Origin of the sequence: Sphingobium sp., from assembly GCF_032153725.1 — a bacterium.
Taxonomy (GTDB): Bacteria; Pseudomonadota; Alphaproteobacteria; order Sphingomonadales; family Sphingomonadaceae; genus Sphingobium.
This window is the reverse complement of the sequence record NZ_JALDYQ010000037.1, coordinates 1-46591: the sequence shown is the minus strand read 5'-3', so window position 1 is coordinate 46591 and position 46591 is coordinate 1. Positions and strand designations below refer to the sequence as shown.

44 protein-coding genes and 1 pseudogene are annotated in these 46591 nt (G+C 61.2%); 34 read left to right on the top strand and 11 right to left on the bottom strand.

Annotated elements, in window-relative coordinates:
• A partial coding sequence (locus RUH75_RS13310) for a tyrosine-type recombinase/integrase (RefSeq protein WP_313806676.1) occupies nucleotides 1-1128 on the bottom strand: 1128 nt, incomplete at its 3' end.
• A 447-nt stretch (nucleotides 1129-1575) separates the two neighbouring features.
• Between RUH75_RS13310 and RUH75_RS13305 the strand changes: the two genes are divergently transcribed.
• Nucleotides 1576-2487: a hypothetical protein gene (locus RUH75_RS13305; protein WP_313806674.1), complete on the top strand. Its 912-nt coding sequence runs from the start codon at nucleotides 1576-1578 to the stop codon at nucleotides 2485-2487.
• Between the two features lie 2542 nt (nucleotides 2488-5029).
• Here RUH75_RS13305 and RUH75_RS13300 read toward each other — a convergent pair.
• From RUH75_RS13300 to RUH75_RS13270, 7 genes are all read right to left on the bottom strand, one after another.
• Nucleotides 5030-6154: a replication initiator protein A gene (locus RUH75_RS13300; RefSeq protein WP_313806673.1), complete on the bottom strand. Its 1125-nt coding sequence runs from the start codon at nucleotides 6152-6154 to the stop codon at nucleotides 5030-5032.
• 77 nt (nucleotides 6155-6231) lie between these two features.
• Nucleotides 6232-7308: a ParB/RepB/Spo0J family partition protein gene (locus RUH75_RS13295; protein WP_313806671.1), complete on the bottom strand. Its 1077-nt coding sequence runs from the start codon at nucleotides 7306-7308 to the stop codon at nucleotides 6232-6234.
• Nucleotides 7305-8501 (bottom strand): AAA family ATPase, encoded by a 1197-nt coding sequence (locus RUH75_RS13290; protein WP_313806669.1) that lies wholly within the window; start codon nucleotides 8499-8501, stop codon nucleotides 7305-7307. Before RUH75_RS13290 ends, RUH75_RS13295 begins: the two co-directional genes overlap by 4 nt.
• 282 nt (nucleotides 8502-8783) lie before the next feature.
• Nucleotides 8784-9905: an Abi family protein gene (locus RUH75_RS13285; protein WP_313806667.1), complete on the bottom strand. Its 1122-nt coding sequence runs from the start codon at nucleotides 9903-9905 to the stop codon at nucleotides 8784-8786.
• 221 nt (nucleotides 9906-10126) lie between these two features.
• Complete coding sequence (locus RUH75_RS13280; protein ID WP_313806665.1) at nucleotides 10127-10870, bottom strand: RES family NAD+ phosphorylase; 744 nt, start codon at nucleotides 10868-10870, stop codon at nucleotides 10127-10129.
• Complete coding sequence (locus tag RUH75_RS13275; RefSeq protein WP_313806663.1) at nucleotides 10863-11549, bottom strand: hypothetical protein; 687 nt, start codon at nucleotides 11547-11549, stop codon at nucleotides 10863-10865. The genes RUH75_RS13280 and RUH75_RS13275 overlap by 8 nt, the downstream gene beginning before the upstream one ends.
• Before the next feature lie 532 nt (nucleotides 11550-12081).
• A complete protein-coding gene (locus tag RUH75_RS13270; protein WP_313806661.1) occupies nucleotides 12082-13338 on the bottom strand; it encodes a Fic family protein in 1257 nt (418 codons plus the stop codon).
• Nucleotides 13339-13662: 324 nt separating this feature from the next.
• Here RUH75_RS13270 and RUH75_RS13265 point away from each other — a divergent pair, with 324 nt between their 5' ends.
• The 13 genes from RUH75_RS13265 to RUH75_RS13205 all read left to right on the top strand — a co-directional run bounded on the left by RUH75_RS13265 (nucleotide 13663) and on the right by RUH75_RS13205 (nucleotide 31930).
• Complete coding sequence (locus RUH75_RS13265; RefSeq protein WP_313806659.1) at nucleotides 13663-14325, top strand: toprim domain-containing protein; 663 nt, start codon at nucleotides 13663-13665, stop codon at nucleotides 14323-14325.
• Nucleotides 14326-14405: 80 nt separating this feature from the next.
• Nucleotides 14406-16538 (top strand): strawberry notch-like NTP hydrolase domain-containing protein, encoded by a 2133-nt coding sequence (locus tag RUH75_RS13260; protein WP_313806657.1) that lies wholly within the window; start codon nucleotides 14406-14408, stop codon nucleotides 16536-16538.
• Between the two features lie 153 nt (nucleotides 16539-16691).
• Complete coding sequence (locus RUH75_RS13255) at nucleotides 16692-17924, top strand: site-specific integrase (RefSeq protein ID WP_313806654.1); 1233 nt, start codon at nucleotides 16692-16694, stop codon at nucleotides 17922-17924.
• On the top strand, nucleotides 17921-19276 hold the full coding sequence (locus tag RUH75_RS13250) for a tyrosine-type recombinase/integrase (RefSeq protein ID WP_313806652.1): 1356 nt from the start codon (nucleotides 17921-17923) through the stop codon (nucleotides 19274-19276). Before RUH75_RS13255 ends, RUH75_RS13250 begins: the two co-directional genes overlap by 4 nt.
• Entirely contained in the window at nucleotides 19273-20277 is a 1005-nt protein-coding gene (locus RUH75_RS13245) for a tyrosine-type recombinase/integrase (RefSeq protein WP_313806650.1), read from the top strand. The genes RUH75_RS13250 and RUH75_RS13245 overlap by 4 nt, the downstream gene beginning before the upstream one ends.
• A 376-nt stretch (nucleotides 20278-20653) precedes the next feature.
• Nucleotides 20654-22456, top strand: a complete 1803-nt coding sequence (locus RUH75_RS13240) for a strawberry notch C-terminal domain-containing protein (protein ID WP_313806680.1) — start codon at nucleotides 20654-20656, stop codon at nucleotides 22454-22456.
• Nucleotides 22457-22731: 275 nt separating this feature from the next.
• Nucleotides 22732-22962, top strand: coding sequence for a type II toxin-antitoxin system prevent-host-death family antitoxin (locus tag RUH75_RS13235; RefSeq protein ID WP_313806648.1), 231 nt, complete (start codon nucleotides 22732-22734; stop codon nucleotides 22960-22962).
• Nucleotides 22959-23426, top strand: coding sequence for a PIN domain-containing protein (locus RUH75_RS13230; RefSeq protein ID WP_313806646.1), 468 nt, complete (start codon nucleotides 22959-22961; stop codon nucleotides 23424-23426). The genes RUH75_RS13235 and RUH75_RS13230 overlap by 4 nt, the downstream gene beginning before the upstream one ends.
• A 349-nt stretch (nucleotides 23427-23775) precedes the next feature.
• Nucleotides 23776-28017, top strand: coding sequence for a CHAT domain-containing protein (locus RUH75_RS13225; protein WP_313806644.1), 4242 nt, complete (start codon nucleotides 23776-23778; stop codon nucleotides 28015-28017).
• Between the two features lie 82 nt (nucleotides 28018-28099).
• Nucleotides 28100-30184, top strand: a complete 2085-nt coding sequence (locus RUH75_RS13220; protein WP_313806642.1) for a ParB/RepB/Spo0J family partition protein — start codon at nucleotides 28100-28102, stop codon at nucleotides 30182-30184.
• A gap of 83 nt (nucleotides 30185-30267) precedes the next feature.
• A complete protein-coding gene (locus tag RUH75_RS13215; protein WP_313806640.1) occupies nucleotides 30268-31215 on the top strand; it encodes a zincin-like metallopeptidase domain-containing protein in 948 nt (315 codons plus the stop codon).
• A gap of 14 nt (nucleotides 31216-31229) precedes the next feature.
• Nucleotides 31230-31550, top strand: coding sequence for a hypothetical protein (locus RUH75_RS13210; protein ID WP_313806638.1), 321 nt, complete (start codon nucleotides 31230-31232; stop codon nucleotides 31548-31550).
• A gap of 104 nt (nucleotides 31551-31654) precedes the next feature.
• Nucleotides 31655-31930, top strand: a complete 276-nt coding sequence (locus RUH75_RS13205) for a hypothetical protein (RefSeq protein WP_313806636.1) — start codon at nucleotides 31655-31657, stop codon at nucleotides 31928-31930.
• Nucleotides 31931-31980: 50 nt separating this feature from the next.
• On the opposite strand, the gene RUH75_RS13200 is transcribed toward RUH75_RS13205, so the two are convergent.
• A complete protein-coding gene (locus RUH75_RS13200) occupies nucleotides 31981-32472 on the bottom strand; it encodes a hypothetical protein (RefSeq protein WP_313806634.1) in 492 nt (163 codons plus the stop codon).
• Between the two features lie 114 nt (nucleotides 32473-32586).
• Here RUH75_RS13200 and RUH75_RS13195 point away from each other — a divergent pair, with 114 nt between their 5' ends.
• Together RUH75_RS13195 and RUH75_RS13190 are read left to right on the top strand one after the other, a co-directional pair.
• Nucleotides 32587-33189 carry a DUF7007 domain-containing protein gene (locus RUH75_RS13195; protein ID WP_313806632.1) on the top strand — a complete coding sequence of 201 codons (603 nt, stop codon included), beginning with the start codon at nucleotides 32587-32589 and terminating at the stop codon, nucleotides 33187-33189.
• Nucleotides 33186-34226, top strand: coding sequence for a hypothetical protein (locus RUH75_RS13190; protein ID WP_313806630.1), 1041 nt, complete (start codon nucleotides 33186-33188; stop codon nucleotides 34224-34226). The genes RUH75_RS13195 and RUH75_RS13190 overlap by 4 nt, the downstream gene beginning before the upstream one ends.
• 2 nt (nucleotides 34227-34228) lie before the next feature.
• On the opposite strand, the gene RUH75_RS13185 is transcribed toward RUH75_RS13190, so the two are convergent.
• The gene (locus RUH75_RS13185) at nucleotides 34229-34900 is read right to left on the bottom strand and encodes a hypothetical protein (protein WP_313806628.1); all 672 of its coding nucleotides are present in this window, start codon (nucleotides 34898-34900) and stop codon (nucleotides 34229-34231) included.
• A gap of 176 nt (nucleotides 34901-35076) precedes the next feature.
• Here RUH75_RS13185 and RUH75_RS13180 point away from each other — a divergent pair, with 176 nt between their 5' ends.
• The 16 genes and pseudogenes from RUH75_RS13180 (at nucleotide 35077) to RUH75_RS13105 (ending at nucleotide 43358) form a co-directional block, all read left to right on the top strand.
• On the top strand, nucleotides 35077-35715 hold the full coding sequence (locus RUH75_RS13180) for a hypothetical protein (RefSeq protein WP_313806626.1): 639 nt from the start codon (nucleotides 35077-35079) through the stop codon (nucleotides 35713-35715).
• A 92-nt stretch (nucleotides 35716-35807) separates the two neighbouring features.
• Nucleotides 35808-37055: a hypothetical protein gene (locus tag RUH75_RS13175; RefSeq protein ID WP_313806624.1), complete on the top strand. Its 1248-nt coding sequence runs from the start codon at nucleotides 35808-35810 to the stop codon at nucleotides 37053-37055.
• Entirely contained in the window at nucleotides 37056-37307 is a 252-nt protein-coding gene (locus RUH75_RS13170; RefSeq protein ID WP_313806622.1) for a hypothetical protein, read from the top strand.
• 128 nt (nucleotides 37308-37435) lie between these two features.
• Entirely contained in the window at nucleotides 37436-37867 is a 432-nt protein-coding gene (locus RUH75_RS13165; RefSeq protein ID WP_313806620.1) for an antirestriction protein, read from the top strand.
• 58 nt (nucleotides 37868-37925) lie between these two features.
• Nucleotides 37926-38054: a hypothetical protein gene (locus RUH75_RS13160; RefSeq protein ID WP_313806618.1), complete on the top strand. Its 129-nt coding sequence runs from the start codon at nucleotides 37926-37928 to the stop codon at nucleotides 38052-38054.
• A gap of 234 nt (nucleotides 38055-38288) precedes the next feature.
• Nucleotides 38289-38582 (top strand): hypothetical protein, encoded by a 294-nt coding sequence (locus RUH75_RS13155; RefSeq protein ID WP_313806616.1) that lies wholly within the window; start codon nucleotides 38289-38291, stop codon nucleotides 38580-38582.
• A 147-nt stretch (nucleotides 38583-38729) separates the two neighbouring features.
• The gene (locus RUH75_RS13150) at nucleotides 38730-39203 is read left to right on the top strand and encodes a DUF736 domain-containing protein (RefSeq protein ID WP_313806614.1); all 474 of its coding nucleotides are present in this window, start codon (nucleotides 38730-38732) and stop codon (nucleotides 39201-39203) included.
• 126 nt (nucleotides 39204-39329) lie between these two features.
• Nucleotides 39330-39848: a hypothetical protein gene (locus RUH75_RS13145; protein ID WP_313806612.1), complete on the top strand. Its 519-nt coding sequence runs from the start codon at nucleotides 39330-39332 to the stop codon at nucleotides 39846-39848.
• The gene (locus RUH75_RS13140) at nucleotides 39845-40309 is read left to right on the top strand and encodes a DUF6878 family protein (RefSeq protein ID WP_313806610.1); all 465 of its coding nucleotides are present in this window, start codon (nucleotides 39845-39847) and stop codon (nucleotides 40307-40309) included. Before RUH75_RS13145 ends, RUH75_RS13140 begins: the two co-directional genes overlap by 4 nt.
• A 1-nt stretch (nucleotide 40310) precedes the next feature.
• A complete protein-coding gene (locus tag RUH75_RS13135) occupies nucleotides 40311-40685 on the top strand; it encodes a DUF6915 family protein (RefSeq protein ID WP_313806608.1) in 375 nt (124 codons plus the stop codon).
• A gap of 32 nt (nucleotides 40686-40717) precedes the next feature.
• Nucleotides 40718-41021 (top strand): annotated as a pseudogene (locus RUH75_RS13130) (hypothetical protein).
• Between the two features lie 46 nt (nucleotides 41022-41067).
• Nucleotides 41068-41262: a hypothetical protein gene (locus tag RUH75_RS13125; protein WP_313806606.1), complete on the top strand. Its 195-nt coding sequence runs from the start codon at nucleotides 41068-41070 to the stop codon at nucleotides 41260-41262.
• Nucleotides 41263-41415: 153 nt separating this feature from the next.
• The gene (locus RUH75_RS13120; protein ID WP_313806603.1) at nucleotides 41416-41682 is read left to right on the top strand and encodes an antitoxin; all 267 of its coding nucleotides are present in this window, start codon (nucleotides 41416-41418) and stop codon (nucleotides 41680-41682) included.
• An 11-nt stretch (nucleotides 41683-41693) separates the two neighbouring features.
• Nucleotides 41694-42092, top strand: coding sequence for a type II toxin-antitoxin system VapC family toxin (locus tag RUH75_RS13115; protein ID WP_313806678.1), 399 nt, complete (start codon nucleotides 41694-41696; stop codon nucleotides 42090-42092).
• 554 nt (nucleotides 42093-42646) lie between these two features.
• A complete protein-coding gene (locus tag RUH75_RS13110) occupies nucleotides 42647-42976 on the top strand; it encodes a single-stranded DNA-binding protein (RefSeq protein ID WP_313806601.1) in 330 nt (109 codons plus the stop codon).
• A gap of 52 nt (nucleotides 42977-43028) precedes the next feature.
• Complete coding sequence (locus RUH75_RS13105; protein WP_313806599.1) at nucleotides 43029-43358, top strand: hypothetical protein; 330 nt, start codon at nucleotides 43029-43031, stop codon at nucleotides 43356-43358.
• A 116-nt stretch (nucleotides 43359-43474) separates the two neighbouring features.
• Here RUH75_RS13105 and RUH75_RS13100 read toward each other — a convergent pair whose 3' ends face one another.
• Complete coding sequence (locus RUH75_RS13100) at nucleotides 43475-44011, bottom strand: hypothetical protein (protein WP_313806597.1); 537 nt, start codon at nucleotides 44009-44011, stop codon at nucleotides 43475-43477.
• Nucleotides 44012-44488: 477 nt separating this feature from the next.
• On the opposite strand from RUH75_RS13100, the gene RUH75_RS13095 reads away from it, so the two are divergent.
• On the top strand, nucleotides 44489-45499 hold the full coding sequence (locus RUH75_RS13095; RefSeq protein WP_313806595.1) for a DUF2493 domain-containing protein: 1011 nt from the start codon (nucleotides 44489-44491) through the stop codon (nucleotides 45497-45499).
• Nucleotides 45500-46162: 663 nt separating this feature from the next.
• Nucleotides 46163-46465: a hypothetical protein gene (locus tag RUH75_RS13090; RefSeq protein WP_313806593.1), complete on the top strand. Its 303-nt coding sequence runs from the start codon at nucleotides 46163-46165 to the stop codon at nucleotides 46463-46465.
• Nucleotides 46466-46591 lie beyond the last annotated feature (126 nt).

The following is a 46591-nucleotide window of genomic DNA, read 5'->3' as shown; positions in this document are numbered from 1 at the left end:
CGTAGCGGGGGCCCGCTGTCGCGCGGCCGCGCGCGCCACCGCGGGATCGATCTCTTTGAGCGGCTTGATGAACAGCCGCCGAAAAAGCGGCCCTTCCGTGATTTCAGGAAGGTCCCGCATCTCGGCCATCACCGCAATCCAGGCTTTCAGCGCCAGCACGCTCCGCATCGAGAGAAAGGCGGTGGCCCCCTCCCCTTCCTGATCCCCTTTGTGCCGCGGGATATGGAGCAACCGGGTATCCGGGTCGCTGGACGGCCGGATATGGGCGATATCGATCGCGACCAGTTCGGACGCACGCAGCCCCGTGTCATAGGCGACGGACAGCAACGCCCGATCTCTCAGCCCCTTTTCGTCGCTCGGGCAGCCATCGAGCAGCGCCTTGAGGCTCATCCCCCGCGCATCCCCTTCGAAAACGTCGCTGACCGAGCCTTTGTAGCGCAACGGTCGTGCCTGCCGCTGGGCGGTGCCAAGCTCGCGGCGCAAGCCCTTGAGCGTCAGCGCCACCAGTCTGTCCTTCGTCGGGTCTGGCAGATCGAACAGCCGATGGAAGGTCGCGATCGCCCAGAGGATGCGCGAGAGCGTCGCCGGCTTCGCCCTGGCGAGGCCGCCCTCCCCCGCCGCACGCGCCTTGAGGAAGGCGATGACCGATGTAGGCTGCGCTGGCAAGGCGCTCACCCCGCACCGGCGGCAGGCCTCGCCAAAGCCCGCCATGTCCGCCAGCAGGCCTCGCACAGTGTTAGGAGCCATCGCGGCGAGCGTCGCTTCGACCAGATCGAGACGGATCGCCGGGCGCCCGGTCGTCGGCAGGTACACCAGTGCGGCCTCGAAGCGCTGAAGCGGCGTTCGCGCCTGCTCCGCCGCGCGCTCCGCCCTGCGCTGCGCGACATAGTGCTTGCGCGCGCCATAGGCCCAACGCTGGCCCGGCGCCGGCAGGACCAGTGGGACCGGCCGAGTGTCCACAGCGAGCGCCAGCGCCGCGAACGGTCCGATCCCCACCGGGAGATTGGCTTCTTCGATGGCCAAGGCCGCAATGTCCGGCTCCGCCGCCCCAGCCGATACCGCTTGATCGTCTTTCCCCGCCTGGTCAGTGCCGATGGCCGCATGACCCGGGTCGTCCGTTTGCTCCACGGACGGAACAGGCGTAGGATCCGACTCGAAGGACGGATCGAGAAAAGCGCGTAGTCCGCGCAACGATCGTTTGCCGTGGCCTGTCATCCCGGTCCGCTCTTATTGGCACATATCGAAGGCAAAATCATAAGCCGCACAACATTTTGAATCAATGATAATGGCCCTTGTCACTGATCCAATCTTATAGACCTATCAGCAGACTTTCTGAAAGCGACTTTCAGTTTAATTTCTGATCAGATAAGCTAGGTGAATAGGCAATTTTTGTAATTCGGCTTTGAAGGATAAACTCCACCCTTTTAGGGGACTTTCGGCACGAAAATGATGGTTCCACCCACTCCCCTTCTCGATCCAACTCTGTTCCTTGCCTATGCCGATGCCCAAACCGCGCTCGCGCGGGTGGAGGAACGCCTCCGGCTCAGTCCCGTGCGCCAGCCCTGGAAGGCACGCATGGCGCTGGCCGAGCGGCAAGCCTTGGCCGGGGTCGACGCCTATGAATTGCCCGAGGAGGCGGTCAGGATCGATGGCCGACGTCGAACCATCACCAGCGGATACGACCTGACTCATTGGAAACACGCCATCGGCATGCCGATCACCCTGGACGCACTCATGACCGATCCCTCCGCCCTGCTGGCCTGGCTCGGTGCCGAAACCGGTCCTTCCAACCAGCCCGTCCCTGGCCATCGCGAGCCATGGGAGATGCACCCGGCGATCGATGCCTGGAGCAAGGCCTGCCAAGCCTTGCCCCCCTCCCCTCCCCTGCTCCATTCTGGCCGGATCGCCGCGCTCTGGCGGCAGCTCGCCCCCCTCGCCCGCGGCGATCTCGTGGCCAGCCTGCTGATCGGCGACCGCTGGGGTCCGGGACGCTGGACCGGATCGCAAGGCGGGCTGGCCGCACTCGGCCTGCAGCGCGCCGGTGGCCCTTGGAAGATCGCGTCGGGCCGTGATCTCGACCGGCTCTGGCTCGACGCGATCATCGCCGGCGCCAAGGCTCATCTGGAATGGGAGGTCCAGTTGCGCGGCTATGCCCATCGGGCTGCTCAACATCTTGCCGACCGGAAGCGCCTGGGCCGGCTCAAGGAGGTGATCCTGTTCGCGATGGCGCGTCCCGCCATCACCAGCAACCAGGTCGCCAAGCGGTTCGGACTGACATCAGCCGGGGCGATTAAGCTGCTGACAACCGCGGAGGCCGAAGGCCTGCTCATCGAGCGGACCGGCCAAGGGAGCTTTCGCAGCTATCGGATTCCGGTCAGCGGAGAGTCCCCCTCTCCTGCTCGGCCGCACGCCCCAGTTGTAGACCTCTTTGAGCCCACAATTTGGGACGAAGAGGATGAAAATCGCTTGCCCTCAGAGCCTCTCTGAGCGCCAAAATGGATGTGGGTCGCACCGTTGACCTGGAGCGCCTCGATGCGCCCCACGGCCTCCTGAGGGCATTTTAGCGGCATTTCCTCTTTTGTTCTCATTCCCGACCATCTTTACGAACGTGAGATCCTCGGATCTCGCGATCTCGATGCAATGAGATAAGTCGATTTCACTCAAGCGTGATCACCAAAACCGCTCGATCCCTGTTCTTCATGCTGGATTGAGGCGACGCTCCTGCACCCACGCCAGACTGGCAAAGTTTGAAGGCGTTTGGAACCGAAGACCTTCTGGACGATCTAAATCGCATCCGTCGCATGAGACCAGCGCGCCTGCCAGGGAAGCAAAATTTGTGAGGGGACGCGTCCACCGATCGCTATCCATGCCGAAGTCCGCGTCGGCCGTTTCTCAAATCTGAGGGGAGTGATCGGTCCGCGTCTAGCGTCTCGGGAGCTATCCGCACCAGTTAAGCCATTTCGCGTCAGGTCTCCTGCGACCACAACAGATGATGCCACGTGCCATCAGCCAGCATGCCCCCCACTGGATTAACAATGTAAGTGCCGCGCAGTCGGGTGCAGGTACTTAGCCTGAAAAGTCTGTCCGTGCCGACGGGGGATATGCCGTAACAGCAGCCGATGGTCCCCGATGAGCAGGAGCCGCTGTTCCATCCTGTCAAAAGCGAAAGCGGAACCCCTTCCCTCTCCTGCGCGTGAAATGTTCAGGCCCCTGTCTTCGCTTCGCGGCGAGCTTCTCAGTCAAATACTCGCTCGGAATGGAGCGACAACATTTCTCCACATCGTAGTTTAGTTGTGATGGGCTCTGCGTTTCCGGTGCCTCCGCAATGATCGCGCATCGCGGACAATCATGTAGCCAACTGGACGAACTGCGCGCGCGCTCTTCGCTAGAGACCCGCACGGCACGTCGGTATTCGACGTTCCCCTCCTTCCCTCTCGAATCGCACCGTACAATCGTTCTACGATCCGATAGGCACCTTTCCCCATCTGATCATGTTTATTTCGGGGAAGAATGAGATTTCTCTTCTCCTCTGCCCGTGGTCCAAGGAGGTTGTAAATCACGCGGGGATCAGACTGACTTGTCCGAGCGGTGTCAGCGGCACGTTGGTCTTGGAAAGGAGAGAGACCCGCCCATAGCGGGGTGGGTCAACAGATGGACGTGGGTTGTGGCAATACGCCGAGACATGCTTCCGCTTCTGTTTACGAAGCTGGGGTTCATTTGCGGCGCGGAAGCTAACCGACGATAAAGCCGGCAGCCGAGCGTATAGGCGTGGCGTTGCATCGACAACGTTAATAAGCCTGGACTCGTTCCGTGGACGGCCCTCAGGGTAGGCCGGGAGCCGCCTTCCCTTTCGACAGCGGAATGTTGGTCTCATTATCTCTTCTAAGAATCTCATCAAGATTGGCGCCGTCAGGCGCGTCTTAGGAGGTTTAGAGAATCTATAAGAAGTTAAGCAGCCAATGACGACCTTGCGAATCGCGGAGTCAGCACGAGTCGTGGTGCATACCCCGTTCCTGAAGTCCCGCCAGATCGTTCCTGAAGTCCCGGAAACGGCGTTCCTGTTCTCCCGTGATTCGGTTCCTGAAGTCCCGCCAGCCGTTCCTAAAGTCCCGTGAGGGCTCGTCGGCGAGAATATGCGGCGTTGTCGGGTAAAACATGTTTTACTAGACGCTTATCCCATATTTTTCCGTGACTTAAATGAGATATGTAGCTTCCGAAAGCTCTGTAAGAGCTGTTCACCGCTGATGTGGCGTCACAAAACCGCAAGAATGCTGCGATCCAAGGACGGGACTTTAGGAACGGCTCTCTCCTGTAGATCTAAGTTCGCCAATGTTTTGCAGGTAGCCCCGGGGTGCCGCAGAGGAGGCCGACTTTCGCCCGAACTGCGAGTGTCTCGCTTGCGTGTAGCAGTCGTTCTCGGGATTTCAGGAACGGCTATGCCACCCGTTCACAGTATCCACGGGATTTCGGGAACGCACCCCTGCTCTCTCCAGTTCGGGACTTCAGGAACGGGTTGCGGCTATCGTCGGTACCAAACTGATCGGATGGCTGAAACTGGACGAATGAAGCTGATTTGTCGGGACATTGGGGCAGCTAGTTCGGGCTGGCCAGCTGTCGCACAACCTCTTGAGAGCAAACAGCGTTATCGGCGCTGGGATCGCTTAGATCAGTAGGGCGGGCTGGTGCCGATGTGACCTGCCACTTCGCCCGCCAGATTTTGTTTCGGTCACCGCCATTTCCTACCCGTTCCTGAAATCCCGGCTTGAGCAAACAAGCGTGTACATCGCCAGAGGCGCAGAATGAGCAGGCCCGCCCGTCTGCGAAGAAGAGCCTGCTGGAGAGCAATGATGTATCGAAAGCGATGAGATCCGCCGGCCTCAAGCAAAACCGCTGAATCTTAGCAAAGAACGAAGAGGTGAGGGGGGCGACTATTGCGCCAGCAATTCACTCTCTTCACCGACTTCCGGGATTTCAGGAACGGTCAATGTCTGGTGTTAGGGAGGGGAAGCACGGCCTTTCACCGAGACAATCAATTTGCCGGGCGCTGCTTCGCGCAAAAGGAAGCAAAGATCGTTGTGATATTTTTTGCGTCGAAGGCAATATCGCGGGACTTCAGGAACGACCGGAATTCATCCGCCACGACTGAATGATCACGCTGTGGCTGAGGCAGGTTAGCGCGGGCAATGGCACCGAACGCGCAGTAACTGATCTGCCCTTGTTCGGGAAAACGGATCGGTTCCTCCTTGTCAGCCGCAGGCGTCTTACCCGCTTTGGCGACGCGATTTTCCGAAGTAGGGGAGGGGAGGGTACTTTCCTTGGCGTCTAGATCGCGTCGCACCATGCGCAGCATCGGTTCACCTTCTTCGCGGTGAACCAACTCGAGGACGTAGCCTGGCAGCCCATTCTCGCGCACGATTTTGGCCATCTCGAACTTGAACCGGCGATAGTCCCCTTCCGCTCCTGACTTCTCGAAAAGCGTCGGCATGGAGATGGAGAAGCCCTCTGCACCCGCGCCGCCGGCATGCTTGCGTGCAACGCGATAGAGCCAACGCTCGCGACCGCCGGTCAACGAGAAATAGGCCGGATCGATCGCCAGAACGCCGCCCTCCATCAGCACGCCGTCATAGAACCATTTGGCAAGCGTGATACGCATACCATGGACCCTGCCTTTGCGATCCTTGAGCTGGCTGTGGCTGTCGATCCAGGAGAATGTCGTCTCAACCGCGTCGCCGGAGCGGATATTCGTCTTCACTGTCGTCGACTGTAATCGGTCGAGTGCGTTGCCGAGGAGCTCATATTCGCGACCGCCCGCGTCACGCTTCAAGGTCGTGAGCATGTCATAAGGCACGATGTACAGCGTCTGAGGAATGTCATTCGTCCCTCGCCGCTTATGTTCGATCAACACCGAAGCGCAGTAAATCAGGATGTCGAGATCATAGATCGTTGCCAAGCCATATTCGGAGTTGGCGCTAACGTGCACCGTGACCTTCCGATCTGGACTCACATAGTCGATGGGCTTCAGGCGCTTGCGCTTAGAGAGCGAGAAGAAGGGACGCTCCATTGTCTCGCGCTGGTCGCGCAGGGGCAGTGTGGTCAACTGCGGAAGGAACAGGTCGACCTGATTATCGTCACTGGAATCCTTCTTCGAGGGCATCTTTGGTCCTGAACCCGATGTTTGAGTAAAACAGGTTTTACTCTCGCCTAACTTTATGTTTTAAAATGATAAATTGTTCATCGAGACGAGAATTTGGCGGCTTCGATCACCGGCCGCAAGGCCATCAATATCTCGTCGATATCGACTGCCTTTTTAGGGTTGATCGTTAGCGTGATCCCCTTGGATTTGCTGTCCGTAATGATCTGACCGATCTCCTCTCCCTTGGCCGTTGCAAGGCTCGGCCTGCTCTTGGGCGCAGCCTTTTTGGCGGGCTGGGCGTTGGCGGAAGACAGGCGCTGCACGATCTGCGGCCCATCAATCGGCGGTTCACCGGCAGCGGCCCGGCGGCCCTGCTCATCCCCGATCGCCAGCGCTTCCTCAATGATCGCGTCACGCAAGCCGGGTTGCTTGAGGAGTGGAGAAAGCTTCATGCCATGCCGGACCTTGAGATCCGACATCGTAGCAAAGGCCCCAACTACCTCAGTAGGTAGCTCGGCGAGCTGAAGGAGATTATGGAGATTTTGCTTACCGATCGCCAGGCGTTCGGCCATATGTGCGCGCACGCCATTATAGTAGGCGTCAACCGCATGCTGGTAATTGCGGGCTCGCTCCAGGTCAGTGACATCCTCGCGCTCACGGTTCTCGATGTCTGCGAGGCGAAACGCTCCTTCATCGTCCAGTGTCTCAATTCGGGCGATGAGATCTATCTGGGCATGGTGATTGGCGCGGAGCCAAGCGACCGAGAAGTGGCGCCTTGTCCCGACAATCAACTCATAAGGCTTTTCGCTATCGGGCGTTCGGCGGATGACTACCGGCTCTCGGTTGCCGTTTTCTTCCTTGATCGATTCAATGAGCGAAGCGCAGCGCTCTTGGGTGAGGCTTTCATAGTCACGCGCATTGCCCGGCCAGACGGTGCACTCGTCAGGCCGAATCCTGATTGTGGGGCGTTTGACCGATCTGGCGATCTCATCGAATGCGACGCCGCGCCGCTCAAGGAAGGAAGGCGCGGACGCTTCCGATTTGCTCGGCGCAACAGGTGCAGCTGGATCTTCCGCTGCCACCGGCTCCTGCTCGGGGGAGGGTTGAACAGCATCCAACGAATCGATGGCATTGGCCAGAAGACTGCGGCGCCTGGCGCCCGAGTTGCTGCTCATGCGGCCTCCGTCAGCCTATCAGTGCCCAGCTGAGCAAGGCGCGAAGGCCATTGCTTGCAAATATCCTTCTCAAGCTCGCGGAAGACCGCATTCAGATTGTCGCGGCAACGCGTATAGGTCTGATGCGAACCATAGGGTTTGTTGATTTCGTAGATGGATGACATCGCGATGCCCGCATTTTTGATTTCTTCAGACAGCAGAATCGGGGTTGAGAGCATCTGCCCGGCATAGGTCTTTTCCATGACCTGCAGCATCTGCGCCTCATTGGTTCGATTGGGCTGAAACATGGTGCAAACCACCCGAATGAACCCATAGTCGATGGAATTGTCGAACTTGGATACAAGGCTCATCGCCTCGCGGCAGGTCTGCATGAAATGGATCGTCGAAAGATAATCCAGTTGTCGCGCCGGCACCGGAATGAGAAGCCCGTCGGCGGCGCTCAGCGTATTGACACCCAGGAAACCCATAGCTGGCGGGGGGTCGAGAATGATCACGTCATAATCCTGACGGACTTCTTCCAGCCCCACTCGCAGCATGCGGAAGGCGCCGGCGATGGCGTGCGGACCTTCCTCGATTGTGGCGGTAAGCTCCCACTCCGTATCCTGCAGCCCCAGATTGGCGGGGCAGATGTCGATGTTTGGCCAGGCGGTGCGCTTAATCGTCTTGCGGAAGGAATCCGCCTCGTCGATGCGCGGCGAGAGATAGTTGGACAGCGTGTGCGTCTCGTCAACTAGCTGTTCCAGATTGACGTCGAACATCACGCTCATCGATGCCTGAGGATCGCAATCGACAACCAACACACGATAACCTCGCAAAGCAAGATAGTCGGCAAGGTGCTTGGATGTCGTCGACTTGCTGACGCCACCCTTGAAATTCTGGACTGCCACGACGACCGCCCTTTCTTCGGGCAGCTTCCCGGCTTTGATGCCTAGCGCCTCCCGGATCGCGATCAGATCCTCGACCGTATAGTAACGGCGGCCGTTATTGGCGGTTTTGGGGGAGGGGAGGCGACCGCGTGCTTCCGCCTTTGCAAGCGCCTCAGGCGTGCGGCCGAGAAAGTCTGCGGCAACCGAGGCGCCCATTGTGATACTCAATGTCTTGCGATCAGAAGGATCGATCGCTGCGCGCCGCAAAACGCTCTTGGCGTTCTCGCACGACGTAATCATGGTATCCAAGATCTGACCGGACAACATCGGTGAGCCCCTCATCGCATCAATCGAATCAGGGCGGTTCGCCAAAAACAGTCGAAATTCACCCTCTATCCCGGACAGATATGTCAAAACTGGGGTGGTAGTCAAATTTTCATCAAATCTCGCCAAAATGGAAGACAGAGACTTTCAGGGCGAGCATGTCCGGGACATCAAACGGGCCGCCGTTCGTCCATTCCCAAAACGTTTAGGAGCAAAAATAGGCGTTTCTGACTGCGTGCTTCTGCCATATGCTCCCGAATCCGCTGTCTCGTGGTCACATCGATTTCAGACTGACCAGCAAGGTCGATTTTCCCAGTCAGCCGGAAAGCCCATGGCTCTGAGTTGATGGGCAGTTCGCGTTTTGACAAGCGCTGCGACACGTTGCGCAAACGAGGTGTCGGCACTCTGTCGGCGAAGCATGTGAATAAGAACGACAAGCGCATTGTAGATGAAGTTTGCTGGCTGAGCCTGAGTTCCCTGGTCCGTTGTGGTTTCGATGACGACCAGATCCTGCCTGAAGCGCTTGATGTTCGGCAGGCGCTTTACGGTCTGCCGGTTCCACAGTCGACCGTGATGCGCGCATATGTTGCGAATGTATGAGAGAAGTTGCAGAGTCCCCTCCAAGACCTCCCGACTTGGTAATCCCAAGTCCTTGGCAACCGCGGATTTCACTTTGAGATCCTTCGTCAATGCGAACCATCGCGATAGCTCACCGAAGGTCATAAGCTCTGTCATAACCCAAAGCGGAGGCATGAACGGATCTGCATATTTCTGCCGATAATGCTCGACGAATACCTCCTTGCTGTCCTTCGCGCGCGTCGCCAGCGCGGACAGCAGGGAGATATGATCATAGCCGGACTCGAAAGCGGAAACGTCAAGATGCGCGTGCGCGCCGTGCGCCAGCGTCAACCTGTTCGTCCATCGCGACCTGAGGGCGATCTCGATCCTCTCGATCCCCTCCATGACAAGCAGGCGCAGCTTCCGGTCGAAGACATAGATGTCGACGATCGTCTCGAATATGGTGCCGGGCCGAAATATCTTCGTCCGTGTCTGCCCTGGGGAGGCAGGTAGCTCGAACGGCAACCAGTAGGCGCTCAGACGATAATACCCGACCGTTTCCAGCCAACGGCACATGAGTGCTTCGTCGCCCGCCATTCCACGCTCTGACATGAGCGCAACTTGGTCGTCTATGGTGGTAGCTGGCTTGTCGTAGAACATAGAGCTTCCCCGGTTACCCGAGGAGGCTCTAAAAAGTAACCCCCCGGTATTGGGCAAGCCTAAGCTCTCAGCCTGGGGGGTGTTGTTAAAGGTCATGTAGGCGCAGAGGAGCTGCTGGTCAATGAACGACCAGAAGGAAAGTATCTTGCCCGCAACGAGGCCGAGGTCGACTATGCGCACGCCAGCCATTCCGCCTCATTTCGCTGGCTGCCGGGCATGAGGCAGATTCTCCTCGTTCCCGTCTTCGCTGGATGCCATGTTGGTTGAAGGACGTTCTTCGCGAATTCGGATGGATCGCCGCGTACTGCCCCACACCGTCATCCATTGTGCATCGGCTACGCCAAGGATTCCACTTCGCATCTGGTAAACGCGTGTCCAAGCGAATTTTGATCGTTCCAACCAGCGGCAGCTTATTTGCCGATAATCTTCACCCCTATGTCGTCGGCCAATTTGACGGCTCCCGCATAAGTCGCGTCATCTCCGACAAGGTCAACCGATGGCGCGGTAAGGCTCAAAAGACCCGGCGCAAGCCGGTCCCCAAAGAGGATGATCGCCTGAGCAGTGTGGTCCTGGCGAGACACCCAGCATAAACCTTGCACGTCGAGGCATTGGGCATGAATCGCCTCGGCCCATTTTCGCGTCTGCGGGTAGAGATCCTTTTCCGTGTCGATCAGGTCGACGCGCGGGATACCGAGCTTCCGCAGGGCCTTATTGCTGAGGTTGGCGAGCGTCAGCTCGGCAGCTGAAATGAGCTGCGAATAATGGTGATGCCGGATCTTCCGCCTGGCGACTGTCTTCAGGCCCGCTGCAAAGGGGACATCGTGGAAGACAGTTTCCATCACCGCACACTCGAAGGTCGTGCCGCCATAGATGGTTGGGATCGGATTGCCGGCGGCATCACAGATCGGACTGAACCGCGCATTCCCGTTGAGGCCGGGATTAAACTGATCCGCTGTGTACACATCTGGATGGACACGATGAATGATCTCGCCAGATTCCCAGCTTGTCCGCTTCACCAACTTATTGAGGTCCGACGGCGGTGCCGTGATCAACCACGTCGCACCAATGCCGGCAGCCGCGCCGGTAGCTGTCGGGACATCAGGAGCGGTGGACTTGCTGGATTTTGGGGTGGCCGGACGTTTGGCCTTACCCATGCAGCACCCCTGCCATCTCGTCTTCGGCCGCCGCAAGCACGCGGTCAGGCGCGCTCGCCAAAAGATCCTTTGGCGCGACGCCACCGAGGAAGCTGTTTGCCGATGCGAACCAGATCGCGATATCCCAATCTTCCAAAGCATCGCCGAACAGCTTCAGGATCGGCGCGAGCTGTTTGACAGGCCGATAGCTGGCATCTGCATCGAGGCCATAACCAGGATAATAGTCGCTACCATTGCGCCGCAAGGCGAAGATCTTGCCCTCGCGCTTCCACTTGTTGGGCTGCGCGCTGGCATTTTGTCCACTAAAACCAGCAATCTCTGATAGTTGAGCAGCGCTCAGCCACTCTGCGCTTTCCAGAACTACCTTGCGCGCCTCGGCGTTCATCCTTGCTTCGGTCAGCAGGTGCTCGGGCAATGGAACCTGTGGGACAAGGGCGTCGACCAGCTTTTCGAGCGTCGCATTTTCCTGATCAGCGATCTTGCGCACGATCATCGGCGCGATGAGGCGGACCGCCTCTGCAAATGCCGCGGTAATCCGCTTGCTGTCATGGTCGAGCTTGAGCGCAACGATCTGGTCATCGTCTGCCCCCTTCAGCCGCTCGCGGATTTCATGCACAGAACCGGCCAGCGCCTCAATGCCGAGACTGGCCAGTTCGCTATTGGGGACCGATGACATCATCCGTTCCATTCGAATATTTCGGTTATCAATATATAGTGATAATCTTAATATTCAATGGTGCGCTGTGACCGAGCCAGTTTGGTTTCTTAGGCAGTCGTAGCCGCTACTCGGGAACGCTCATCGCTCACGTGCGCGAGACGGTGGAAATCGTCGCCGACACCCTTACGAATAATGCTTCGACATGGCGCCTGCTGGACCTATGATCCCCGTCCAACGACTCGTAGGAGAGGGCATAATGAGGACGTCGAACGACGCCGGCTATCCATTCCATCGGTCACAGACAGAGGCACGAAAGGCCATCGACGCGCTCCTTCGTGGGGATTGCGTAGAAGCTATTTGCATCCAACCCGAACTTGCCCTTCGCCCGCAAATGCGCGCCATGGCCGCGATGCGGCCCCCTTCATTCATGCACTAGGAGATTGCGCTGACGGCGGCCTAACCGCGCTGAAGCCACCTCAGTCCTGCTGCGCCGGAGTCGTCCGATACTCCGCTGGTGCTGATCAAACGGCATCAGACTCTCGCCGACCTGCATTCACATCTCCGGCTCTGCACCGAATGGTCGATTGATTATCCGCAGCGCCTCATGCGCGACAAAAACACGATTGCGGCGATAGCCTGTGCGCTCTCGCAATATGTCAGCGTCCAGCAACTGTTCAATTGCCACGGTTGCCGATGGGAACGAAACGCCAAGCATATCCGCGAACCGATTGGCGGTGATCATCGGATAGCTCGGGAGCAGGTCGAGCGCGCGAGTAGAAGCGGCGCCAGCCCGAAAGCGGCGGCGAACCTTCCAGCGATCGCTCAGCGCGGAAAGCGCTGCCCGCGTGGTATGGAGCTCAGCAACCGTCCCAACGATGGCATCAGACATGAAGCCAACGATATCGGCCCATTCGAGCCGCTGTTGCGCAGCCTTGAGCGCCTCCACATAGCCAGCCTTATGCGCTTCAATATAGGGAGAGAGATAAAGCGGAGCGTGGCCATTAGCAGCCATAACCAGTGGCATGAGCAGTCGTCCGACGCGGCCGTTGCAGTCGCGGAACGGATGGACTGCCTCGAAGTGAGCATGCGCAATCGCCATCCTCTCTACGACTGACTGCGCCATTGCTTGCATGCCTTCGTCCCTGAGATAGGCGAGGCAATGGGCGAGGGTGGGGGCGACATGAGCAGGGGGCGCCGGGTTATAGGTCGACCGGGCGATATTCCGAATGCCGCCGATCCAGACGACGCAGGTGCGCAGTTCTCCCGGTATGTCGCGATAATCGGGGTCGTGCATCATGACCTCACGATGGATTTCTCGGATCAGGTCAAGGTCGAATATTTCCGATCCATGAGCGCGCGCCACCGGCACGATGCGCTCGAGCAAAGCGGCATAGTCGCGCACCTGCAGGGCTTCAGCGCGATCCTCTTCAATTTGCTCTTCAATACCAAGTAGTTCGTCAAGAGTGGAATTGGTGCCTTCAATCGAGGAGCTGCTGACGGCCTCCTGCCTGACAAGGATTCGCCCTATATAGTAGGGGTCCTCGATCGACTGGACGAGATGGTCGACTTGCGCGATCGCGCCGATGGCCGCGGTCAGCCGATGCGCGGTCGAGCCGAGCGATATGCCGGTTTCCGGCGGAGCCATTGGCACCACGCCGTAATGATTGTCATAGGGGGCGGGATAGCGTTCAAGCCGCTCCCTTACGACATGGCTGAGATCGTTGCGGTTTATTAACCTGAATAAGGGCTCCACGGAAGACTTCATATTCAGGTTTATATCAAAAAACCTTAATAAGAAAGCCCGCAGCATGCTCTTATTTAGGGTTATCAGTCATCAGCATCGGAAAATAAGCCCGCGCGAATAGGAGGTGCCATGGCCGTGGCGAGGCCGGATGAGAGAAGAGGGGGAGGGGCATAGGCAGGAGTAATGCTTATGTCCCTCATTGCGCATAAACCGTCCCAGGAACTCGTCGATCTGGTCCAGGCCCTTGGCGGCAGGTGGCACGGTCCTGTTGCCATGTGCCGGTGCCCGGCCCATGCCGACAATAATCCGAGCCTATCCCTTCGCCAGGGCGATCGAGGCATATTGGTCACCTGCTTTGCCGGCTGCAGCCGTGAGGACGTTCTTCGAGAATTGGCCCGAGTTCGCATCACCCAGCGCGGAACGCCGCCTGAAACAACAAACCGGGCAGGCACCGGCAACGCGGTTCGCGTCTGGAACGAGGCCGTGGACGTCCGCAACACGCTCGGCCAGCGCCATCTTGCGCGGCGTCACTTCACCACGATCCCGCCGGACGTCCGTTATCATCCGCGCTGTCCCTATCTGCCCAAACCTCACACCCAGTTCCTACCCGCTTTGCTGGTCGCAGTTCGCGAGCGACGGCAGCTGACGGCGATCCAGCGAATATTCCTCGATCCGGCGACGGCTGACTACACGCACAAGGCGATGCTGGGCACGCCCAGGCATGGTGCCTGGCAGGGTGGATATCCCCGTCGGATCCTGGGTATTGCCGAAGGCTTCGAAGACGCCCGCGCCTTCACTTTGCTGCGCAACATTCCATGCTGGGCATCCTTTGGCGCGCGCCGATTTGATCAGCTGATCATCCCTGATCATGTCGAAATCCTGATGCTCGCCCACGATAATGATCCTGAGGGCCTCCGTGCCGCCAACGTGGCCGCTCAGCGCTATGCGCGGCCGCGTCTCGCCATCCACCATGCGCCGCCGTCCACCAATTTCGGCGATTGGGCCGAGCTTCTCGCCGCCCGCATGGAGCAGGGGGCGAACCTTCCTGGCTGATACGGTCCGGGACAGAAAAGGGGAGGGGGATCGGGAGAAGGTGCCGCTGCCGGGAGGGCAGCCAACCTTCGGAGATCTTCATGACCGACCTGTTCGAGGCGACCGCCCGCGCCGACCGCGAGGCCGCAGACCTGCTCTGCCGCCATCTTGAAGGCAATGAACCGATAACACGTCGCCACCTCAATAATGCCATGGTCCAAGCCTTCGGCGGAAGCGATGCCGACGGCCGCTGGACCCAGCGTGACAGCTTCGAAATGCTGGAACATGCGCTGGCGCTGCATCTGGTGCGGCAGTCGACCCCGCCGACATCGCTGGCCGAAGTGCGATCCGCCGTCACCTTGGCTGACCGCTTGCCCACCCAGACGGTGCGCAGCGAGGAACAGATTGCCTGGCAGCAATTCTCCACCCCCGTCGATATCGCCGCACTGGCCGTGGTCCTCGCCAATGTGCAGCCCGACGACATCATCCTGGAACCGAGCGCGGGCAACGGCCTGCTGATCGCCCAGTGCGGTCCCCATGAAGCGCTGTATCTCAACGAACTGGATCCGGCCCGCTGCGCTCGGCTCGCCTCCGCATTCCCCCATGCCAGCATCACCGGCCATGACGGGGCGACGCTCAATTCCACCCTCGCGTCGATCGAGCGACCGACACTTATCCTCATCAATCCGCCTTTCGCACGTTCGCTGGGGCGCGGCGCAGACGCCTATGCTGCTGTCCGCCATCTCCAGGCAGCCCTTCGCATGCTCCGCCCCGGCGGCAGGATGGTCGCGATCATGCCTGACTGGTTCAGCACTAATGGCCGGATGCGCGATCAGTTCGAAACCACCCTGCGCGATACCAGCGTGCGAACGTCGCTGCGCCTCGAGAAATGCTACACCAAGCATGGCACATCGATCGCCGTCAGGCTGTTCGTGATCGACAAGGTGCCCGGCGGAACATTTCCATCGACCATTCAGCGCGCCTCGGTCGCGGATTTCCTTGATTGCTGCACGGTTGCTGCGCGCTCGGAGGCTCGGACCGTCACGGCCCCCGCGCCCAAACGCAGCGTGGGTATCTCCCTGTTCCGCGCGGTCAAAAGCAGCAAGCCTGCGCCGCGCACCTGGCATGCGCCGGTGAAGAACGAAGTCCTGCCGGTGGAATACACGTCGCTCGAGATCCCGGCGCCGCTGCTCGAACAGACCGGCATCTATCTCCCCTATCGGCCAAGCCGCATTGCCTTCGCGTCCGCCGGCGAGCATCCGACCGCACTGGTGGAGTCGATCGCCATGGGGTCTATCCCGGCGCCGATCCCAAGCTACGTCCCGCATTTGCCCGAGCGGACGGTGACGGAACGACTGCTCTCGGCCTCCCAGCTCGAAACCGTCGTCTATGCGGGCCACGCCTGGTCGCAATTCCTGCCGGGACGCTCCAGGCCCGACAAGGAGGGCGTTGGCCTTGTCATCGCCGAAGATGGCAACCGCTATCGCAAGGGCTTTTTCCTGGGCGACGGCACCGGGGCAGGGAAGGGGAGGCAGGTCGCCGCCTGCATCCTGGATAATTGGCTCGCCGGCCGTCGCCGCAACATCTGGGTCACCAAGAATGAGCCGCTACTCGAAGACGCGCGCCGCGACTGGACCGCGCTCGGTGGCGTCGCGGCCGATATCCAGCCGATCAACAACTGGAAGATCGATGAGCCCATCACGCTCCAGGATGGGGTGTTGTTCGTCACCTACCCGACCCTCCGCTCGATGCGATCCGATCATAGCCGCTTGCGGCAAATCATTGAGTGGGCAGGGGGAGAGTTTAAAGGCGTCATCGCCTTCGATGAAGCCCATGAGATGGGTGGCGTCGCAGGCGGGGAGGGGGCGCTTGGCGCCAAGGCCGGATCGCAGCAGGGAATATGCGGCGTTCAGCTCCAGAACCATCTGCCGCTCGCGCGCGTCCTCTATGCGTCGGCCACCGGCGCTTCCGAGGTCAACAATCTCGCCTACGCGGTGCGCCTGGGGCTCTGGGGGCCAGAAACGGCCTTCGCCGATCGCGAGCGGTTCATCACCGACATCCGTCAGGGCGGGATCGCCGCTATGGAACTGGTGGCGCGGGATCTCAAGGCCATGGGCCTCTACCTTTGCCGGGCGCTGAGCTTCGCCGGCGTTGAATATGATGTGCTCAAGCACAGCCTGACCCCGGCGCAGATCGAGATCTACGATACCTATAGCTCGGCGTGGGCCATCTAATGCACAGCTGCGCATTAGACCGATTATCGCGAGGAAACGGTAATGCGAAGGAACGCGGCGTAGGCGCGTAAAACCGTGTTGTTTGTGCAATATTGCTACGCATTATTTTGATTGCGAACCTCTGTGGTCTCTGAACCAGCTGAGGAGACAATCATGTTGAAGACGCACGACGAGTTGATCGCCGAGCTCTCGAATTTGCTTTCGGAGCAGAATTACAACCCGGTGGTCGTAGCCAATTATCGTCTCTACGCGGGCGCCTTTCTCGATTATCTGATCGAGCGCGACATGCCCGTGGGAACGGTAACGCCGGTGCAGGTTGATCAGTACTTTTGCCACGCAACCCAGCGCTTCCAAGCCCGGTATGGTAGGGTGCCAAGTTCGCGCTGGCATATGATACCACGCGCCGCGATCAGCCGATTACTCCGGCTTGCTCAAGGCAAATGGCCGCCTGAGGCTGAGATGATCGGTCCCGATGCCGAGCATCGGCATGTAATCTGCCGCGAATACGAGACTTGGTTACGTGAAGAACGTGGCCTGGCAATCGCGAGCATTGCCGCGCTCATGTGGGAGGCGCGAAACTTCCTACGTTGGCAATTCGACCGCGGCGGCGCTGCAAGTCTTCAGGCATTAAGCGTCGTGGATGTCGATCTTTACATGGACATGCGCGCGTCTGGCTTACGGCGAAGATCATTAGCCGACGTCGCCGAGCGCCTCCGCTCGGCCGTGCGCTATTTGCATCAGACAGGACGCATCCCGATCGATCTGACACCGCACATCATCGGACCCATGCTCTATGCCTATGAAAATGTGCCGTCGACGCTGGAAAGGAGTGAAATCGCCGCAGTGCTGGCGGAGACAATGAAGGACAGGTCGTCGCGAGGATTACGCGATTATGCGATACTGCAACTGCTTGCCATATATGGCCTTCGCCAAGGTGAAATCTGCCGTCTTCGGATCGAAGACGTGAACTGGCGCGCAGAATCCCTGCGCATCCGTCACACCAAGACCAATGCGTACTCCTATATGCCGCTATTGATGCCTGCCGGTGAAGCGATCCTCGAATATCTACGTTGTGGGCGGCCTCGGGTCGAGGGGCGGGAAATCTTCATCCGGACCTGTGCTCCCTACATCGCAATGAAAAACCTGTACGGCATGATCCGCGGGCGGTTGTCAGCCGCAGGCGTCGAGCCGCCGGGAAAACGAGGGCCGCATGTCTTCCGCCACGCACGGGCCGTCGAGCTCTTGCGCGCTTCAGTCCCGCAAAAGATTATCGGCGACGTGCTCGGACATCGATCCACCGAATCCACCAATGCCTATCTCAAGCTGGCCACAGCTGATCTTCGAGCCGTGGCGCTCGATGTACCTGGATCGGAGGTGTTGTCATGAGCGCGTGGCACGATCCCGACTGCACCGTCGTTAACGCCTTCCTAGAGAAATCGCAGTTCCGGCCGGGAAGCAGGCCCACGTATCGCTGGTTCCTTCGCAGCTTCGAGGATGAAGCCCAGCGTCATCCAGCGGTTGACCGGCAGATGCTCCACGCCTGGCTGAGGGAAATGGAAAAACGTTGGCGATTACCGACGTTGCTCAATCAGGTCTGCATTGTCGACCGCTTCCTCGACTACCTCGTCGAAATCGGGCTGATCACCAATAATCCCGTTGCCGCGCTTCGCCATCAGTACAACGTAAAACAAAGCAAGCCGATCTGGAGGGCCCTGGCTTCGCCAAATCCTGAAGAGGCTTTGGCCGCTTTACAACGGCCCGCTCCCTTCGGCAGTGTATTGGGGGACTTCATGCGCAACCATGTCCTGCTAATGCGTAGTCGGGGATACCAATATGAAACGCAGGCTCACTGGCTGCTGCGGTTCGATCGGTTCCTTCAGGCCCAGCCCGACCTTGCAGAGAAGCCACTTGAGGCGATGCTCACGAGGTGGGCCGCCGCCAAGCCGACCCGCAATCACGCGGCGGAATGCCAAAAACTGGGGCGCATCCTTACCAATGCGCGGTTCCGCCTCGATCCAACCATCCCGCCGAAACGCTTCAATCCCCGGCCCGAGCGGGAAGTGGCGCGTGAGCACAGACGGCCGCATATCTTCAGTCCGGTCGACGTTCGGCATATGCTCGATACCGCGCGATCCTACCCATCACCGGATGCTCCCCTGCGGCCATTGACCCTCTACACCATGATCGTTCTGGCATACTGTGCCGGGTTACGGCGCAGCGAGATCGCCTGCCTCGATCTGGGTGACGTCGACCTACAGTCAGGCACGATCACGATCCGAGAAACGAAGTTCTATAAGACCAGAATCTTGCCGTTAGCAGGCAGCGTCGTGGCCGAGCTGCGCGCCTACATCAATGCAAGGCGGCGCGCTGGCGGCCCTCAGGACCTGCAATCCGGGCTGTTCTGGCATGCGCACCGCAATGACCGCTACACCTCTGGGGTGGTTACGACCATGATCACAAACGTTATGCGCCGCGCCGGACTCAAGCCCGCTTCCGGGCGAACGGGACCGCGTGTTCACGACCTGCGTCACTCTATGGTGGTGAACCGAATCCTGCAGTGGTATCGATCTGGCATCAATCCCCAGGACAAGCTGCCCTTCCTCTCGACCTACATGGGCCATCGGGATCTTCACTCCACGCTGGTGTACATCACGGTCACGCAGGAACTGATGCAGGAGGCCAGCGAACGGTTCCGCGCGTTCGGCGCCCCGCGCCTTGCCCTGGAGGTTCAGCCATGATGAAAGGCAATCCGCTGCCCGCATTGTTGCGGGCCTTCTTCCAAGAATGGCTGGCTGAGCAGCGCAGTGCGTCGATCCATACAATCCGCTCGTATCGGGATACTTGGAGGCTGTTCCTGCGGTTCATTGCTGAGCAAAAAGGCTGCGGGGTCGCACGGCTGACGCTGGTAGACATCACGGCCAGCGAGGTTCGCGCGTTCCTCCATCATACCGAACAAGGACGCGGGGCTACGATCGGCACACGAAACTGCCGGCTTGCTGCGATCCGTAGCTTCTACACCTTTGTGGCGGACAAGGACCCAGAATATATCGCACAGTGCGTGGCCATCCTGACTGTTCCATTGAAGAGGGAGCCCACCTCCGCGCCTTGCTATCTCGAACCAGAGGAGGTCGGGGCCATCCTTGCCCAACCCGACCGATCGACACTGCAGGGGATGCGCGACCAAGTGCTGCTCTCGTTCCTGTACAACACCGGGGCGCGTATCCAGGAGGCGCTCGACATCTGCCCCAAAGCGATCCGGTTCGAGGCCCCGAACTTCGTGCGTCTGTACGGCAAAGGGCGCAAGGAACGCATCTGTCCGCTCTGGCCGGAAACCACGGCGTTGCTCAGTAAGTTGTTGGAGCGGCAACCTCGTGCGCCCGATGAGCGCATCTTCGTCAACCGATACGGTGAGCCACTGGGCGCCTCGGGAGTGCGGTTCAAACTCAGCGCGTATGTGGAAGAGGCCGCGAAATCCGTGCCGACCCTTCGGTCAAAACACGTGACGCCTCACAGCTTCCGACATGCGACGGCCGTTCACCTCGTCGCCGCAGGAGTCGATATCACCGTCATCCGGAGCTGGCTCGGGCACGTCAGCCTCGACACTACGAACCACTATGCGCAAGCCAATCTCGAAACCAAACGAAAGGCGCTGGAGCAAGTAGGCGCGCCGGCGGCGAGCAGCCTTCCACCATCATGGAAGCGGGATGCCGATCTGATGGAGTGGTTAGATACCCTGTGAAATAATGCGAAGGAAGCAGTGGTCGTCCTCCCAGACACAGGGGGCCTACGCCGCGTTCCTTCGCATTACCGTTTCCTCGCGATAATCGGTCATCCATCGCAACATGGAGGCGGCGCTCGAACAGACCGGCGTCGTTGACGGTATCGAGAACACGACCCTCAATAGCGGCGCCAAGGCCGCGGCGCGGTCGCGCCTGCACAGCACGGTGCAGCGCTTCTTCGGCCAAGTGCTTCTCTCGATGAAATTGCCGACTGTGATCGCAGCGGCCGATCAGCATTTGCGCCAGGGTCAGTCCGTGGTGCTGCAGCTTGTCACCACGGCGGAGTCTATTCTCGACCGCCGCCTTGGAGCGCTCAGCCCTGATGAGCGGGCGGAGATGAGTTTGGACCTGTCTCCGGTCGACTTCATGGTGGATTACCTCGAACGCGCCTTTCCGACGCGGCAGATGCGAGTCTTCACCGACGATACCGGCACCCCCCGATCGGAGCCGATGACCGATGATCATGGTAACCCTGTCTATAATCCGCATGCCGAAGCCGCGCGCGCCAGGCTCATCGAACATATCTGTGCGCTTCCGCCGATCGCATCCGCACTTGATGGCCTTCTGGAGCATTTCGGCCATGACCATGTCGCAGAGGTCACTGGGCGGACCAAGCGGCTGGTATCGACCGGCGGTGGCGCACAAAAGCTGGAAAGCCGATCCACCCGTTCGTCCCAGGCCGACGCAGCAGCTTTTATGGCGGGAACCAAGCGCGTCCTGGTCTTTTCCGACGCCGGCGGCACCGGCCGCTCCTATCATGCTTCGCTCGACGTGGTGAACCAGGAGCAGCGCGTTCATTTTCTGCTCGAACCGGGGTGGCGCGCCGATCGGGCGATCCAGGGCCTCGGCCGAACGCATCGTACACACCAGGCGAGCTCCCCTTTGTTCCGGCCGGTCACGACCGACTGCAAGGGCGAACTGCGTTTCACCAGTACGATCGCCCGGCGGCTTGATAGCCTTGGCGCGCTCACGCGCGGCCAGCGCCAGACCGGCGGCCAGAACCTGTTCGATCCAGCCGACAATCTGGAGAGCGAATATGCCTGTGCCGCGCTGACCAGCTGGTTCCACCTGCTCGTGAACGGCAGACTCCAGAGCGTTAGCTTCACCGAGTTCGAGGTGCTGACCGGTCTCGAACTGACCGACAAGGACGGCATATTGAAGGAGGACCTGCCGCCGATCCAGCGTTGGCTCAATCGCCTGCTCGCGCTACCCATCGATCTTCAGAACCGGATTTTCGACGAGTTCCTGACGCTGGTCGAAACCCGTGTCACCGCGGCGCGCGACGCGGGGCGGCTCGATGTCGGCGTCGAAACCATGCTGGTCGATGACGCCACCATCCTTGAAGATACCGTGCTGCGCACCGATCCGCTGAGCGGCGCGACCTCGCATCTGCTCACCATCGAGGTTGCGAGGCGCCGAACGCCGGTGTCGCTGGAGCGCATCCTGCGGATCGCCGACGGGGACGACAAATCCGAGTTTCTCATCAACGGCAAGTCCGGCAAGGTGGCGCTGCAGGTGCAGGCGCGATCGCTGATGGAAGAGAAGGACGGCACGCCCATTCCTCGCGTCGAACTCATGCGGCCCACCCGCCGCGAGTATCAGCGGGTCGCGGACATGTTCGAAACTGCCTGGAAACCCATCTCACGGGAAGAGTTTTCCAAGCGCTGGGCGGCCGAGGCCGAGGAAGCGGCCCAGACGCTGGAACGCGAGACCATCCGTATTGCGACCGGATTGCTGCTGCCCATCTGGTCCGCGCTGCCGAGTGATCATCTGATCGTCAATCGCATTGCCACGGCTGATGGTCGATCCTGGCTCGGCCGCATGGTCTATGATGAGCATGTCGCCCACCTCTACACAAAGCTTGGCGTTGATCGTGCCGACAATCTCCCGGCCGACCAGATTGCGAAATCGGTTCTGTCGGGCCGGAGCGTCGACCTTGTCCGTCCTTTCGCGATGACCCTCAAGCGGGCGATCGTGAACGGCAAGCCGCGTATCGAATTGGTGGGCGTGCCCGCGGCCCAGTTGCCCTGGCTCAAATCCCGGGGTGCCTTCACGGAGATCATCCAGTTCCGCACGCGGGTATTTCTGCCGGTGGCCGATGCAGAAGCCATACTGGGGCGGCTCACTGATCGGACATAGTTCGTGGACCTGGACAACCCCCGCAACCAGAGCTCGGCACTCGACTGTTGGTCGGCTGCACATCGGCATCATGGCGGGCGGGGGGCAGGGGGTTGGGCTGAGCGAATGTCATGGTTAGAGATAATCCACGCCATCGCTACGCCGGCAAAGTTACACCACTGCACTGCGCGCACCCCCGAGAGATGGTTATGGCTGGTGATGCTTGAGCACTTGGCACATCCGGCGATGCCAACTCCCTCTTGTAAAATTTAGTGTTATCCACTAAGTCGATCTCTATGGAACGAGCAATCAGCGCCAGCGATGCCAATCAGCGTTTCTCGGAACTCCTACGCGAGGTGTCCGAGGGCGAGAGCTTCACAGTCATGTCACGCGGACGAGCGGTGGCGCGCGTGCTGCCCGTTGATCGGGTTCGCGAGCAGCGCTCGATACAGCACCTGCTGAATTTTGTCGCTGGTCTGCCCGTCCGCCATGCAGGTAACTGGTCGCGTGACGATCTTTACGAATGACCCGCGTCGCTCTGGATACTAATATCCTGGCGTATCTCGCCGGGGTCAGTCGTGACGCGCGTGATGACGCCAAGATCGAGTTGGTCCGAAATATGATCGGACGGCTCAGTGATGAGGTCAGCCTCGTTGCTCCTACCCAATCGCTGGGCGAACTTTTTGTCGTGCTGCGCCGGGGGGGCGCCAGCGCAGAAGAGGCGCGCGCAATACTTCTCGAATTTGCCCAAGCTTTCGGCAGTTCGGCATCGGAAACCAGAACTGCACTTGCCGCCGCTGATCTGGTCGTCAATCATAAGTTACAGTTTTGGGACGCGTTGATCGTGACCGCCGCGGCAGAGGCTGGCTGCGCTTTGTTGCTGTCCGAAGACATGCAGGATGGCTTCGTGACGCGCGGGCTGACGGTTGTCAATCCGCTGCGGGATACTTTGCATTCCAAACTTGCCGTGCTTATTGAGCCAACCCACTAAGGGAACTCGCCGCGCCTGAATGTCACTTGGGGGCTTAGGAGGTGGAGGTTCGGCAGCGGGCAGCCGAAAGACGCGGCAGCCTCCCTCGAGTATGACGGTTTAATGGGTCGCTGGTTGTTAAAGCCGCTGTTCCGCAGCGGACCAATGGTCTCTGGAGGGTGGCTACTGCATCACTCGTTTCAACTTGCGTCATGGTAAGCACCCTGCTTTGTCTTGGTTCCGAAGACTAAGCAGGCCCATCCTGGACCTGCGCCGCGATCTGCGTCGCAGTTCTCAGAATGGGGATGCAAGGCGCGGTAAGCCTGACGGTAGGAGGCAGGCCTTCCCTGCACGCGAGGGGGAACAGCCAATGCCATTCAGGACGGCGATCATGATGCTGGCGCTGATTGCCGCACCGTGTTTCGCGCAAACGCCGCCTATCCCTTCCGAAATTCGCGCCCACGCCGACAAAATGGTCGAGGACTATTACGCCTCGCTCCCTGAAAAGCGGCGGGAAGCGGTTCGCAAACTCTCGCCCGACGAGGCGGTGTCGATCATTCCCCTCGATGTTAACGCGGACGGAACCCCCGACTGGCGCGTCGAATATCTTGTCGCGGCAATGTGCGGCACCGGAGGCTGTCCCAACGAGGTCCATGTTTCACGTCCCGAGGGCGGGTTCGATCTGGCCCTGCGCCGACAATTCCTGACAATGAAGCTCCAGCACGATTCGGCCGGTGCCGCATTGCTCCGCCCGTCCATTCATGGTGGCAATTGCACTGGTCACAGCGAAACCGAATGTGTTTTGGGTTTTCGGTGGGATCAGGCAAATCGCCGTTTCGTCAACGCGATGCTCTCGGGAACGGCAGCCCGCCGTTATGGATTTTCAATGATTGAGCCGATTGCGCAGACCGAGACCCCATCGCCGATCCCGCCGTCCCTGCTTCCGGCTTTGCAGGAAGCCGAGGCCGCGTGCAAACGCTATCGGCGGTCGGCGAAGCCCGTCCGCTTCTCTGCCGACCGGATCGCCGATTTCGATGGCGACGGTCGTCTGGACTGGCTGGTCGGCCAGAGCGCTTATTGCTCGGTCGATGGTGTTGAAGAAGGCCCGGCTGTTCCCACCACGCTCTGGCTCGAGCGCGATGAAGGCCTGGAGCGGGCTGCCTCCATCACCGCGAGCAACGTCTTCCTCGATGTTTCGAATGCCCGCCCCGTTCTTGCGATCGATTGCCGTTCTGAAGAGGGCGACTGCAAGGAGGATGCCTTCGCCTGGGACCCGGTTACCGGGAAGATGCGGCGGATCGAACCGGTTCGCCTGGAGCCTGCCGATGCGGCCTTCCTGTCGGAAGCGATCGCACGCCTCAAACCGGGGCGCGAAGCCGTTCCCCGTCCATCGCCGGAGGACCTCGCCCGCGCGTCGGCCTTGGCGACAGCATTGGAGCAGAGCGCGGCCCCGACCGACCCCCTTCTGGCACGCGCACGTCTCGTCCAGGGAGCGATGTTGACACTCAGCGGCGGAACGGGCGGGCTCGAGCCGCTGCGGCGCGCTGTCCAGCAACTCGCTTATCAGACAGCAGATGAGGATGACGCCTATCGGCTCGCTTCGCTTTACCGCGCGCGCGCAGCGCGTGGAACTGACGAGGCCGAGGATCGATATTATGGTTCGCGCGATGCTATCCTCAATCTGGAAAACAGCCCGCTTGACGGAATCTCGTTGCGAGGGCTTGAACTTGCGATCGAGGAAGGATTGCGCAGCGGCTATGTCGACGATGTCGGGGGCGGCGCGACCCGGGCCGACGGACTTGGCATGGGAGAGGGCGCGTGGGTCGAGCCGGGGATCATCGCCGCCTATGAGGCCGATCTCGCCCGGCGCGACAAGCGCTTCTCCGACGCGGCAACTATCGAGACGGCATCGCTCGACGACTTGGCGGGCCGGGAAAGCCCAGCAGCGGCTGTGCTCCATGCCGGTCTGGCGAAAAGCCTCATCGGGTTGGGACGACTTGCCGAGGCCGAGGACCATGCCCGATCGGCCGCACGGCTACGTGCCGCGTTGGCGGGGCCGAACGAACGCGACGCTATGGCGGCGCAGTCCGATCTGGCTGCGGTTCTGATATCGCTTCGTCAGACGTCCGAGGCCGAGTCCATTCTCCGTCAGACCACAGCTAAGCTGCGCACCCTTGGCGGAGATAATTATATGCTGGCACGGGCGTTGCGCCGCCTCGCCGAAGCGGCACTCGATGCGGGGCGGGTGCGCGACGCCGTGGACATTCTCAAGGCGACGCGTGCCGAGGAAGACCGGCTTGATTCCCGCGATGTCATCGATCCGGCCTACACAGTCTACGAACTTCACGAGCCGGCCCGTTTGCTTGCGCGCGCCCATATGGCACTCGGCGAGACGTCCGCAGGGTCGGAGGAATTTGCTGATCTGGTCACCAGTGTGAATTTTGTCTCCAATGTCGAAACGCCCTCGATCGGGATTCTGCTCGATGCGATCGAGTTCGGCGGTACGGCCTTTTCCGATGCCCAATTGGCCACCATGGCGTCGTCGCTTGATGCGACGGGCCGCCGACCACAGGATATCGCCGCGCGCGCGGTCGAGATCGCCGAAGAGGCGCTGCCTGCCGGTCATCCCATGATTGCCCGGGCGCACCGCCTGCTGGCCCATACGCTCATCGCCACCGGCGATCCGGCTGCCGACGCTGCGCTCACGGCCGCGCTTGCTCTGGCCTCGGCGCAACAGCAGGATGGTAGCCTCGGCGGCATGGAGATCCGCAACGATGCCGTGCGCTACTATCTGGCACGCGGAGATGAAGATTGCGCGACACGGGCGCTTGCCTTTGCACGCGAGGCCGTTGCCATTGCACGGGCTCGCCGTGCAGCTCTTGGCGACGGGGCGTGGGTCGGGTTGGCCGATCCCGAGCTCCGGCGCGCGTTCATAGGTCTCGTCGCAGCGGCCGCGACGGTGCAGCAGCATGGGAAGCCGCTCGATCCGGCGATTGCCGACGAAGCCTTCAGGGCACTTCAGGAAGCCGAGCGGTCACCTGCGGCGATCGCGATGCGCCGCAATCTTCTTCGTTCGCTGGCAGAATCTGCGAAGGACAAAAGGGTTTCGTTGCTCTTTCTCGAATTTCGGCGTGCGGAGCGCGAGCATGATGCATTGGGCCGCCTGTATTTTTCTTCGCTGGCCGGTTCCTCAGATGGCGACCTATCGGCGCTGCTGACCCGTCAATCGACGGTTCGGGATGTCATGGCGACGCTCGATGCCCAGCTTCGCGCGGCATTGCCCCGCTATCGGGAAATCGCCGCCGACGATCCCCTACCGCTCGGAGACGCCCTGAAGCGATTGGGCGACCGGCAGGGCCTTTACCTTATCGGCGGCGATGATCGAGATCTCGCGGCCATGTTGGTCAGCGCTTCGGGACCCCACCTTCTTTTCGCGCCTGGCAGGGCATCCCTTCTGGTACGCGACACTGCGCGTCTCCGCTGCATGCTCGACATGACTTTCTGCAGCGAAGCCGAACTCTCTGCAATCGACGCCGATCTCGCGCGTGTCGATTATCCGTTGGAAGCGATCGATCCGTTCGACCTGTCCGCCGCGGCGCGGATCAGCGAGGCGATATTGACCCCCGTGGCTGCCGGCCTTGATGGTCTCGACACGCTCTATGCCGTCCAGCAGGGTCATACAGCCGATCTGCCGCTCGCCATTCTCCCGCTGGTTCGCTCATCCACGGACGATGCTTTCGATCCGTCCAGAATGGCGGGCGTCCAATGGCTGGTCGATCGGGTCGCCGTCGTTCAATTGCCTTCGGCCGACATATTGACGCCGTCGCCGGTGATGCGGGCCGCCGCGCTACGCGGTTCTTTCCTTGGGATCGGCAATCCGCTCCTTCAGGGCAAGAGGCCGGCATCATCCGGGCTCGGCAACATCACGGCGCAAGGCACAACGCAGGGCAGCTATCTTGCCGATGTCGATGCGATCGCGGCGCTTAGCCCTTTGCCGGGGACGCAGCGGGAACTTGAAGGGCTCGCCCACGCCCTCCGGTTTCACGATGCGCATCTCATTACAGGGGGCCGTGCAACCGAAAAGCGCTTAAGGGGTGAGGGCCGCCTGGCGAGGGCCGACATGATTTCCTTCGCGACGCATGGATTGCTTCCCGGAAATCTCGACGGCTTGTCCGAGCCCGGCCTGGTCCTCACGCCTCCCCTTCACGCCAGCCAGGATGATGATGGCTTGCTCCTGGCCTCCGAAGTAGCGCGGTTCGACCTCGCCGCGCGGCAGGTTCTATTGTCCGCCTGCAATACGGCGTCGGCCAGTGGCGGCCCGGGAAGCGATTCCCTTTCCGCGCTGGCGCGCGCCTTTTTGGTGGCAGGGGCTGACACGGTGATCGCATCGCGCTGGAGTGTGCTCGACGACGCCACAGCCGCGCTTGTTACCATCATGGCGGCGCGCCGCACTGCGGATCCGTCGTTGACACCCGCGCGCGCGTTACGCGAGGCGATGATGGCGGTGCGTACCGGCCATACGGTTGACGGCGCTTCGGTGCCCGGATGGCAAGAAAGTTGGAAGCATCCGCGCGCTTGGGGTCCCTTCATTCTCGTCGCATCCCACGACTAACGGCAGCCGGCATGTAGGAGAAAGGGAAGGGGGAGCGGGGAGGGTGTCCGGGCTGAACCGGATGCCAGAAGGAGTTACCCCTGTGATCGATTCCATCAAGCTCTCCAAGCTCCGCCTTTCCCCCATCAATGTGCGTAAGCGGCCCGATGACCAGCTTCAGATCCCGCAATTGGCCGCCGATATCGACGCGCGCGGCGTTCTCCAGAATCTGCTGGTCACGCCCGCGAAGAAACCCCGCGGCACCTTTGAGGTCTTCGACGGCGGCCGCCGGCTGCGCGCGCTCATGCTGCTCGCCGAACAGGGTGACATCGATGCGGGCGCCTATGATGTGCCGGTGAAGGTTCTCCAGGGCGACGAAGCGACGCTCACCGAAACCTCGACCGCGGCCAATTTCCAGCAGTTGCGGATGACGCCGGCCGAAGAATGCCGGGCCTTCCAGCATTTCATCGGCACGAGCGGCGATATCGACGGTGTCGCGAAACGCTTCGGTGTCACCCGGCGTTTCGTGGAAGGCCGCCTTCGGCTCGCCTCGCTTGCCGAACCAATCTTCACCGCTCTCAGCGAAGGCGAGATTACGCTCGATATGGCTAAGGCCTTCGCTTCGACCGAAAATCGCGACAAGCAACTGCTCGTCTGGGACAGCTACAATATCGCCTACACCTCGGCCGATACCATCCGCCGCGCCATCAGCAACGAGACGATGAACGCCAGCGATGCGATCGCCATTCTTGTTGGGCATGAGCGCTACGAGGCGGAAGGCGGAGGGATCGACCGCGATCTCTTCAGCGAAAATGGCGACCGCTGGATCGACCCGGAAATTGCCCACCGTCTCGCCGGCCAGATCATGGAAGACGAAGCCGCGCGCCTCGGCGAAGAAAGCGGCCTTGCCTGGATCCGGCCGATTGCCAGCAGCTATACCCATAGCGCGGCGCATGGACTGTACCGCGTCCATCTGCCGCAGCCCGAACTGACCCTGGAACAGGCCGAGCGTCTTCAGGCGATCGAGGTGCGCCGCGAGGAGATCGAAACCGAGCTCGAAGATGAGGATCTGGCCGAAGAAGCCTATGATACGCTCAACAGCGAAGATGACGCGCTTTTTGCCGAGTGGCAGGAAATCGACAATCGCGCGCCTATCCTGCCCGACGCCTATAAGCCGTTGGTCGGCCTCTTCCTCACCCTCCAGCCCGACGGCGCGATGAAGCTCGACAGCTGCTATTATAGCGAGCAGCCCATCCGGACCGAGGCCGAGGAAGGGACGGACGCCGGCGATGGCAGCGAGGGAACCAGCCTCTCAGGCGGGGGCGGGGCCTCCCCGGCGCCCAGTCTTCCGCCGGAAAATGTCGCGCCGGGCGGTAAGCCGCTCAGCGCCCGTCTCTATGATGAACTCGCGATGCAGCGCCGCGACATATTGGCGGCGGCCCTCCTTGCCGAACCAGCATTGGCGCTCGACTATGCGATCTTCTGCATGGTCGACGAGCGGGGCTACGGATCAGATCCGGTCGGCTCGACCATTCGGGCCGGCAAGCCGCAGGATCCTGTTTCGGGTGCGGTGCCTAGTTCGCATGCCCGTGACTATCTTGCCGAAGCCCATGACGGCCTCAATGTCGCATGGAAGGATCACAAGTCGGTCATCGACCGCTTCGAGGCGTTCCGCGCCCTGGATGATGACAGCAGAGCGGCATGGCTTGCTTTCGCGGTAGCGATGTCGCTGGAGGCCAAGGCCGGATATCGCAACGAGCAGGTGCCTCTCCACGATCGGCTCGGTACCATACTCGAAATCGACTCCGCCCATTGGTGGCGGCCGACGTCGGAAAATTATTTCGACCGCATTCCCAAGGCTTCGACGCTGGCGCTGCTCAATGAGGTCGGGGGACCGGCCGTCATGGCGCGTCATGCGACGCTCAAGAAGCCGGAAATCTCCGCGAGCTGCCACAAGCTGTTCGCTGGGGAGTCGATCGTCGAGCCGGAGGTGAAGGAAGCGGCTCTCGCCTGGGTTCCGGACATCATGCGCTTCCGCGACACCACTGCCGACAGCGTCGAGCCAGCCGATCCGGTCGAGGCCCAGAACCCCGACGCCGACGAACGGAACGACAAAACCGGACAAGCCGACACGGTCGATGAGCCCGCCGAAGAAGAAGTGGTGGACGAGGCGGCTGAAGCGGCCTGATCGATCGCCCCTTCTCTCCCGACGACCCGCCGGCACGATCGACCCGTCGGCGGGTCAACGCCTCGCACCTTAGGGGAACGGCCATGGCGCCCAAGAAGACAAGCCGCGAGGTCGCGGCAGAAATCACCGCGCTCATCATCCGCAAGCTGGAAGAGGGTGTGGCGCCCTGGAAACGGCCCTGGGCGGTCACTGGCGCCGGTGGCCGACCGCTGCGTCATTGCGGCACGCCGTACACCGGCATCAATAATCTTTATCTCTGGGCAATCGCGGACGCCTGCGGCTATCGCTCGCGCTTCTGGATGACCCGCCGGCAAGCCGAGGAGCTGCGTGGCAATGTGCGGTCCGGTGAGTCCGGTTCGCTCTCCGTCTATTATTCGGCTTTTACCAAAAGGGAGAATGATCCCGCGACCCGAGAGGAGCGGGATCGCAAGTTTCGCTTCCTGCGCCACTATATCGTTTATAATTGCGATCAGGTCGATGGTCTGCCGGATTTCTACTATCCACCGGTCCTGCCGGACACGCCCATCGATCCGTCGGCACGGCAGGCTGAGATCGATCGCTTCTTCAAGGCGATACCCGCTGATGTCCGCCATGGCGGCAATGAAGCCTATTATAATCCGTCGCGGGACTATATTCAGCTTCCTCATCCGCGCTCATTCAAGTCCATGGATTATTATGCCAGTGTTCGCGCGCATGAAACTCTCCACTGGTCTGGTTCATCATCCCGACTGGCAAGAATATTCGGGAAGAGATTTGGCGATAAGGCCTATAGTTTCGAAGAACTCGTAGCCGAAATCGGATCGGGTCTGATTTGCGCTGATCTTGGACTACCCAATGAACTGCATGATAGTCATGCAAGTTATGTGGGCCAGTGGATTTCGGTTTTGAAAGCGGACACCACCGCCATCATCCACGCGGCGTCCAAGGCCGAGCAGGCCTTCAACTATCTCCGTCAATTCAGCGAAAGCGCGAAAGAGATCTCTGAACCTACGGCCACCGCTGCGCACCACCCGGCCGCGCTGGCCGCCTGATCGGGAGACACATCATGGCCCTGGAAATCTCGAAAATGCTTCACCTCTCGACAGCCCATGTTACGCCAGCTGTCGCCGAGGCCTTGGACCGTCATGCCGAAGTCGTCCATCCTCTCGGTCAGAGATCCGATCCAGCCCAATGGCAAAGTCACGTCATTGCCGAACGCTGGTCAGAATATGGTTGGTTCATCTGGGTCAAGTCGACGGGTCGTGAACTGATGCCGAAGCCGCTGCAGGATTGTCTCGCTTTTGCCGAGGGCATCGGCATGACCTGGATTCAGTTCGACCGCGACTGCGAGCCGATTGCCGACCTTCCCACCTATGACTGGCCCTGACCGGCTAACATTTGAACACAGGAGACAAACCATGGGTTGGCTCACCATGCCCTTCAGCTCAATGGGCGGTCACAAGACCGCGAGCGCCTATCTCGAGGTGCAATATGACTGGACTTGGTGAAAAGAAATCTCTCGGGGATATCCCCGTTGGCCAGCTATATACGGATCCTCTGGCGATTGCTCAGGCGCTTGACGCACAGCGCATCGATGAAACTGATTGCGGGTTTACCGGCCTTTTAGAGATCACAGATGATTCTGGCTGGCACACCCAGCAGATGTGGGCAACTGACGCTGATCATCCGTCGAGCCCAACGGCCGTTTACGTTCTCATTTACGCTAATGGAAAGCTTGCTTCGGTTGACGACTGGCCGATGGGTTGAACGAGCGGCGCAGGCCAGACGAATTGTCCCAGCAATCCCTGGAGTGACGACTACCGGCGCAATGCCTCGTCCAGCCACCAGGACGGACCCTGCCTGAAATCCTCTGCCATTCCGATCATTGGGCCGTCCGGCTCATCAGCGACATAGGGGCGTTTGACCGGAATGGCCGGGATTTTCAGGCGCATCAACTCGCCCGCGACCCGCCCACGCGGTTCGAGAAGATCTTCGAGCCACTCAAGATCGTCGAGCATCTCGATCACCCCGCGGCCCGCCAAGCAAAAATAAATGCAGCGCTGGAAATCGTCGCAATTGTCGTTCGACAGGATCGACATCAGCTTCCGCTTTCCCGCCGCCGCGCCATCATGGATCCACTGCGCGGCTTCGCGCAGTTCCCGCACCGAATAATAGGCGTCCTCGACCGGCATTCCGATGCAGGCGTTGGCGATCATGCGGCGCGTCGGCCGATTTTCCGCGTCGAGCGCGGCATCGCGCAAGCCGATGTCGAGATCGAAATGGCGGCGAATGTCTTTCTCAAGGCCCATGGGCAGATCTCCTCGAAAAGAACATATAGTGAACAATTGGCCCGGTCAAGCCCACGTCAACCTTGAAGGAGGGGAGGGGGAGCGAGGCCGTGAAGCAAAAAGGAGCCAAGCGTCATGACCTTCTTACCTACAGCCCAGCCGACCATGAGCATCTGGGGCGCCATCCAGAGCGCCGATCAGATCGCGCCCGGCATCTGGCATGTGTCGACCCCGAGCCACGGTGGCATCCTCTTGTCGGAGCAGCGGCAGGCGGCGATGCCCGATGCGCTCCGGCGCGACGAGCCCTTTTACGAAGAGGATGTGAACTGGGCGCTCGTTTATCTAGGCTTCGAGGCCGAACTGCGCCGGGTCGATCGGCCCGCCATGGGCGCGGCAATCCTGCTGGCGCACGTCACCGTTCGATCCTGGCGGCCGCAGGCCTACAGTGCCTTTACCGGCAAGCCAGTCCCGTCCCGCGACAGTCATGTACTGCGCGCGATCGCGGCCTATGAAGCCGTGATCGGCGAGGTCGTGGTGGTCGCCGCCTTCGGCTCTTATGCTGATTGGGTGCCGGAGGGGAAGACTGGCGTCATCGGCCGACGGGTGCTCAGCGTCGATCATCTCGGCAGTGCGACCTATGAGATGATCGACCATCGTGCCCTGGTCGATGCCGACCGCTATGATAGCTGCCAGATCGTCAACAGCTTCACGGCGATCGGCGCCGAGCCGCTGCCGTGACGATGGAGATCATCGTCGGGTTGCCGCATCTCAATAAGGGGCCGATCCTCGACCGCGTGGTCGCGCTGCGGCAGCCCGCGCTTATTTCGGCCAACTGCCTCTCCAGATATTCCGTGAGCAAGGGATGGCGGGATTGGACGGGATGGCGAACCGGGCAGCTCGCCAATGCCCGTCCGCTTGCATCGCTTCATCTCGACAGCGCGGGATTCGTCGCGACCGCGCGCTACGGGGCCTTCCCCTGGTCGATCGCCCATTATGTGGCGCTTGCTGCTGCCTTTCCATTTCGGTGGTGGGCCAGCGCCGACTATTGCGTCGAACAGGAAATTGCCGCTGACCGCGCGCAGGTGTTGGAACGGCTGTCGCGCACCATCGCGGCCAATTTCGAATGCCGCCGTCGCGCCGATGATCATGGTATCTTGTCGACCATGATGCCGGTGATCCAGGGCCGTCGACCCTGCGATTATGAGCGCTGCCTCGACGCGCTATGGGGATTGATCGAGCGTGCGCCGCTTATCGGTGTCGGCAGCATGTGCCGTCGCGAGGTTGCCGGACCAGAAGGGCTGATCGCGGTGGTCGAGCATCTCGACCGGATCTTGCCGCGCTCGATCCGCCTCCATCTGTTCGGCGTCAAAGGTCCGGCCATCCCTTACCTGCTTCCATTCGGAAAGCGCATCCGTTCGATCGACAGCCAGGCCTATGGCACCAGCGCGCGGCGCGAGGCCCTGAGCCGGGGCATCTCAAAGACCGACCGTTTCGTTGCGGACCATCTTGAGACCTGGCTGGGCCGTCAGGTTGGGCGGCTGAGCTATGCACCAAAAGCCCTGCCTATAAATGCTCCCAATGCCACCGATGCCCTGCCGGCCAATGGCTGGGAAGCGGCGATCGCGCAGGCGCGGGGCGAGATTCAAGCCCTTATCGAACAGGGTGAACTCGACCATGATGCCCTGGTCGAGCCGTGGGTCGAGACATGGGCGGCCGGAATCTACCATCGCAGGAGAGATGAGGTCAGAGGGCCGGTCACCCTCGCAGTGAGATGATGTCAGCCGTCATTATCATGTCCGCTCGCGCGCTCCCGTTTATCCTGGTCTGAACGATCGGAGGCGATCACGCGCACGCCCAACGCCTGGATGATCTGCATGACATCGAGGGCAAGTTTCGCTTCCTCCAAGGGGACCGCTCCGGTCCACGGTTCCGAGGGAGAGACGGGGGTCAGCTCTCCTGAGGAGAAGTCCAGGAGATGGCCCGCCTGGATGAAGTGATTCTGGAAGTCGCACTGATAGTCGCCCAGGATCTGAACCGAAATCTGTTCATCGCCGGCCTGTCGTGCCGCAAACACATCATGTTCACCGGCAAGAACGATATAGAGTGTCGGCAGCCTTGCGCCACTGACGCGCATCACTTCGATGGGACCCGAAGGCCTTTCCTCGCGCCGCGCCGTGATGGCGCTGACCATGCGGTTGTAGTTCCAGGGTTGCGCCAGCACATGGCGCGTTTCGACCTGCTGCGTTATCTGCCCGTCCAGCGATGTGCATTTGCCGGTGGTAGCGATCAGCGCTGCGGCCAGCCGATCGACCTGAAACGCCCCGCCGATGACCGTCAGTACGCCGGTTGAATTGAGCGCGGCGGAACGATCGTCGTCGGAGGCCAAGGGCGATACGCTGGGCAATCGCACGTCGATCGTCCCAGCCTGTATCAAATCGATCAAATTCATAACCACAGCATTGGCCCCCCGGCGCGACGCGGCGATGCTAATGCCGATCGCTCGCGCAAGCTATACTGCCGATGGGGTATGAACCGCAGAAAAACGGCCGTTCGCCCAGATCGGCAAAGAGGAGGGGGATCGGGGTGGAAGGAGCGCGTCCTGCGCTTGAAGCCGGAGACCCCATCATGAGCTACGATGTTGCCTTTCGCCACGCCCAGGCCCTTGATCCGAGCGGCTGCACGACCATTGCAGCAACGCTTCATGTTCTTAACGCTGCGATCACCGATTGTCGTAACGCGGGCAAGGACATTGAATGCGATCCCGCGGTCATTCTGCTGGCCCGGCATTTCACCACGGTGTGCGCGAGCAAGGCTTCTGAGGCCGAGATGCGGCAGGCGTGCATGACGGAGATCGCCGCCATTCGCGGCAGTCCGATATTGCCCGTCCTTTGTCAGCGCGGCGTGGCGCATGACGCGCCGGCCAAACGCACCTTCCACGCCGAAGGGCGCCGCGCTCTGCTGCGCTTTGCCGATGCGCTGGGGCTTGCGCCGGGGTCTTACAGCATTCGCTCCAACCCGGCGGGGCCGGCGGGATCGGGCGACATCACCCTGCATGGCCAGGATTTGTGGATGCAATTGTCGATCTCTCCTTTCGGCCCGGGCCATGAAATCTGCTTTCGCCGCGTGCGGGGCCGCGACGATCACATAGGAGAACGCAACCACTGGGCTTCGGTTCAGGAGCTGCTCAGCCCAGATCGTTTGGCCGATCGGGTTTGCCGCGACCTCAAGCTTCCCTCCCGCGCCGAACCGCGCTTGGCCGTTTAACGGCGCCGATGCGGCAATGCCGTCCCATCCTGCGGATGATGGGGCTGCCGCGACCAGCCTGTTGGCGCATGCGACAATCAGGAACGCCACCCATGGACACCAAAAGCTTCATCGCATCCGATCCCGCCTGCTGGATCGGCCGGGGCCGGACCGCCGAGCATGCGGAAATGATCGCTGCCGCTTGGCGCGCCTATCCCGATCTCCCGAACGACGCACCACTGGATTTGCGCATGGCCCGGACGCGCGAACGGGTGATCGCCATGCGGCCGGTCACGGACGCGATTGCGCGCCAGACTGAAAGCGAACGGCAGGCCCGCAATTTTGCCTTCACGCACGCGAAAGTGTCACGGGGCGGGGGCACACGCCTTGATCAGGCTATTCTGATCGGTCGCACGGACCATGGCTATGACTGGAACGAGGCCGTGGAATTTGCCAATGGCTGGTATGCAGCGCAGGCCGGGTGGGATGCCCGTGGTCCCGTCAAACCGCTGGTAGGTTGCCCTGATCCACGGCTCGTTTCGGCCTATCATAAGGGCTTCCGCGAAGGCGGCGGCAATATCGACGATCTGTTCGATACCGCGCGGCGCGCCAATCTTGCCGCTCACCGCACTGCCAGTGAAGCGCCCGACAGGAAGGGGCTTTCATCCCGGCCACGACCCTCGACCTGGCCACAGCCTTCCCATGCGGCCCGGCCGACGCCCTGGTCAAAGCGGCTTGTGCTGATGGGCGCCCGCGAGGCCGAGGAGGGGCTGGTCGACACGATCCGCCAGGCGCCAGGCGCGCATCAAGCGACCATCATCATGATCTGTCCGACGCGGGGTTTCCGCAATGCGGACGACGCGGCGCCAGCTGGGTCCCTCGGAGACCCCCTCCGAGGCCGTGAGTTTGAGGACATCCTGATCGCCGCGCAGGATCAGGACCTGGCTGTTGCCGACGCCCATGCCGGTGCGCTGCCTCTGTGTCGAACCATGGAACGCTTGCGCCACACCAGGCTCCTCCAGCGCGCGCAATTGCAGACCTGGATCGCCCGAGGCCTGGAGGTGGGACAGGTCACAGGCGCAGGGCATATCCGGTGGGGGAAGGCCATCAACGGGCTTACCGGCCGGCTGGGTGAATTTACGGCGCGCTATGCTGGGCCCGCGCAGCCGCGAGGCCATCGGATCGTCATCGAGGTCGATGGCGGCCGCCTCGCGACCGGCTATTTCGATGTCCAGTATCAACCACTCGATCCTGAGGCCGTGATCAGCAATCGAGCCCGGCTTCGCGCCGAAATGGCTGCCTTGCTGCGGTCATTTGCCGCCTCGACCCGGCTGCCCTGCAACCAGCCCTCACTCCTATGAATGGAAATCCATGCGATGCTGAACCAATTCCAGCGCATCTGCGCGCAAACCTACGATGGCGGCGATTTTGCGCATGTCGAAGATCTCGATGAGGCAGGGGCCTGCGGCGACACGCTGTTCGCGTTCCTGATGATCGAACTCTCTTCCTCAGAAGATTGTGACAGCCGTGACGAGGCCGTCCGGCGGCTCGAAGTGGCCGTCGACAATGTCGAAGCCGTGATTGCCGTCCTCAAATCCTCGGAGTCTCACTGAGCCGTAATCGGGAAAGGAGAGGGCACCAGTCCGTCGGGCATTCAGTTCAAGAGGAGGGGGGGCGGGGCTGGCGGTTCCGAGGCCGAAAAAAGGCACTCGGCGCTGAACCTTTCCTCAGGAGAACCCCCATGTCCGATATCGCCGCGAATGCCGCCTTCTGCGCTGCCAGCCTCGTGCCCGACGAGCGTCGCATCAACTTCATCCCGACTCTGTTTGGCCGCCGTCATTTCTTCAGGGGCGAGATGCTGCTCTACACTTTCATGCAGTCGCTTTCGCCTGATTATAGCGGCGGATATTGGCAGTTCTTCGAGGTCGGTCACCAACCGCTCTATCTCGCTCCGAACGGTCGGGATCGGTTCCAGATCCGATGCGGTAGCAACGGCTATGATGGCGAGGTCTCTGCAGACGCTGCCGGGATCATCGCAACGCTTTTCACCTTTTCCTATCTCTCGTTCGAATTCGACGATGACGACGACCACATCGCCGAGGCCTTCCACCGGCTGCGCGATCATGCGCTCGACCATCCCGAGGCGGCAGAGATCTTCAGCGCGATCGACTGAGGCGAAAAAGGGGAGTGGGGACAGGTGCCGGGAGCAAATCCGCTCCGAGGAGTTCCCCATGTCCCTTCCCGCCATCATCCACAGCGAGATCGACCCTGCGGCGATCACCAAGGTCACGCGCCTCTTCAACAACACGCTCGGCGATGTGCTCGCCTTATGTGGAATTACGGGTCACGCATTTTCTTGAGGATTTCTAGGCCTTTTGCCGCAGCTCGGCCAAGGTCGGACCGGACGGTGTGGACGGATAGGCGTACGATCCTTCCCCTGACTGAGGGCGATCGCATCCTAATTTTCCTGTTTTAGCTTGCCAAGATTGCGACCGCGTGCATGCGGGTTCGCGGCATTTCGCTCCATCAGGAGGACTGGCTTGCCGGCGCCGAGGTTGCACAAGAGAACAAGCAGACAGTGGTTGGGGACACCAATGCCTGACATCAAATCCGCGACGCCTGCCGACCGGGACGCTGTCCTCGCCGGAACCATGTATCTGCGGCTCGCACGTAAGCTGCTCGTCGAGGCGGGGCTCCCGCGCGCCGCAGTAGCTGTCCGCAAGGCGCTGAGAAGCCCCGAGGCCGCGATCGCCATTATCGCCCCCTACACGGAAATACCCAATGGTCTTGCGGCCGAACTCGAAGCCGACATGCGTTCAAGCATCGGCGTGAAAGACGGTGCGTACCAGGCTGAGGCCAAGCGCGGTCTATTCGGCTCGCTCCACTGACCGGGAACCTCGACCCCGAGGCCGCGAAGTGCGGACCTCGGATTGGGGCGCTGACGCGCCTGCTCGGCCGAACGGCCGAGGAGAGGAGGGGGAGGGAGGAAGGTGTCTCGGACATGGGAGTTCGAGCCATCATCCAGGAGAAGCCCCATGAACATCGGTTCCATCAAGCAGAATGACGCCGGCATCCACGTCGGCAAGATCGCGACGCTCACGATCGCAATGACGATTGCACTGCGCGAGGTCCACTCCGCCAATCCCAAGGCCCCCAAATATGAGGTGCTGGCGCTCTCCGCCTCACGGGCCTGGGTGCAGGTGGGCGCGCTGTTCGAACTCTTCTCGAACGGCACGGGCGAAGCCTTCCTGAACGGCAAGATCGAGGATCCGAGCCTGGCCGCGCCGCTCTATATCTCGGCCTTCCGCCAGGAGGACGGCAGCTACAATGTCGTCTGGTCGCGCCCGACCCGCCGCCGCGACCTTGCCAGCGAGATGGCGCCCAAGGCCGACGACAGCCTTCCGCCCCTGCCCGGTGACGGCGCCGAAACCGGCGCGGGCGAGGCGTCGCGCGAACGCACCGAGGCTGGCCTCGGCCAGTCGTCGAGTGAACACGCCTTCGCGAGCTGAACCTTCGCACCCCTAAAAGGGCCCTCGCTCCGCATAGGAGCGGGGGCCTTTTCTCGTTTCCGCGCGGCCGTCGGCCGACGAGGGGAGGGGGAAGGGGAGTGCTGCCGATTCAACCAGGAGAAGACGATGTCCGACACAATTGACCTTGGCGGCGCGCCCGCCAACGAGGATTGCGCGCAGCTCGGCCACACGCCCGATTTCGAGAGGCTCAACCGCCTTGAGGTCGGCGCCTATCGCGCCGCGATCATCGCACGCTTTGGCCCGCCGCCCGAGGGCTGTGCGCTCATCACACTGACAAATCGCCACGACTTTGGCACTTACCGCACGCTCGGTCTCACGGTAGATGCCGACGCAGCGCGGCTCGATCCTGCTGTCGCCGCCTATTCCGAGGCCGTACAGGATGGCCTGGGCAGTTGGCTCGAAGCCTGCTTCGCCCCGCCCGTCCGCTATGAGGATGGTGGCACGCCACGGGTCGACCGCGAGTCCATCGACGAGATTGTCACCGGCGCGATCCTTGCCACCCGACCCGGTGCCGACGGCCGTTTCGCCATTGCCGCCTTCGAATCCCTGCATCGCAATCTCGCCGCTGCCTATCCGCGCAGCGCCGAGGCTGCACAACGCTTGCTTGAGGAGTTTCCCGCATGACCATGACCCCGGACGATGTCGAAATTGCTGCGCGTATCGAGGCGGAAATCGACGCGCATCTGGCCGTCGTGCGCGACGTCGAGGCCCGGTGCAAAGCCGCCTTCCTGCCGATCCTGGCAGAACATGGCATCACCCGTGTTGAGATCAGCTATGACGGCGGCGGAGACGAAGGCTCGGTCTGCGATGTCACCGCCTATGTCGGCGACGAGGACGTCGACTTGCCCGAGGTGCTGTGCGATGCCTTCACCGCGGAATATGGCGGTGACGTCACAGCGCGTGCGGTCCAGCTTGAAGATGCCTTGCGCGCTTTTGCCGATAACGCGGTCTCCAACCACCACAAACATTGGGAAGATGGTGAAGGCGCCTTCGGTACGGTTACAATTGACGTTGCGAGCGGCGCGGTGACGCTCACGCATAACAGCCGCTTCGTCGACTATGAGACGACCGAGACGGAGCTCTGACATGTCCCACTGCCACTATCATGCCCTGAGCTCGGTGCGCCGCTGGGGCGGCGCGCCAGCGGACTATATCGCACTCCACCAATGGTTCGACGAGTCCAAGAAGATCCTCGCCGATCCGAGGCACCGCGCCCTGCGCCATCATGCCGAGGGGATCTTCATGCTCGAGACGGTATTCGGGGTCACCATCACGAACAGTGACCAGCGCGAGGTGCCGGTGCGCCTTATCGGCGAACAACATGTGGTTGAAGATCTGGGCCGCATTCCCTCGTTCGCCGATTGGGCCAGGCTCATACAGCCGATGCCCTGGATCCTTCGCGGCAATCCCGCCGGGTCGCCCGGCCTCGATTCTTCCTTGCAAAGGACGGCCAAGGCATGATCCTCCTGGCAATATGATGGAGTGTAAGGTCGATGGATGAAGGTCCCTTTGGCAAACGAGCCGCGACCGCGGCCCTTGATCGCCTGATCGAGATTGCCCGGTCCGACACCGGGCAGTCCCGCCGGGTCGCCAATTTCCTCCTGGTGGAACGGCGATGATTGTGGACATTTTCCCATCGCCGACCTTTTTGGTGTCGATGCCACGATCGCGACCCATATGACGACGATCATCGGCTTTCTCGGCCAGCACGAAGGCGCGATTTATCCAGATGCCTTCGGGCGAAAGTCCGAAATGGTCGAGCTCGTCCAGCGCTGGCGGCAATTTGACAGCGACTAGCACGCCTGGCTCCCGGTAGAGGAGCATTTCTGCTATTACGCGACTCATGGCCGAGCTTGATCCCCACACATTGCGGGTGGCTGCGTCGCTCATCCGCTCCCGCATCGCCAACCTCCATCGCGACCCGCGTATGGACGGGCTGCAGCGCCTCGGCGCCCACCGCACCTTGACCCAGCTTGCCATCGATATCGAGGCATCAGCCGACCATGTCGGCCGGACCCGGCGCCGCAAGACGCCCTGACGCCCCCCGTGCTTGGCGCGCGGATCGATTATCTTCCCCATCCCGCCCGGGTCGGACTCCGAATGTCGGCGCCCCGACCGCGGCGATGGTCAGCGTCGGCCTTGAACTGTCAATCATTTATGTATATGTTCATGTATATGCAAAGGAGGCATCATGGATCCCCGACGTTCCGATCCCACGCCCGCACGTGAGGCAAAGCTGTTTCGCAACAACAAGAGCCAGGCCGTGCGTATTCCTGCGGATTTCGAACTCCCCGGGACAAGCGTGATGATTCATCGCGACGGCGCCCGCCTTATCATCGAGCCGATCCGCCGGAAGAATATCCTGGAGGTTCTCGCCAGTCTCGAACCGCTGGGACCTGACGATCAATTCCCCGATATCGACGACACGCTGTTGCCGGCCAAGGCGATCGACCTGTGAGCAGCCTCTATATGCTCGACACGAATATCATCTCCGAACTGGCTCGCAATCCTCACGGCGGTGTCGCAAAGCGCATTGCCGAGGTTGGGCCGGATGCCATTTGCGTTAGCATCATTACCGCGGCGGAACTGCGCTATGGTTGCGCCAAAAAGGGGTCGCCGAGGCTGCTCGCGCAGATCGAAGCCATTCTCGACAGCGTCCAAATTCTCGCCCTCGATGTCCCGGCCGACACCGAATATGGCGGAATTCGCGCTGAGCTCGAAGCTGCCGGGAAGCCCATCGGGCCCAATGATCTCTTCATCGCCGCGCACGCCTATGCTTTGGACGCAACGCTCGTGACAGCCAACATGGGCGAGTTCTTGCGCGTACGCGCTCTCAAGGTGGAGAACTGGGTCGCGGACCCACATTGATCGCAGCTAGCCGATGCGTCGCCGTGCCGGGCGTCTACGACCCGTGATCTGCACTGCTCATTTTGGACCCACCGAGGCCGCAAGGGCTTGCGCCACCGACGGCCACGCCGCCCGCTCCTTCCGCGCGCCGCGCTTGCAATACCGGAGACCGCCCGCCTTGGCAGAATATCGCGGCACCCGGCCCGCCTGTTCCCGCCTTGCCACGCGCGCCTTGCGCGGGGCGTGCAACGAAGAGGCAGCGACTAACCGCATCGGCGCCTGGTCGCGGCCGTCCAAAATCCGGCCGTCTTCCTCACACCTCTCATTCCCGTCAGTCCTGTCCCGATGAGCCATCCGGCCACCCGCTTGAAGGGATGAACGCTACGCCCGTGCGGGGCCGGCGCAACCCACGATCTTCCGGCCGTGTTGAGGCCTGACGGCCTCTGCCCGCACCACCCGGAAAATCGCAGGTTCCCCTGCGCTGACGCTTCGGTGCGCCAGCCCCTCATGCCCGGGCTTCGTCGTCTTTTCATCCCAGCGGGATCGGCCCGCTGGCGCAAAGGAAGGACAGCATCATGAACAAGGTTTTTCTCTCAGGCCGGATCACCTCGGACATCACCCGCTTCGGCACCGACAGCAAGGGCGGCGTCAGCTTCTCGCTCGTCACCAGCAAGCCCGTCATCAAGGACGGCCAGGTGCAAAAAGGCGAGAACGGCTACACAGAAACCTACGACGAATTCCACACCGTCAAAGCCTTCAACGGTCTCGGCAAGTCCGTCGCCAACCACAAGAAGAAGGGCGACAAGCTCATGATCGTCGGCGAGATCCGCTACAGCCGCAACGAGCGGGACGGCCGCACCTTCTACAACACCGACATCGTCGCCGAGGAAATCGAGTTCCTCTGACCCCCGGACGGGCGGCCCTCGGGCCGCCCCCTCATCTTCACGGAGACGATATATGTTCCAGCTTGCCAGCTTCGAAGAGATCGCCGGGGTCGCTCACGGGATCGAAGTCCTCAACCCCCATCTGGTCGCCCGCATCCGCCGGGCCGCCGACCAGCTCAACCGCCACGAAATCGCCGCGCATCTCGCCGGCGCGATCACCGAGGCTGCGGATGCCGCCCATATCCGCTCGTTCGAGGAAGCCCAGTTCGGCGAAGCCAGCGCCGATGCGGTCGTCGATTGTGAGTATCATGACGAACTCGCCGCCGCCTGGTCGCTGGTGGCCGCCGAACATCAGCTCGTCTGCCCCGATCTCCTCCTCTCCTTCGACGGGTCGGTCCACTGACCCGTCACACGCCTACCGGCGAGTTCACCACTGGGCTCGCCGTTCCCGCGCCGCACGTGTTGCCACGCGCGTGACCCCGCCAGCGCCAGCATCGGGACGCGAGGCCGACGACTGGATCAGGCCGATGCGACGACAGGCGCCGCCGCGCGGGCCGCGGGCGTTGAAGGTCCTGGCGTTGCCGTTGGAGCGGCCTTTGTCGGCGCCGCGTTCGCCTTGTCGAGCGCGCCTCCGACCTTGATGGCGACCTCGTCGAGCGTCGCCATCAGGCGATTGAGCTGGGACAAGTTGCCGCTCAGTTCGGGGCCATAGCGGATCGAGAGATATTCTCGGCCTTCGCTGAGTTTGCCGAGATGGTCGAGCGTGCGTTGGCGCAGCCGCAAGGCGGTTACTGCGGGGTTCGTGGTGCGCTTGCGCAGGTCGTGCTGATAGCCTCTGATCTCGGCCGGCTTCACGCCGCGCGCCAGCAGTAGCGCGTTCAGGTAAAGCTCAATCGCCTGGATTGCCGTCATCCGCGCGGGCGCCCAGCTCGATGGCTTGCCCCGCTTGCCACGGTCCATCAGATCATGCGCCGCGCCGCGATATTCGTCGGCGAGCTGCCTGATATCGTTCGGTGTTGCCACTTCGCCCGGATAGGGCTTCGATTCCCCCTGCATCACCTCAGTCTATGATCAGCGCTGCAAAGTTCCAACAATGTTCCGACGTAAAGATAGACGTCCGCGCGTTCGGCGCATCCCGCCCCGCGCGGCGCGCCGGACGGGACCGGGGCTCTATTCGCTAAGCCGCCGCCGGCCTGTGGCCGACCCCGGCTAATCTCACGGAGCCGCGCGGGGCGCGTCTCCGCCCGTCCGGGTCACGATCCCCTTGCGGGATAGTCACGCAGGGTGAGGTTTTACACCCCTATTCCTCTCTTGTGTCTGCCTAGTGTGGCATGCGGGGTTGGCGGTCCGTCAAGCACGGGCGGTCCCCCCAATTTTCAGCCGAGCCCCGCTGCGCGGCCCCCGTCAGAAAATCGGTTCCCCCGCTCCCAGGGGCGACGGCAAGCCGGTCGCCGTGCCTGACCTCCCTGACCACCGCATGCCCCTGAGCAAGCCTCATCGAATGGATGAGAGATCCAGACCTTGGAGGCTCAAATGACCAACAGTTTCTCGAACTTCGCCGATCTCGCCAGCCACATCGCCGCCGAGACCGGAGCAGACGAGCGCAGCACCCTCTATGCGGGCGCCTTTCTCGAGCATGACGAGCGCGCCAAGCTGTCGCCCGTCGACGAGAGCGAGCAACTCGAAATGCCCGATCCCGACCAGGCCCGCGCCGCCGTCGAGATGGTGATGGCGACCTTGTTCGACGTGTTTCGCGACACTCGACTGGAGCCCTTCGCGGGCGACCTCGCCTGGGGCTTCGTCAACAGCTTTCATGTTGTGGCGAAGCGCATCAGCGACCGGGAGGATGATGCCGCCAAGGAGCTGGGAGAGCTCGCCCGCGCCTTTGATCCCAGCGAAATCTACGCCTCGCAGATCGAAGAAGCGCAGATGCTTTCCCAGACTCTTCAAGGGTGCCGCGACGCCATGGAATGCATGCGCGACCACGCCGCAGAGGTGTACCGCGTGGAGACTGGACGCCCCTATGCACCGACCCGCGGCAGCCGCGTCTCGCGCGGGGTAACGGCATCGATGATTGAAGCGCGCGATTATCTCGCCGCACGGGGCCGGGAACGCCGCGAACAGTTCACGCCCGAAGGTCCTGTCGTCGCCTTCTCGGGCGGCCAGCAGTGGGAAGATCATGACCTGCTCTGGAAGGGACTGGACTCGATTCTGGCCCGCATCCCGGAGATGGTCCTGGCGACGACCGCACAGGCCAAAGGCTGCGACGCCATCGCCCAGGCATGGGCGGCAGCGCGCGGCGTGAAAGTCATCATGTTCCGCCTAGACCGTCGCCTCGGCGCCAAGGCCGCCTTCGTGCGCAACGATCGCCTGCTGGCCCTGAAGCCGGTGGAAGCGGTCGTGTGTGAAGGTTCCGGCATCCAGATGAACCTCGCGCAGAAATTGCGACAGGCAGGCGTCCCGTTGCACGTAGTAAAGCTCGCCCACCAGACCGTCCGCCCGGCGCCGCAGCGCGTGGCTGCGCGGACCCGCCAGGGGCTCTGACGCCTCGGCTCCGAGAGGCTCCGGCCGAGGCCGGGGCCTCTGGTCCCTCTCTTTGCCTGATCATGCGGCGCTCTGGGGCATCGAGCCCCTTCGACGCCGCTGCGAGGCGGCATCCCGTCCGACAGGAATGATTCTGGCGGGCACCACGAACGGCTTTCCCGGAGCAAAGAGAAAAGGGGGTGCGGCAAGGCGGACCAACAAGGGAGAACGAGATGTCCATAACGCTCCCCATTGCCATGCAGCCCAGCGGTTATGTTCGGCTGGACGAGAGCCAAGCTCGATTGCTGTCTGGCGTTCGCCAACTTCACCGAAACCTCGACGTGCCCAGGCGCGCATCCTGCTCATGCGCCCAATGTAGAACCCACACCAACATTCCAACAAAATTCGTCGAATCTTGACGACCATAGGTCGTTATCATCCCATATACTCGTTTCACTCTCAAGCAGGTGTCGCGGCGACTTCTACCGCTTGACCAAGAGCGACGTTTACAGCCACTTCGATTTTATACACGGGCGCTGCAATTCGACTTCTGCCTCAGAAATGGTTTGACCGTCAGTTGATGCTTGGAATAATCCGCTCGGTATCATACAAAACCGCCGGCAAAAATTAATTATCCTCATTAGGTAATCGCAACGAGGGATACATTATGTCGAGGAGAATTCTATGAGCAACTACGCTTCAATAGATAGGACTATCTTCCAGACAATCAATGCAGATGGATTGGTTACGGAAACGTCTTATGGGTTCCGGATTTATGATGATCATGGGGCATGCTACGATAACTATGTAGAAACACTTGAGGATCTGAAGGCTCTTTCTCATGAGGAACTCATCGAGCGAGCGCGGAACTTGAATGATCAATCCGCAGACATGATTGAATTTGCACAGGCGAATGATCTTCCTGTCCTCGTGGACGGAATTAGTGTATACCTACAACCGACGAACACATCTGGTTCATCTACCTAAAATCGTACAGGAGTTGGCTGGAAAGCAAGCGGAATTGGCATGACAATTCGTCCTTGCTGTATGTCGGAAACTGAACCGCACCGGGATTGCCGGAGGCCCTAACTCCTGAGAGGAAGGGTCTACGAT

Coding starts and splice junctions, on each gene's coding strand:
- RUH75_RS13305 (WP_313806674.1), top strand. CDS start 1,576: ATGGCGCTGGCCGAGCGGCAAGCCTTGGCCGGGGTCGACGCCTATGAA.
- RUH75_RS13300 (WP_313806673.1), bottom strand. CDS start 6,154: ATGCCCTCGAAGAAGGATTCCAGTGACGATAATCAGGTCGACCTGTTC.
- RUH75_RS13295 (WP_313806671.1), bottom strand. CDS start 7,308: ATGAGCAGCAACTCGGGCGCCAGGCGCCGCAGTCTTCTGGCCAATGCC.
- RUH75_RS13290 (WP_313806669.1), bottom strand. CDS start 8,501: ATGTTGTCCGGTCAGATCTTGGATACCATGATTACGTCGTGCGAGAAC.
- RUH75_RS13285 (WP_313806667.1), bottom strand. CDS start 9,905: ATGGCTGGCGTGCGCATAGTCGACCTCGGCCTCGTTGCGGGCAAGATA.
- RUH75_RS13280 (WP_313806665.1), bottom strand. CDS start 10,870: ATGGGTAAGGCCAAACGTCCGGCCACCCCAAAATCCAGCAAGTCCACC.
- RUH75_RS13275 (WP_313806663.1), bottom strand. CDS start 11,549: ATGATGTCATCGGTCCCCAATAGCGAACTGGCCAGTCTCGGCATTGAG.
- RUH75_RS13270 (WP_313806661.1), bottom strand. CDS start 13,338: ATGCTGCGGGCTTTCTTATTAAGGTTTTTTGATATAAACCTGAATATG.
- RUH75_RS13260 (WP_313806657.1), top strand. CDS start 14,406: ATGACCGACCTGTTCGAGGCGACCGCCCGCGCCGACCGCGAGGCCGCA.
- RUH75_RS13255 (WP_313806654.1), top strand. CDS start 16,692: ATGTTGAAGACGCACGACGAGTTGATCGCCGAGCTCTCGAATTTGCTT.
- RUH75_RS13250 (WP_313806652.1), top strand. CDS start 17,921: ATGAGCGCGTGGCACGATCCCGACTGCACCGTCGTTAACGCCTTCCTA.
- RUH75_RS13245 (WP_313806650.1), top strand. CDS start 19,273: ATGATGAAAGGCAATCCGCTGCCCGCATTGTTGCGGGCCTTCTTCCAA.
- RUH75_RS13240 (WP_313806680.1), top strand. CDS start 20,654: ATGAGTTTGGACCTGTCTCCGGTCGACTTCATGGTGGATTACCTCGAA.
- RUH75_RS13235 (WP_313806648.1), top strand. CDS start 22,732: ATGGAACGAGCAATCAGCGCCAGCGATGCCAATCAGCGTTTCTCGGAA.
- RUH75_RS13230 (WP_313806646.1), top strand. CDS start 22,959: ATGACCCGCGTCGCTCTGGATACTAATATCCTGGCGTATCTCGCCGGG.
- RUH75_RS13225 (WP_313806644.1), top strand. CDS start 23,776: ATGCCATTCAGGACGGCGATCATGATGCTGGCGCTGATTGCCGCACCG.
- RUH75_RS13215 (WP_313806640.1), top strand. CDS start 30,268: ATGGCGCCCAAGAAGACAAGCCGCGAGGTCGCGGCAGAAATCACCGCG.
- RUH75_RS13210 (WP_313806638.1), top strand. CDS start 31,230: ATGGCCCTGGAAATCTCGAAAATGCTTCACCTCTCGACAGCCCATGTT.
- RUH75_RS13205 (WP_313806636.1), top strand. CDS start 31,655: ATGACTGGACTTGGTGAAAAGAAATCTCTCGGGGATATCCCCGTTGGC.
- RUH75_RS13200 (WP_313806634.1), bottom strand. CDS start 32,472: ATGGGCCTTGAGAAAGACATTCGCCGCCATTTCGATCTCGACATCGGC.
- RUH75_RS13195 (WP_313806632.1), top strand. CDS start 32,587: ATGACCTTCTTACCTACAGCCCAGCCGACCATGAGCATCTGGGGCGCC.
- RUH75_RS13185 (WP_313806628.1), bottom strand. CDS start 34,900: ATGAATTTGATCGATTTGATACAGGCTGGGACGATCGACGTGCGATTG.
- RUH75_RS13180 (WP_313806626.1), top strand. CDS start 35,077: ATGAGCTACGATGTTGCCTTTCGCCACGCCCAGGCCCTTGATCCGAGC.
- RUH75_RS13175 (WP_313806624.1), top strand. CDS start 35,808: ATGGACACCAAAAGCTTCATCGCATCCGATCCCGCCTGCTGGATCGGC.
- RUH75_RS13170 (WP_313806622.1), top strand. CDS start 37,056: ATGGAAATCCATGCGATGCTGAACCAATTCCAGCGCATCTGCGCGCAA.
- RUH75_RS13165 (WP_313806620.1), top strand. CDS start 37,436: ATGTCCGATATCGCCGCGAATGCCGCCTTCTGCGCTGCCAGCCTCGTG.
- RUH75_RS13160 (WP_313806618.1), top strand. CDS start 37,926: ATGTCCCTTCCCGCCATCATCCACAGCGAGATCGACCCTGCGGCGATC.
- RUH75_RS13155 (WP_313806616.1), top strand. CDS start 38,289: ATGCCTGACATCAAATCCGCGACGCCTGCCGACCGGGACGCTGTCCTC.
- RUH75_RS13150 (WP_313806614.1), top strand. CDS start 38,730: ATGAACATCGGTTCCATCAAGCAGAATGACGCCGGCATCCACGTCGGC.
- RUH75_RS13145 (WP_313806612.1), top strand. CDS start 39,330: ATGTCCGACACAATTGACCTTGGCGGCGCGCCCGCCAACGAGGATTGC.
- RUH75_RS13140 (WP_313806610.1), top strand. CDS start 39,845: ATGACCATGACCCCGGACGATGTCGAAATTGCTGCGCGTATCGAGGCG.
- RUH75_RS13135 (WP_313806608.1), top strand. CDS start 40,311: ATGTCCCACTGCCACTATCATGCCCTGAGCTCGGTGCGCCGCTGGGGC.
- RUH75_RS13125 (WP_313806606.1), top strand. CDS start 41,068: ATGGCCGAGCTTGATCCCCACACATTGCGGGTGGCTGCGTCGCTCATC.
- RUH75_RS13120 (WP_313806603.1), top strand. CDS start 41,416: ATGGATCCCCGACGTTCCGATCCCACGCCCGCACGTGAGGCAAAGCTG.
- RUH75_RS13115 (WP_313806678.1), top strand. CDS start 41,694: ATGCTCGACACGAATATCATCTCCGAACTGGCTCGCAATCCTCACGGC.
- RUH75_RS13110 (WP_313806601.1), top strand. CDS start 42,647: ATGAACAAGGTTTTTCTCTCAGGCCGGATCACCTCGGACATCACCCGC.
- RUH75_RS13105 (WP_313806599.1), top strand. CDS start 43,029: ATGTTCCAGCTTGCCAGCTTCGAAGAGATCGCCGGGGTCGCTCACGGG.
- RUH75_RS13100 (WP_313806597.1), bottom strand. CDS start 44,011: ATGCAGGGGGAATCGAAGCCCTATCCGGGCGAAGTGGCAACACCGAAC.
- RUH75_RS13095 (WP_313806595.1), top strand. CDS start 44,489: ATGACCAACAGTTTCTCGAACTTCGCCGATCTCGCCAGCCACATCGCC.
- RUH75_RS13090 (WP_313806593.1), top strand. CDS start 46,163: ATGAGCAACTACGCTTCAATAGATAGGACTATCTTCCAGACAATCAAT.